Source organism: Pseudomonas soli, assembly GCF_900110655.1.
Classification (GTDB): Bacteria; Pseudomonadota; Gammaproteobacteria; order Pseudomonadales; family Pseudomonadaceae; genus Aquipseudomonas; species Aquipseudomonas soli.
Genome location: NZ_FOEQ01000003.1, coordinates 508,766 through 562,727 on the forward strand (window position 1 = coordinate 508,766; position 53,962 = coordinate 562,727).

Sequence of the window (53,962 nt, forward strand, 5' to 3'; positions counted from 1 at the left end):
TCGATGTAGTTGCTCCACCACGCCATGATCAACCGGCGCTGCTCTAGGAATTCGGCCTTGTGGATATAGGCGGCGCGCACGCGATTGCGTTCCTTGTGGCTCATCTGTCGCTCAATAGCCGCGTCTGTCCACAGCCCTGACTCCAGCAAGGCGCTACAGGCCATGGTCCTGAATCCATGCCCGCATACTTCCTTGGATGTGTCGTAGCCGACGTTGCGCAGGACTTGATTCACGGTGTTTTCCGACATGGGTTTCCAGTACTTGTGATCACCGGGCAACACGAGCTCGGAGAAGCGATTCAGGCTACGGAGCCGTTCAAGGATCGCGATGACTTGGGGAGAGAGAGGCACCATCTGTATGTCTCCGCTCATCTTGGTGCCACGGGTAGAATTGCGCACGCCGTCGATTGGCTTACGGGTGTCCGGGATTTCCCACATCGCCCTTTGCAGGTCGAACTCATCCCAGCGCGCAAAGCGCAGTTCGCTGGAGCGCACGAACACGTGCAGCGTCAGCAATACAGCCAGCTTGGTTAGCTCACGGCCGTTGTAGTTGTCGATCCGGCTTAGTAGTTCGGGGAGACGGTTGAGTGAGAGGGCAGGGCGGTGCACGGTACGCGGGGCATGAATCGACCCTGCCAGATCGAGCGCAGGATTCTGGCTGATCTGCCGTGCCCGCTTCGCGCCCCGCATAATCGTGGAGAGATAATTCTGCACGCGCAGAGCAACGTCCATGGTGCCGCGCTCTTTGATACGCATAGTGATCTCAAGCAGATCATGGGTATCAAGCTCAGCGATGGGACGTTGGCCGATCAGGGGGAAGACGTGGGTGCGCAACCGGCTCATGACGGTCTTGGCGTGTCCCTCCGTCCAGCGCCGCGACATTTCGGCGTGCCACTCCAGGGCGACGGTTTCAAAAAGCAGGGAAGCCCGTTGAGCAGCAAGCTTCGCTTTCTTCTTCTCTTCCATCGGGTCGATGTTGTCGATCAACAGGGCCTTGGCTTCATCGCGCTTGGTCCTCGCGACGGCCAGCGAGATGATGGGGTAGTTGCCGATGATCAGCGTGCCTTCCTTGCCGCTGGGCTTGAAATAGCGCAATCGCCACGTCTTCACGCCGTTGGGTTTCACGAAGAGGTACATGCCGCCACCGTCGAACAGCTTGTAGGCACGTTCGCGAGGTTTCGCCGTACGGCATTTGAGGTCGCTGAGAGGAACGGCTAGACGTGGCATAAGGGTACGTTCTCCATGCAGGCAAGACGCTGTACCCTAAAAATACCCCCGGGGATGGGGTATTTTGTTGGATCCCGACGGAGGGTCCTGGAACGAAAAAACCCGCCAAAGGGCGGGTTTTAGGGGCTTCCAAGGCATTCGGTGGAATGCGATGGAGCTGGATATGGTGCCGGCACCAGGAATCGAACCCGGGACCTACTGATTACAAGTCAGTTGCTCTACCATCTGAGCTATACCGGCACAGGGGCGTCATTATAGCGATGGATTCGGCGCTGTAAACCACTTCGTTGCATCCAGCGCACAAAACCCTAAGTCACCGAACTGAAAGGAGAATTTTCCTACCAGCCGCGGTGGATGGAGTTGACGCTTGGCTCGGGCTGGCCGGGGTTGAAGAACAGCTTGCCGTTGTCGCAGCCGCGCTTACGGCAGCTGCCGTCGGCGTTGTGCAGGGGCAGGCCGCGGTCACCGCCCAGCTGCATGCCGGGCATGTTCCAGTTCAACGGGGCCGGCTTGCTGGATGGCGTGCTGTTGGCGCAGCCGGTCATGGCCAGGGCGAGGGTCAGCAGGGCGAAAGGCTTGGTGTGTTTCACGATGTTCGAGTCCGTTCCGGGATCAGTCTTTGTTCAGGATGCGCTGGATGGTGCCGCCGCAGGCCATGTAGCAGGAGTCGTAGTCATTGCCGCAACTGTAGCTGCTCCCTGTATTGAAGGGGTAGCTCGGGTAGTGGCAACTGTGACGCGCTTCCTTCTTGCTCTTGCCGTTCTGGCAGTACTGGTAGGCCCTCATCTCGGCCTGGTACAGCGCACGTTCGCTGTTGTCCTGCAGGCGGGCCATCTGCTGGCAGTGGTTGCGCTCCGTCGAACAGCTGTTGATGCAGTTCATGCCATGCGCGCTGGGCGGTGGCGAGTATCTATAGGTGTAGCTCGGGCCGCAGCCGGTCAGGGCCAAGGCCAGGCAGGCCAGCACGAGGGCGGCCAGGCCATTGTGGAAAAGTGCCATGGGTGTTGCAGTCCTTGATCATTCGTCGCTGAACTCCAGCAAATCGCCGGGCTGGCAGTTCAGGGCGCGACACAGCTTCTCCAGGGTCTCGATCTTGAAACCCTTGATCTTGCCGTTCTTCAGCAGCGACAGGTTCGCTTCCGTGATACCGATGATTTCCGCCAGGTCCTTGGAACGCATCTTGTTCCGGGCCATGACGACGTCGAGGCGGATGATTATCGGCATAGGAAGCAGTCAGACATAACAGTTGTGTTCATCGCTGATGGTCTTGGCGTCACGCATGAGCAGCGAGAAGGCACACAGCAGGATGCCTTTCATGATCTCGTAGACAGCCTGCGATGATACACCGATCGAGAAGCTGAAGCTCCTTTCCCCGGCCGGCAGGTCGATGGCCAGGGCCAGGCCCTGCAAGGTGTAGGTCACCGGCCACAGCAGTGGGGTGAAGATGCACAGCAGGCCGACCCACCACAGCAATTTGATATTGGCCGAGGTCCAGGTCTGCCCACGCGAGAGGCGGTGGAAGAACAGGCCGGTCAGGCCGAGGGCCACAACGGAAATCAGCGTGGGAATCATGTCCACCGCCAGTACCAGGCCGACGGCCAGGGGGGATGCCTGGTAGCCGGGTTCGAGCAGCAGCGGCATCTGGTCGCCGTAGGCTTGCAGGTAGCCGTTGAAAACCTCGGGGAAGTCGAAGATGAAGAGCAAGGGCGTGATGGTCAGCTCGACGACCGCGGTTGTCCAGGCCAGGTAGGCGGCGAATGCGCCTATGGTGCGTAGGCGCGAACGCGCATAGGCCACGGATCTACTGTTCATGGGGTGCCTCCGTACAGTGATGAACGGAGCGGATTATTCTTGAATAATTATCGTAAAACAATAATTAATTTTTAGTTTGCCTCGATGGCGACGGTTTGTCGCAGGGGTGGCCTTGCAGGTGATCGCGGGGCAAGCCGGCTCCTGCAAAGACAACGTGGGGATTATAATTTACGAAGCTTTCAGCAAGCTTTACGGGGGTTTTTCTTGATAAGTCCATTTTCCCCGAGAAATAATTAGTCTCAGCCTATCATTTTGACTAAATCAATCAGCTAAGATAATCTTGTGTTCATTATGTTGAACAGTAAAGCTTTCAAGCTCCTCTCTTCCTCCCGTCTGGTCTCCCGTGAACGTCACTGGACCGGCGACCTCTAGCGCCACCCTCCCTCTACAGCCGTAAACGTCTCTGTCTGGCGCCGATGCCTGTGCGCTCGGCCGCTGTCGCCCATGGGAGGGCACCATGCGTTCCTGGATCTACCTGATTGTCGCCATCACCTTCGAGGTGATCGGCACGGCGTCGATGAAACTCGCCGCCACTCATTTCCCCTTGATGGGGCATGCCGTCATGTACGTCATGATCTGTCTGTCGTATTTCTTCCTGGCCCTGGCGGTCAAGCGCGTGCCGGTGGGTGTGGCCTACGCGCTGTGGGAAGGGTTCGGCATCGTGCTGATCACCTTGATCAGTGTGCTCTGGCTCGGTGAAAGCCTGGGCTGGACCAAGGCCCTGGGCCTGGCGGTGATGATCGCTGGCATCCTGCTGGTAAAGGCCGGTACCCGCGCCAAGTCCGTCGAGCGTGAAGGGGAGGTCGTGCCATGTTGATTCCATTTGCCTGGCTGGGCCTGGCCATCGGGCTGGAGGTACTGGCCAACCTGCTGCTCAAGTATTCCGACGGTTTCCGCCGCAAGGGCCTGGGCCTGGCCTCGATCCTCTGCGTGCTGGCGGCGTTCACCGCGCTGGCGCAGGCGGTGAAGGACATCGACCTGTCGCTGGCCTACGCCATCTGGGGCGGCTTTGGCATCCTTGCCACCGTGGCCATGGGCTGGGCCTTGTTCGGTCAGCGTCTGGCCGGGCGTGGTTGGTTGGGTCTTGCGTTGCTGCTGGTAGGCATGGGCTTGCTCAAACTGGCTTGACAACTGCCCTTCCAAAGCGCTTGGCAAAATTGCTTATGCACAAGTGGCATTGGCCGCTTGCGCGAAAGGCATGCCGATAGGAGCTACCACCGGTCTTTGCGCAAAGGCCTGTTTTTACTGGCTTTGAGGCCCACGACGGAATAAGCAAAGCAGCGCAAATAGCCCAAGGATCCAAGATTTCGTGATTTTCATCACAAGCTTGTACACAGAGTTATCCACAGGCTGTCAACCGCGCTGCGGCGTTGCGTCGCGCTCACCCAGCAGCAACAGGTTGCGCGGGGTCAGCGGGTAATCGCAGAACACGCCTAGCCGTACCGAATAGCCTTGCTCCTGCAGGAACAGGGCGCGATCGAGCACCAGCCACATCTCCAGTGGGCGGCGGAACAGGTTGCGTACCTGTTCGAGGTTGCGTACCTCGGCCAGGCGTTGCTGGCCGGCTGCCTCCAGGGCAACCCAGTCGGGTTGGCCGTTGATCGTCAGTTGCTTGAGCTCGGCCAGGTCGCGACAGTAATGCTCGAAAGGTTTTGCCAGCCAACTGACCGGCAGCGAAGGGGTGGGCAGGTATTCGTCCACGTCCCGTTGTTGGCGCTGCAGCAGGTCGAACCCGAGGCGGCGGGCCATGGACTGGTCGCGCTGGCGGCGGGTGCGCTGGCTGGAGGTGACCGCTTCGCTCAGCGGCAGGCCCAGGTCGTCCTGGGTCAATGCCAGGGCCGAGGCCTGGGCGGCGCCGGAGAGCGGCTGATAGCGCTTGCCCTGGATGCGGTTGTAGCAGCAGGGCGCGACGGCGATCTGTCGGCACCCTTGCTCGCTTGCCAGTTGCAGCAGCCGCACATGCAGATCGCCGCAGGCGTGCAGGGCGACCGCGCTCTTGCCGCCATCCAGATGCCGGGCGCTGTCCATGGCCATGACGTCCTGCTGGACATGGGTGGCAGCCAGGTGGTGATGCTCGCTCAGGGCCTTGCCGGCGCTGACCAGCTCGGCGTCGTACTCCAGGCAGGTCAGCTGCTGGCCGGGTTGCAGCAGGCGCCTGCCCAGGTGGCCTTTGCCAGAGCACCAGTCGAGCCAGTGCCGCGCAGGCTGGCTGAACGCCAGGCGGCGGCTGAAGGCTTCGATCTGCTGCCACTTGCGGCCGGGGACGTTGACGTCGAGACGGTGCGCGGCGGGGTGCAGGCCGGCATCGGGCAGCTCGCCGACGACGGACAGTGCCTGCGCCTGTGCGGCCAGTTGTGGAAATGGGGCCGGGGCTGCAGGTTGCTCGGGGGCTTCGGCTTGCTCAAGGGTACGTTGGCGCAGCCAGCAGGACAGCTCGGTGTGTTCGTCTTCCCAATCCAGGCGCAAGTGGTTGAACGGGCGCGGGCGCCACAGTTGTTGGTGCTGCAGCAGGAAATGGTCGAGGGCCTGGAAGCGCTCGAGCAGGTGCTGGTCGTGGAGGTAAGGCGTGGTCGGCATGCAGGCACCGCAGCGCTATCAATAGGGGCCGCCAAGCGGCCCCGATGGTATTTACAGCCTCAACGCCCTTGGCAGGCATCCACGCGCAGCCAGCGCTCCAACAGCTTGAAGCCTTGCACCAGCACGAACGAGATCAGCAGGTAGAACACCCCGGCGGCAAAGAAGATTTCCACCGGCAGGTAGGTGCGGGCAATGATGGTCCGTGCCATGCCGGTCAATTCAAGCAAGGTCACGGTACTGGCCAGGGCACTGGCCTTGAGCATCAGGATCACTTCGTTGCTGTAGGCCGGCAGGCCGATGCGCGCGGCGCGCGGCAGCATGATGTAGAGCAGCGTCTTGCCCCGCGACATGCCCAGTGCTCGGGCCGCTTCGATCTCGCCCTTGGGGATCGCCTGCAAGGCACCGCGCAGGATCTCGGCGATATAGGCGGCGGTGTGCAGGGTCATGGTCAGCACCGTGCACCAGAACGGATCGCGCAGGTACGGCCACAGCGAGCTGTTGCGCACCACGTCGAACTGGGCCAGGCCGTAGTACACCAGGAACAGCTGCACCAGCAGCGGCGTGCCGCGGAAGAAGAAGATGTAACCGAAGGGCAGGGCGCGCACATACCAGTGTCGCGACGAGCGCGCCACGCCCAGTGGAATGGCCAGGATCAGGCCAGCGATGACGGCGATGGCTACCAGTTCCAGGGTCAGGGTGGCACCCTGGGCCAGGCGTGGCAGCCACTTGATGATGACTTCCCAGTTCATTTATTCGGCCCTCATGAAGCCGCGAGCGGCGCGCTTTTCCAGGAAGTGCATGCCGGTCATGGCAATCACGGTCAGGCCCAGGTATATGCAGGCGGCCACGGCGTAGAAGGTGAACGGCTCCTTGGTGACGGTCACGCCGATCTGCGCGTGGCGCATGATCTCTTCCAGGCCGATCACCGACACCAGCGCAGTGTCCTTCATCAGGATCATGAACAGGTTGCCCAGGCCCGGCAGGGCGATGCGCCACATCTGCGGGAGGATGATCCGTGACAGGATACGGCCCTTGGACAGACCAAGGGCCAGGCCCGCTTCACGATGCCCCTTGGGGATGGCCAGGATCGCGCCGCGGAATACTTCCGTGGCGTAGGCGCCGAAGCACAGGCCGAGGGCGATCACGCCAGCGGTGAAGGCACTGAGCTCCAGGCCAGGCATGTTCAGCAGTTCGCCAAGGCTGTTCATCAGCCCGACGGTGCCGAAATAGATGAGCAGCACCCAGAGCAGTTCGGGTACGCCGCGTACCAGTGTGGAATAAGTGCCGCCAAGCCATTGCAAGGGCTTGACCGGCGAGGTCTTGGCCAGGGCGCCGAGCAGGCCCAGGACCAGCCCCAGCAGCAAGGCGCAGAGCGCCAGTTTTACGGTCATCAGGGTACCGGCCATCATGGCCGGGCCGAATCCGTGCAGGTCGATATTCATGGGTAAGTTTGTTCAAGGGACAGGCACCGCCAAGGCGGCGATGCCTGTCGGGGCGAATCAATAGATGCTGAACGGGAAGTACTTGTCGTTGATCTTCTTGTAGGTACCGTCGGCGACGATTTCCTTCAGTGCGGCATTGAGCTTGTTACGCAGCTCGTTGTCGCCTTTGCGTACTGCGATGCCGACCTTGTCGCTTTCGTTCACCGGGTCGCCTTTGAACTCGTAGTTCTTGCCGGCTTCGGATTTCAGCCAGTCGTAGTTGGCGTACTTGTCGGCGAGGATGGCGTCGACGCGGCCGGAGGTCAGGTCCAGGTAGGCGTTTTCCTGGCCGTCATACAGATTGACCTTGAATTTGCCGTCCATACCGCCGTGATCGTCCAGCCAGGTAGCGGCCTGGGTGGCGCGCTGGGTGCCAATGGTCTTGCCTTCGAGCGATTTGTCGTCTGTCTTGAAGTCGACGTTCTTCGGCGCGATGAACTGCTGCTTGTTCGAATAGTACGGGTCGGTGAAGTCCACGGCCTGCTTGCGCTCGTCGGTGATCGACAGCGAGGAGACGATGAAGTCGAACTTCTTGGCGTTCAGGGCGGGGATGATGCCGTCCCAGTCGGAGGTGACCACTTCGCATTCGACCTTCATCTTGGCGCACAGGGCGTCGCCGATGTCTTTGTCGAAGCCCACGACCTGGCCGCTGGCATCTTTGTTGTTGAACGGCGGGTAGGCAGCCTCGATGCCCATTTTCAGTTTCTCGGCTGCCATGGCATTGGCCGAGAACACCAGGGTGGCGGCAGCGGCCAGGAGGACTTTCTTATAGGTCTGCATTCGTGTTGCTCCGTTAGCGGTGGCTGGACATGAATTGCTTGCAACGCGCCGAGGTCGGGTTTTCGAAGACCTGCTGCGGCGATCCTTGCTCTTCGACCAGGCCCTGGTGCAGGAAGACCACTTCACTGGACACCTGGCGGGCAAAGTTCATCTCGTGCGTCACCAGCAGCATGGTACGGCCTTCTTCGGCCAGGGCGCGGATGACGTTAAGCACTTCCTGGACCATCTCCGGATCGAGCGCCGAGGTTGGCTCGTCGAACAGGATGACCTTGGGCTTCATGGCCAGGGTACGGGCGATGGCGGCACGTTGTTGCTGGCCACCGGAAAGCTGGGCAGGGTAGCTGTGGCGCTTGTCGAAGATGCCGACCTTGTTCAGCAGCGCCTCGGCATGCTCGATGGCCTCGGCCTTGCTCTGGCCGAGCACGCGGCGCGGCGCCTCGATGATGTTGTCGAGGATCGACATGTGCGGCCACAGGTTGAAATTCTGGAAGACAAAGCCGATCTCGCTGCGCAGGCGGTTGATCTGGCGGTTGTCGGCGGCGATCAGGTCGCCGTTTTTCTGCGCCTTGAGCTTGAGGGCTTCACCGGCGACCAGGATCTCGCCCTGGTGCGGGTTCTCCAGCAGATTGATGCAGCGCAGCAGGGTGGACTTGCCAGAGCCGGACGAGCCGAGGATGGAGATCACGTCACCGTCGCGCGCGGTCAGCGAAATGCCCTTGAGAATTTCCTGCTCGCCATAGCGTTTGTGCAGGTTGCGGATTTCCAGCGCGGGCGTGGCCTGAGCCATTTGCGGTCCTCATGTGTTCGGGTGCGTTCCCAGCTGTTGGCGGCCTTCCTGGCGAGCGCCACGCTAGCATAGCGGCGCAACGGCGGCCAACCGGGTCGCGGGGTGCTCGGGTCGCTGGTGGGACAGTTTGTCGCATCGCTGCAGTGGACTGTCGCCAGGATGTCCGCAATAGCGTTTTGCCCAGCACCGGAGCCTTGATGAAAAAAGGCGCGATGGTGCCAGCTTTGGCCCGGTCTGGGAAGCCGTTTTTAGCCGGGTGGCACTGTGTCGCGGACTTGACGGGGGCAAGGTTGCGCCTGTTGGTTGCGCTTTCTGATGCGCAGAATTCGTGCACAGGTGTTACCCAGGAGCACCTTTGGTGCGTTTGTAAGTGGGTATTTCAGTAATCCAGACTTGGCATGGGGTTTTGGTGGCCTTTCGGTCAAAGCTTGGCACAATGCCCTGCAAGCCGCGCCGTTATTGGTGGCAGAAACATTTCAGACGAAAGTCATTCTCAGGTGGCCCGCTTATTGCCCTCTGGAAACCACTGAATGCGGCGACGCCTATCCACACCTCGGCGCGCTGGCCAGTCATTCGTGTAGTCCACCTCCTTACAAAGGTAGTTTTATGAGCGGTAACAATTCCAATGACCTCGCTCAGGGGCTCAAGCAACGGCATGTGACCATGCTGTCCATCGCCGGCGTGATCGGCGCAGGGCTGTTCGTCGGCTCCGGCCACGCCATCGCCGCCGCCGGCCCCGCCGTGCTGCTGGCCTACGCCGCGGCCGGTACCCTGGTCGTGCTGGTGATGCGCATGCTCGGCGAAATGGCCGTCGCCTCGCCTGACACCGGTTCCTTCTCCACCTACGCCGACCGCGCCATCGGGCGCTGGGCCGGTTTCACCATCGGCTGGCTGTACTGGTGGTTCTGGGTGCTGGTGATTCCGCTGGAGGCCAACGCCGCCGCCGCCATCCTGCATGCCTGGTTCCCCTCGGTGGACCTGTGGGCGTTCTCGTTGATCATTACCCTGGCGCTGACCATCACCAACCTGTTCAGCGTGAAGAACTATGGTGAGTTCGAATTCTGGTTCGCCCTGCTCAAGGTGCTGGCGATCATCGGCTTCATCGTCGTCGGTTGCGCGGCCATGTTCGGCATGGTGCCGAGCAGCCAGATCAGCGGCGTCAGCCACCTGTTCGACACCCAGGGCTTCATGCCCAATGGCCTGGGCGCGGTGCTGGCCGCCATGCTGACCACCATGTTCTCGTTCATGGGGACCGAGATCGTCACCATCGCCGCCGCCGAATCGAAGGATCCGGGCAAGCAGATCAGCCGCGCCACCAACTCGGTGATCTGGCGTATCTGCCTGTTCTACCTGGTGTCGATCTTCCTGGTCGTGGCCATGGTGCCGTGGAACGATCCGGCCCTGGCCGAGAAAGGTTCCTACCAGACTGTCCTCAGCCTGATCGGCGTGCCGAACGCCAAGCTGATCGTCGACATCGTCGTGCTGATCGCCGTGACCAGCTGCCTGAACTCGGCGCTGTACACCTCTTCGCGCATGCTCTTCTCCCTGAGCAAGCGTGGCGACGCCCCGGCGGTTGCCCAGCGCACCACCAAGGCCGGCACCCCGCACTGGGCTGTGCTGTTGTCCACCGCCGCAGCCTTCCTGTGTGTGTTCGCCAACTTCCTGGCCCCGGCCGCGGTGTTCGAGTTCCTGCTGGCCAGCTCCGGCGCCATCGCCCTGCTGGTGTATCTGGTGATCGCCGTGTCGCAACTGCGCATGCGCAGCCAGCGTGAAGCCAAGGGCGAGAAGATCTCGTTCAAGATGTGGATGTTCCCCGGCCTGACCTGGGCGACCATCGCCTTCATCATCGCCGTGCTGGCGGTGATGGCGCTGCGCGAGGATCACCGTGCCGAGATCATCGCCACGGCAATCCTGAGCATTGGTGTGGTGGCAGCTGGTCTGCTGGTGCACCGCAAGCGTGGCGCTGCTGCGCGTGTGGCGTTGGATAGCTGATCCACAAGTGAAATGAAAAGGCCGCGTCCTGTGAAGGGCGCGGCCTTTTTTGTCTGCACAGGTTTTGGAAGCGGGAGCGGTTCGACTCAGCCGAACTGCTTCTGCTGTTGCTGCTGCTTGGCCACGACCTCCGAGGCGGTGACATAGGCGTCCTGGAACTCGTCGCTCTCCAGCCAGGCCATGGTCGCGTCCTCGTCGGCGCCGTCCAGCCATTTGCGGTAGGCGGTGAACACCAGGACGATATAGTCGGTGGCGTGCTCTTCCTTGTGGCCCTTGAGCACCAGTGCCAGCAGTGGATCGACCAGGAACACCGAGATCATCGGCACCAGACCGTTTGCCTGGGCTTCCTTCATCTTTTCGAACAGACTGTCGTAGCTGCCCGATTCCATGGCCTTGTTGAACACCTGCTCGACACTGGCGCTGTCGCCGGCGCTGGCCTTGACCGCCTGGCCGCTGCGCACCATGCGGTTCTGCTTGGCCTTGGTGGCGGCGCGCTTGGCGCGTTTCTGTTGCTTGGTGCTGGTGGCCATGGGTGGATCCTTGGGATGACTGGTAAAGGCGCGTATTGAAGCGTAGTTGCGCGAGAAACCCAAGAGGCCGCCTAGCGGCCCCAAAGTGTTCAGCTTACCAGCGCCGCCGGTTCATCCTCTTCGAACCCACGCGAAGCCCGCCCGACCAGCAACGGATCCGGTGCATGCGCCACGCTGTGGTCCTTGCCTGGATAATCCAGCGAGTGCAGGAAGTGACGAATGCAGTTGATCCGCGCGCGCTTCTTGTCGTCCGACTTGATCACCGTCCATGGCGCATCGGCCGTGTCGGTATGGAAGAACATCGCTTCCTTGGCAGCGGTGTAGTCCTCCCACTTGTCCAGCGACTTGATGTCGATGGGCGAGAGTTTCCAGTGCTTGAGCGGGTCGTCGCGGCGAGAAATGAAACGGCGCAACTGCTCCTCGCGGTTCACCGAGAACCAGAACTTGAACAACAGGATGCCACTGTTGCACAGCATGCGTTCGAGGTCAGGTGCCTGGCGCATGAACTCCAGGTATTGCAGCGGCGAGCAGAAGTCCATCACCTTTTCGACCCCGGCGCGGTTGTACCAGGAGCGATCAAAGAACACCATTTCACCAGCGGTGGGCAGGTGTTGCACATAACGCTGGAAGTACCACTGGCCCTTTTCCTGCTCGGAAGGCTTCTCCAGTGCCACGATCCGCGCACCGCGCGGGTTCAGGTGTTCCATGAAGCGTTTGATGGTGCCGCCCTTGCCCGCGGCATCACGGCCCTCGAACAGTACGACGATGCGCTGGCCGGTTTCCTTCACCCAGTTCTGCACCTTGAGCAGCTCGATCTGCAGGTCGTGCTTGGCCTTCTCGTAGTCCTGGCGGCGCATGCGCGTACGGTAGGGGTAGCTGGCCGGCAGGCGTGCCGAGGTACTGTCCTCGCTGCTGCCCTTGCGGGCGTTGGCCACTTCCAGGGCGGCGGGCTGTTGGCTGACCTGGGTAATGGTCTCTGGCGCGGCGGCGCTGGCGACCGGCTTGCGCTGGCGCGGACGACGGGTGCGAGGGCTGGGCTTGACGCTGCTGCCGGCCTCGGCAGGCGATGGCAGGAGGAGGGTGGCGGATTCTTCGCTCATGGAGGTCCTTGCGGGGTCGTTCGAATGTCCACCTGCCATCCTATGAGCGCATGGCAAGTGGCTTTTTGATGTCGATCAACCGGGCATGAAGGAGCTAGAAGAAAAATCGCAGGCAACAAAAAACCCGCACTAGGCGGGTTTCTTGTGTCGCTTCGGGTAACTTTGCAACCACCAGAAGCTGAAGGTGGTGCCCAGAGACGGAGTCGAACCGCCGACACGAGGATTTTCAATCCTCTGCTCTACCGACTGAGCTATCTGGGCGACGGGGTGAATTAAATAGATTTTCTCAGAGGCCGTCAACGACTTTTTCAAAAAAATTTAAATTAATTCCGTCGGTTACGTTTTCTGGGGTCAATTCGAGGGTGGAACGTAGCCTTCGGCCTGGGCGTAGTCTTCACCGGCGAAGAACTTGTCCATCTCGGCCTGGATGAATTTGCGGTCCTCGGCATTCATCATGTTCAGGCGCTTCTCGTTGATCAGCATGGTCTGGTGGTCCTGCCACTCCTTCCAGGCCTTCTGCGAGATGTGCTCGAAGATGTCCTGGCCCTTGGCGCCCGGGTAGGGTGGGCGGTCGAGGCCTGGGAGTTCTTCGTTGTACTTGCGGCACTTCACGGTGCGGGTCATCGCTTCTCTCCTGCAATCAGTTCGTCGGCCGCGCGTTGCAGCAGCTTCTTGACCGGGGCGGCGAGGCCCAGGCGCGGCGGGGTGGCGAGGTTATACCAGAGCCAGTCGGGCTCGGCCACGTGCGCGCCGAGGGGGTCGACACGCACCAGCCATGGCTCGATGGCCAGCTGGAAATGGCTGAAGGTGTGGGTCAGTCCGTCGAGCGCCTGGCTGCCGGCCAGGCGCAGGCCGTGCTGGTAGGCGAGGTCTTCGAGCTGCTCGAGGCTGTCCAGCTCCGGCAGGCTCCACAGGCCGCCCCACAGGCCGGTGGAGGGCCGACGATAGAGCAGGATCGCGCCTTCGTGGTTGGTCAGCAGCGGCATCAGGGTCTTGCGCTGGGGCAGGGCCTTGCGCGGCTTGGGCTCGGGGTAGCGGGTCTCTTCGCCGTGCAGGTGCGCTTCGCAACCGCGTTGCAACGGGCAGATCAGGCAGCTGGGCTTGCTGCGCGTGCACAGCGTCGCGCCCATGTCCATCATCGCCTGGGTGTAGTGGTTGGCCCGGGTCATCGGTGTGAAGCGCTCGGCGCTGGCCCACAGCTGGTTGGCCACCTTCGGCTCGCCCGGGTACCCGGCCTGGGCGGTGAAGCGGGCCAGTACGCGCTTGACGTTGCCGTCGAGGATCGGCGCGCGGATGCCCATGCTGATGCTGGCGATGGCCCCGGCGGTGGAGCGGCCGATACCGGGCAGCTCGGTGAGCTGCTCGACGCTGCGCGGGAACTCGCCGCCATGTCGCTCGACGACGATCTTAGCGGCCTTTTGCAGGTTACGGGCACGGGTGTAGTAGCCCAGGCCCGTCCACAGGTGCAGCACCTCGTCCTCCGGCGCCTCGGCCAGCGCCTGCACGGTGGGCAGGGCCTGCATGAAGCGGTCGAAGTAGTTGAGCACGGTGCTGACCTGGGTCTGCTGCAACATGATTTCAGACACCCACACCCGATACGGGGTGATGCCCTGTTGCCAGGGCAGGTCATGCCGACCGTGCTGGTCGTACCAGTCCAGCACGGCGCTGGAGAACTGCTGGGGTGTCATCGCTTGAACAGCCCCTTCAATGCATCTTTGAGTTCAGGGCTCACCTTGTCTCCGAGTTTCTCTTCGAGCTTTTCATCGATCTTGTCCTTGAGGCGGTTGCCGGCAAGCTTGGCGGCAACCTTGCCCAGGCCGTCCTGGTCCAGGCGGCAGGCCTTGGCACCCAACTCCAGCGGGCCGCGGCAGCGCAGCGGCACTTCGACGCCGACATAGCGCTCGTTGACCTGGCAGGCCGGGTCGGGCATGGCGCGTTGGTCGCCTTCGACGACCACGCCGACGTTGTAGTCCATGCCCAGCACGCGCAGGTCGAGGTCACCGTGGCCGTTGACGGTCAGGCCCGGGATACGCACCTTGAGGTCCGGATTGCTGGCCACGCCGTTACGCATTACCAGGCTGCCGCGCAGCTCCTGGAACGGCGTGTCCTTGCCACGGGGTTCGCCGCTGAGCTGCTTGCGGTTGAGGGTGGCGATGGCCTGGCACAGTTGCTGTTCCAGGTTGGCATTGACCAGCACGCCGTCGTTGATGGTGAAGCTGGCATTGCCATTGAGCGTATCGACCAGTGCCTTCTGGCTGTTGCCGGTAGCGGTGAGGTCACTGTTCAGGGTCAGCAGGCCCTTGACCGGCGGTGCCTGTTCCGGGGATTCACGCTTGATGAAATGTTCGACTGGCACGCGGTTTATCTTGGTGTTCACGCCGATCTGCGGCACGGCAGGGCGTACATCCACGGTGCCCTTGGCCTCGAAGGTGCCGTTGTACAAGGCGCCGCGCAGGGTCTGCAGGGTGACCAGGCCGCCTTGGCCGCTGGCGGTCAGCTGCGCGTCGCTGATCGGCAGCCTGTCCAGCGTCAGGGCGCCGAACGACAGGTCGGCCTGCAGATCGAGGGCGCGCAGGCGGTCGACCGGCAGCAGCTTGTCGCTGCTCCAGGCGACTTGCGTCGGTGCGTCGGGTAGCGGCGTGGAGCCGGCGCCGGCGACGGCAGTGGCTTCCTGCTGCTTGACCTCGGCCTGGCGCGCAGCGGTGGCACCCTTGGCTTCCTCGCTCTTGGCCGGCAGGTAGCGGTCGGCGTCGAACTTGTCGCCCTTGAGGCGCACGCGCAGGGCCTGCTTGGCGAAGTCTTCCACGGCGACCCGGCCGGTGAAGGTGCTGTCGTCCAGCTTCACCGCCAGGTCTTCGAGGGCGATGCTGTTCGGCGTGCCTTGCAGGCGGGTGACCAGTTCCAGCTTCTTGAACGCTGCCGCGTCGGCGGTGGCGGGCAGCGGGTGGCCGATACCGTCGAGGAAGGTGCGCAGGTCGAACTGGGCGATGGACAGGCCGCCGCTGACCTGCGGCGTCTTGTCGAGGTCGCGCACGTTCAGCTCGCCCAGGGCGCGCAACTGGTTGGCCGAGACCTTCAGGCCGCTCCATGAGGCGACATTGGCCGCCAGGTCGACCAACACCTGGCCTTGGGCGGCGAAGGTCATGGTCTTGCCGGCCAGTGGCTCGCCCGAGGTTTCGCCAGACAGGCGCATGTCCTCGAGGTTGTAGCGCTTGAGACGCCGGTCGAAGCGCAGTTCGCCGGTCAGTTCGGTACGCGCCTTCAGGTTCGGCTGGCTGGCGCTGAGGAAGGCGCTGGCCTTGAGCGGGATGTTCACACCTTCGTGCACGGGGCCGGTGCTCAACTGAATGCTTTCTGCGCCGTAGGTCTGGCCGGCTTTCTCGTCGGTATAAAGCACGCGGGCGTTGTTGACGGTCAGGCTGTCGATATCGAGCTTGACCGAGCGCTCGCCACTTTCCGGCTTGGCAGGTTCCGTCGCTGAGCTTGCATCGGGCGTGCTTGTCGGCGCGTTGGCGATCGCCGGGTCCGGCAATGGCTTGCCGATGTCTTCCCAGTTGCCATGGCCGTTGGCATCGCGGGTCAGCGTCAGGTTGAGGCCTTCGACCCGCACGTCGCTCATCTGCACTTCACGGCGCAGCAGCGGCAGCACGCGTACAGACAGGCCGAGCATCTGCAGGTCGGCGAATGGCACCTTGGGGTTTTTCAGCGTGGCGATGCTGGCCTCGTGCAGTTCCAGGCCCAGCCAGGGGAACAGGCTCCAGCCGATGTCGCCGTTGAGGGTCAGTTCCACGTGGGCCTTGTCACGGGCCAGCTGGCGGATTTCTTCTTTGTAGTCGTTGGGATCGAATAGGTGGGTCAGGGCGAAGCCCAGCGCCACGATGATCAGCAACAACCCGAGAAGCCCCAGCCCCAGGATTTTGCCGAACGCTTTCATGGGCGAGTCCTTGTAGTCCGATTATGAATTTCAGCGGCGAGTATAGCGCTGTGGCACTTGGCTCTGCGTATCCGACATTTCGACAGTGGCAATGGCAGCAGTTCATTTATTGCTTGTCCTGGCCTCATCGCCGGCAAGCCGGCTCCCACAGCGACCGCGCAGGCCTCAAGACTTGCGTTGTCCCTGTGGGAGCCGGCTTGCTGGCGATGCAGACGCCACCGATAGCGGATTGATCGTTTCAGTTGACAAAAAAAACACGATATCAGATTGCTTTCATGTCACCCGCTGCTGGTAATCTTGCGCCCGCCCGTGGAGCCCCGCGACCCATTGTCGCGGGTGATGCCTGAAGCGGCCGGGCTGCCTTGCGTGCAGCCATACAGAGCCGTCCACGCGCACAGCCCACCTACAAAAGGATCAATCCATGAACAGCAGTATCACGGCGGGAGCGGCGGCGAGCACGCCGGGCTTCCTGTCGAAGGAGCGCATCATCGCCCGCCCGGGCTTCAACCGCTGGCTGGTGCCGCCGGCGGCCCTGGCCATTCACCTGTGCATCGGCATGGCCTATGGCTTCTCGGTGTTCTGGCTGCCGCTGTCCCAGGCCCTGGGTGTCAGCGCGCCAGTGGCCTGCGCCGCCGACATGGGCTTCGTCGCCCGTCTGTTCAGCGCCGAGTGCGACTGGCCGATCTCCATGCTCAGCTGGATCTACACCCTGTTCTTCGTGTTCCTCGGCTGCTCTGCCGCGGTACTTGGTGGCTGGTTGGAGCACGCCGGCCCGCGCAAGGCCGGCCTGGTCTCGGCACTGTGCTGGTGCGGCGGCTTGCTGATCTCGGCGATTGGCGTGAAGACCCACCAGCTGTGGTTGATGTGGCTGGGTTCGGGGGTGATCGGCGGGATCGGCCTGGGCCTTGGCTACATTTCGCCAGTGTCTACCCTGATCAAGTGGTTCCCGGACAAGCGCGGCATGGCCACCGGCATGGCGATCATGGGCTTTGGTGGAGGTGCCATGGTGGGCGCTCCTCTGGCCACCGCGCTCATGGGCCACTTCGGCAGCGCGACCGAGGTGGGCGTATGGCAGAGCTTTGTCGCCATGGCCGCGATCTACTTCGTGTTCATGACCGCGGGCGCCCTGGCCTACCGAGTGCCGCCAACCGGCTGGAAGCCCGAAGGCTGGACACCGCCGGCGAAGAAAGCCAACGCCATGGTTACCGACCGCCACGTGCATGTGAGCGTGGCCTGGAAAACCCCGCAGTTCGCCCTGGTGTGGTTGGTGCTGTGCCTGAACGTCTCGGCCGGTATCGGCATTCTCGGCATGGCTTCGCCACTGCTGCAGGAAGTGTTCGCCGGCAAGCTGCTGGGCAACGAGCTGACCTTCAGTGAGCTGAATGCCGCGCAACTGGCGCAGATTGCCGCGATTGCCGCCGGTTTCACCGGCCTGCTGAGCCTGTTCAACATCGGCGGGCGCTTCTTCTGGGCGTCGTTCTCCGACTATATCGGCCGCAAGAACACCTACTTCGCGTTCTTCGCCCTGGGCGTGGGGCTCTACAGCCTGGTGCCGAACATGGGTCACATCGGCAACGTGGCGCTGTTCGTGGCGGCCTTCTGCATCATCCTGTCGATGTACGGCGGCGGCTTCGCCACCGTGCCGGCGTACCTGGCCGACCTGTTCGGCACGCAGATGGTCGGTGCCATCCATGGTCGCCTGCTGACTGCCTGGGCGGCGGCCGGCGTACTCGGCCCGGTGCTGATCACCTACCTGCGCGAGGCGCAGCTGGCGGCGGGCGTGGAGCGGGCCGCGGCCTACGACATGACCCTGTACATCCTGGCCGGCCTGCTGGTGCTGGGGTTCATCTGCAACATGCTGGTACGCCCGGTGGCGGACAAGTACTTCATGACCGACGCCGAACTGGCGGCCGAGCGCGCGCTGAGCCATGACAAGGGCGCCGATTCCGCGCGTTCGCTGGAGTGGCACGCGGCGCCGGGCAGCCTGCCGCTGGTGCTGGTGGCCTGGGCGGTGGTGGTGATTCCGCTGGCCTGGGGGGTGTGGATCACCCTGCAGAAGACTGCGGTGCTGTTTCATTGATGGATGACACGGCTGGCTGACTGGCTGGCTTCAAGGGCCCTGTCGCGGGGCAAGTCGCATCGGCGCACCGCGATGGGGTCAACAGAAAAATCTGCTTGTATAGACCTGTAGGTCTCTCCCACCCCCGTAATTACTAGCCCTGCCATATGTCATCCGCGTTTCAAGCTGGCGCGTTCTGGGCCTATAATGGAGCCCTTTTCGCCCAATGATTTTGCGGAGCTGGTGATGGTCGAACGTAAGGCTTCCGTCGAGCGCAATACCCTGGAAACCCAGGTCAAGTGCTCGATCAACCTCGATGGCAGCGGCAAGGCCCGATTTGAAATCGGCGTGCCTTTCCTTGAACACATGCTCGACCAGATCGCTCGGCATGGGCTGATCGACCTGGACATCGAGTGCAAGGGCGACCTGCATATCGACGACCACCATACCGTCGAGGACGTCGGCATCACCCTGGGCATGGCATTCGCCCAGGCCATCGGCGACAAGAAAGGCATCTTCCGCTATGGCCATGCCTATGTGCCGCTGGACGAGGCCCTGTCGCGCGTGGTCATCGACTTCTCCGGTCGTCCGGGCCTGCAGATGCACGTGCCGTATACCCGCGCCACCGTGGGCGGCTTCGATGTCGACCTGTTCCAGGAGTTCTTCCAGGGCTTCGTCAACCATGCCCTGGTGACCCTGCATATCGACAACCTGCGTGGCCACAACACCCACCACCAGATCGAGACCGTGTTCAAGGCGTTCGGCCGCGCGCTGCGCATGGCCGTTACCCTCGACGAGCGCATGGCCGGGCAGATGCCGTCCACCAAAGGGTGCCTGTAAATGCAGACGGTAGCCGTAATCGACTATGGCATGGGCAACCTGCACTCGGTGGCCAAGGCCCTGGAGCATGTGGGCGCCGGCAAGGTGCTGGTGACCAGCGATGCCGCGGTGATTCGTGAAGCCGACCGCGTGGTGTTCCCGGGCGTCGGCGCGATCCGCGACTGCATGGCCGAGATCCGCCGCCTGGGCTTCGACAGCCTGGTGCGAGAAGTCAGCCAGGACCGCCCGTTCCTCGGCATCTGCGTAGGCATGCAGGCCCTGCTCGAGCGCAGCGAGGAAAACGACGGTGTCGACTGCATCGGCCTGTTCCCCGGCCAGGTGCGCTTTTTCGGTAAAGACCTGAAGGAAGACGGCGAGCACCTGAAGGTGCCGCACATGGGCTGGAACGAAGTCGGCCAGACCATCGACCACCCGCTGTGGCATGACATCCCCGACCGTGCGCGTTTTTACTTCGTGCACAGCTACTTCATCGAGGCCGGCAAGCCGGGCCAGGTGGTCGGTCGCGGCCACTACGGCGTCGATTTCGCCGCCGCGCTGGCCGAAGGTTCGCGCTTCGCCGTGCAGTTCCACCCGGAGAAGAGCCATACCCATGGCCTGCAGCTGCTGCAGAACTTCGTCGCCTGGGACGGGCGCTGGTAAATGAGCCGATCGAAGACCAAGGCCCCGATCATCACCCTGACCCCGGAGCAGGAGCGCGAGGCGCTCGACACGCTCAAGCGCTTTCTCGAAGACCGCTTCGAGCTGGAGCTGGGGTCGTTCGAGGTGGCCGAGGTCCTCGAGCTGTTCAGCAAAGAGATTGCACCCCATTACTACAACAGGGCGATTGCCGATGTTCAGCTGCACCTCAAGGAGCGGTTCGAGAGCATCGAAAGCGACCTGTGGGCGCTCGAGAAGCCCTGAATTCCAACGATTAGACAGGTTCCTCACATGCTGATTATCCCCGCTATCGATCTCAAGGACGGTGCCTGCGTACGCCTGCGCCAAGGCCGCATGGAAGACTCCACGGTATTTTCCGACGACCCGGTGAGCATGGCCGCCAAATGGGTCGAGGGTGGTTGCCGCCGCCTGCACCTGGTCGACCTAAACGGCGCTTTCGAAGGCCAGCCGGTCAACGGTGAAGTGGTCACGGCTATCGCCAAGCGCTATCCGACCCTGCCGATCCAGATCGGCGGTGGCATTCGCTCGCTGGAAACCATCGAGCACTACGTCAAGGCTGGTGTCAGCTACGTGATCATCGGCACCAAGGCGGTCAAGCAGCCTGAGTTCGTCGCCGAAGCGTGCAAGGCGTTCCCTGGCAAGGTCATCGTCGGCCTGGACGCCAAGGACGGTTTCGTCGCCACTGACGGCTGGGCCGAAGTGAGCAGCGTGCAGGTCATCGACCTGGCCAAGTGTTTCGAGGCCGATGGCGTCTCGGCGATCGTCTACACCGACATCGCCAAGGACGGCATGATGCAGGGCTGCAACGTGCCCTTCACCAAGGCCCTGGCCGAAGCCACGCGTATTCCGGTGATCGCCTCGGGCGGCATCCACAACCTGGGCGATATCAAGGCCCTGCTGGACGCCAAGGCACCAGGCATCATCGGCGCCATCACCGGCCGTGCCATCTACGAAGGCACCCTCGACGTCGCCGAGGCCCAGGCCTTCTGCGACAACTACCAAGGCTGAGGAGCGACCATGGCACTGGCCAAGCGCATCATCCCTTGCCTGGACGTGGATAACGGCCGGGTGGTCAAGGGCGTCAAGTTCGAGAACATCCGCGATGCCGGCGACCCGGTGGAGATCGCCCGGCGCTACGACGAGCAGGGCGCCGACGAGATCACCTTCCTCGACATCACCGCCAGCGTCGATGGCCGTGACACCACCCTGCATACCGTCGAGCGCATGGCCAGCCAGGTATTCATCCCGCTGACCGTGGGTGGTGGCGTGCGCACCGTGCAGGACATCCGCAACCTGCTCAACGCCGGTGCCGACAAGGTGTCGATCAACACCGCCGCGGTGTTCAACCCGGAGTTCGTGGGCGAGGCGGCGGACCGTTTCGGTTCGCAGTGCATCGTCGTTGCCATCGACGCCAAGAAAGTCTCCGGCCCGGGTGAAACCCCGCGCTGGGAGATCTTCACCCACGGCGGGCGCAAGCCTACCGGGCTGGATGCGGTGGAGTGGGCGAAGAAGATGGAAGGCCTGGGGGCTGGCGAGATCCTGCTTACCAGCATGGACCAGGATGGCATGAAGAATGGCTTCGACCTGGGCGTGACCCGCGCCATCAGCGATGCACTGGGGATCCCGGTGATTGCTTCCGGTGGCGTAGGCAACCTGCAGCACCTGGCCGACGGTATCCTGGAAGGGCATGCCAGCGCGGTGCTGGCGGCGAGCATCTTCCACTTTGGCGAGTACACGGTACCGGAAGCCAAGGCCTACATGGCTTCGCGCGGTATTGTCGTACGCTGAAAAAATGATTGGGGCCGCAACGCGGCCCCAATTGAATCACCCGTGATTCTTGCCGAGCAACGCGTGATACAACTCGGTATCCCCGAGTATCCCCACCACCTTGTCGTTATCCTGCAGCACTAGCTTGTTGCCGGTTTGATAACGGATCTGCAGTGCCTCGCGCATGCCGATATCGGCGTGCACCACGGTTGGCCTGCGCTCCAGCAAGCCGACGTCCTGCCCTGGCGCCCAGTTCTGCATGTCCAGGCCATTCTGGCCCTGGCGTGCGCGCTTGAGCGAGCCGCCTTCGCCAAGGTCCAGCCATGAGTCGATGCCAGGGTCCAGGCACACCGAACCGTTGACCCGCCGGCAATTGTCCAGGCTGCGCATCAGGCTGCGGCCGCACAGCACGTTGAGCGGGTTGGTGTGGGCGACGAAGGTGCGCACGTATTCGTCGGCCGGGTTGAGCACGATCTCTTCCGGCTTGCTGTACTGGATGATGCGCCCGTCCTTCATGATAGCGATGCGGCTGCCCAGTTTCAGCGCCTCGTCCAGGTCATGGCTGACGAACACGATGGTCTTGCTCAGCTTGCTCTGCAGGGCCAGCAATTCGTCCTGCAGACCCTGGCGGATCAGCGGGTCGAGTGCCGAGAATGGCTCGTCCATCAGCAGGATGTCGGCGTCCATCGCCAGCGCCCGGGCCAGGCCCACGCGCTGCTGCATGCCACCGGAGAGTTCGTCCGGTTTCTTGTTGCGCCACTGGGTCAGGCCCACCAGCTCGAGCTTTTCATCCACCAGCTTGCGCCGTTCCTTCTCTGGCCGGCCCTGCATCTCCAGGCCGAAGCTGATGTTCTCGCGCACCGTCAGCCAGGGCATCAGGGCGAACTTCTGGAACACCATGGCGATGCGCTTGGTGCGCATCATCTTTAGTTCTGCCGGGGTGCAGTGGGCGATGTCGATGTGCTTGCCTTCGTGCTCGACGAACAGCTTGCCGCGGCTCACGGTGTTGAGGCCGTTGATGCAGCGCAGCAGGCTGGACTTGCCCGAGCCGGACAGGCCCATCAGTACGCAGATCTCGCCCTTGTTGATGTCCAGGTTGGCCTTTTCGACGCCGACCACCAGGCCCGTCTGCTTGAGGATCTGCTCGCGGGTCTTGCCCTGGTCGAGCAGGGCCAGCGCCTCGCGCGGCTTGCTGGAGAAGATGACGTCGACGTCTTCGAAACGAATGATGCTCATGCCTCACCCCTTACCGGCAGCTCCGGTTGCTTGCAGATACGGTCGAGCATGATCGCCAGCAGCACGATGGCCAGGCCCGCTTCGAAGCCCAGGGAGATATCGGCGGTGTTCAGTGCGTTGACCACGGGTTTGCCCAGGCCGTCGGCGCCGACCAGGGCGGCGATCACCACCATCGACAGCGACAGCATGATGCATTGCGTCACCCCGGCGGCGATGCTCGGCATGGCGTGGGGCAGTTCGATGCGGGTCAGCAGCTGGCGGCGCGAGCAACCGAAGGCCTTGCCAGCGTCCATCAGCTCCTGCGGCACGTCGCAGATACCCAGGTAAGTCAGGCGGATGGGCGCTGCGATGGCGAATACCACGGTGGAGATCAGCCCCGGCACCACGCCCAGGCCGAACAGGGTCAGGGTCGGGATCAGGTAGACGAAGGTGGGCACGGTCTGCATCAGGTCCAGCACCGGGCGCATGGCGGTGTAGAACATCGGTTTGTGCGCGGCGGCGATGCCCAGCGGCACGCCGATGACCACGCAGACCACCGTGGCGAAGGTAACTTGCGCCAGGGTTTCCATGGTCTCCTGCCAGTAGCCCAGGTTGAGGATCAGCAGGAACGACAGGGCGACGAAGACGGTGAGCGCCCATTTGCGCTGGATCAGGTGCGCGAGGGCGGCGAACAGGGCGATGAGCACGAACGGGTTGAACCAGGTCAGGGCGCTGGTGACCCCATGGATCATGAACTCCAGGCCTGCGGCGATGGCGTCGAAGTAGCTGGCGCCATTCTGGGTCAACCATTCGACGAATGAGGCGATGTACTGCCCCAGGGGTATTTTCTGATCGATAAGCATGATAGCGAGCTTCCACCTGCAAAGATTGAAATCAGTCCGGGGTGGGCACGGTCCCACCCCGAGGTGTTGCCATGGCGTCTTGCGTTATTGCGTCAGTTTGGCCTTGGCCGCCTCAAGGCCGGGTTTGCCATCCACGGTGGTCACGCCGGCGAGCCAGGCGTCGAGTTTGCCAGGGTTGTCCTTCAGCCATTTCTTAGCGGCCGCCTCGGGCTTCATCTTGTCGTCCAGGACATAGCCCATCATGGTGCTTTCATCCTTGAGCTCGAACGACAGGTTCTTCAACAGCTGGCCAACGTTGCCGCATTCCTGTGCGTAGCCCTTGCGGGTGTTGGTCAGCACGGTGGCCTTGCCGAAGTCGGGACCGAAATAGGCATCCCCACCGGTCAGGTACTGCATCTTGAAGCGGGTGTTCATCGGGTGCGGTTCCCAGCCGAGGAAGACGATCGCGTCTTCACGCTTCTGCGCCCGGTCGACCTGGGCCAGCATGCCCGCCTCGCTGGACTGCACGATCTGGAACCCGGCGTCCTTCAGGCCGAAGGCGTTGTCGTCGATCATTTTCTGGATGGTGCGGTTGCCGTCGTTGCCCGGTTCGATACCGTAGATCTTGCCCTTGAGCTCCTGCTTGAACTTGGGAATGTCGGCGAAGTCCTTCAGGCCCTTGTCATACAAGGCCTGGGGCACGGCCAGGGTGTACTTGGCATTTTCCAGGTTGGCGCGCACGGTCTCGACGGTGCCGGCGTCACGGTACTGCTTGATGTCGTTCTCCATGGTCGGCATCCAGTTGCCGAGAAACACGTCGAGGTCCTTGCCGGTCGCCAGAGACTTGTAGGTCACCGGTACCGAGATCATGGTGGTGTGGGTCTTGTAGCCCAGGGCTTCGAGCACGACGCTGGTGGTCGCGGTGGTGACCGTGATGTCGGTCCAGCCGACATCGGAGAACCGCACCGTCTGACACTGCTCGGGTTCGGCGGCCTGGGCCAGCAGCGGAGCGGACAGCAACGCGACCAGCAACAGCTTGGGTGAACCTTTCATGGATGGACTCCTGTGATTTTATCTTCGGGTTCGCGTGGGCCGCCGGGCGTTCTCAGGGCTCCGGTCGACCAGGCCTGCAGAGGGCAGGATGCGAGGCCGTGCAATACGAGTCGCTTTCGATAATCCTCCAGCGTTCGGCAATCGCCTACTGGTGGCGTCGTATCCAGTACAGGACGGGTCGTATCCAGTACGGACGATGTCGCAACTGGATTTTTCCACCCCCATACCTCGGTTTTTGCGTCGTCCCGCCGCTGGAAAACGGCGCACGAAAGGCCCGTGCAGCGGCGGCGCTGCTGGACAAAAGTACGTCGGTTGCAGACGGCGAAGGGCTGGGCAAAAGCCCGATGATGCGAGCATTCAAGGCGGCTCGACTGTTTCAGCCTAGCAGTTGCTCCGCCCTGCGCCTGGCGCGCAGAGACAAGCCCAGCAAGAGGTGATTCGACAATGGCCATCAGCGTGTTCGACCTGTTCAAGATCGGTGTCGGGCCTTCCAGCTCGCACACCGTCGGCCCCATGCGCGCCGCTGCGCTGTTCGTCCAGGGGCTGCGTGAGCGCGGCGAGCTGGAGCAGGTACGGCGTATCGAAGTGAGGCTGTATGGCTCGCTGTCGGCCACCGGTGTCGGCCACGGCACCGACAACGCCACGATCATGGGGCTGATGGGCGAATGGCCGGACGCCATCGATCCCAGCCAGATCACCCCACGTATCGCCGACCTGCGCGAAACCAACGTGCTCAAGCTCGATAATCGCCTGCCCGTCGAGTTCGTCTGGACCCGCGACATGCTGCTGCTGGACGAGAACCTGCCTTACCACCCGAATGCCATGACCCTGATTGCCGAAGGCGAGGCGGGCGAGCTGCACCGCGACACCTATTACTCGGTGGGCGGCGGTTTCGTGGTCGATGCCGCCCAGGCCGCCAGCGGCGTGCTGGACGCCGACCAGACCGTGCTGCCCTACGACTTCGACAGCGCCGCCGAACTGCTGCGCCTGTGCAAGCAAAACGACCTGCGCGTGTCGCAATTGATGCTGGAGAATGAAAAGGTCTGGCGCAGCGAAGCCGAGATCCGCGCCGGCCTGCTCAAGCTCTGGCAAGCCATGCAGGAGTGCGTGAACAACGGCCTCAAGCATGAAGGCATCCTGCCCGGCGGGCTCAATGTGCGTCGCCGCGCCGCCCGCCTGCACCGCAGCCTGCAGGAGTTGGGCAAGCCCAATGTGATCGGCTCGACCATGAGCGCCATGGAGTGGGTCAACCTGTTCGCCCTGGCGGTCAACGAAGAGAACGCCGCTGGCGGGCGCATGGTCACCGCGCCCACCAACGGCGCTGCTGGCATCATCCCGGCGGTGTTGCACTACTACATGCGTTTCTCCGATGCGGTGGATGAGTCCAACGTGGTGGACTTCTTCCTCGGCGCTGCTGCCGTGGGCATCCTGTGCAAGAAGAACGCCTCGATCTCCGGCGCCGAGGTTGGTTGCCAGGGCGAGGTCGGTTCGGCCTGCGCCATGGCTGCCGCAGGCTTGGCCGATGTACTTGGCGCCACCCCGGCGCAGTTGGAGAACGCCGCCGAGATCGCCCTGGAACACAACCTCGGCCTGACCTGCGACCCGGTCGGTGGCCTGGTGCAGGTCCCGTGCATCGAGCGCAACGCCATCGCCGCGGTGAAGGCGATCAATGCCGTGCAGATGGCCTTGCGCGGTGATGGCGAACACTTCATCTCGTTGGATCAGGTGATTCGCACCATGCGCGACACCGGCGCCGACATGCACGACAAGTACAAGGAAACCTCTCGCGGAGGCCTGGCGGTCAGCGTCATCGAATGCTGATGCGCCGTTCTGGCCCACACGTGACCGATGCGCCACATTCTGGCGCAGCGGTTGTCATCTACCGGCCGTCGCCTGTCGTTACCAGCAGGTTGGTTGTCGGTGACACTTAAGTCTGTCGCATCTGGGCAACCTTCCCACAAGTGCTACCGAATTGCTCAGGAGTGACGCGCAGAGGCGCTGGCGCGCCTGTTTGCGTTTGACCTGACGCTCATCACCCAGGCCGCTGGAAGGCGCATGCCGACGTCGCTTTTGGGTTTTATTGGATGGGCGTTCAAATTCAGGCATGCCATTTGCGTTGAGATTGGCAAAGCCCCTGCATACGAAACGGGGCCATTACAAGAACAGTGCTCGCCTGAAGCACACCCTGCATTGTGTGAGGAGAAATCGCGATGACGTCGTACACCTCCGGGACCCCAACCCAGAACCGCACAGCACCCCAGTCCATCGGCTTTCTCCTGCTGGACAACTTCACCCTCATTTCCCTGGCCTCGGCCGTCGAACCCCTGCGCATGGCCAACCAGCTTTCCGGTCGCGAGCTGTACCGCTGGCACACCCTGACCGTCGATGGTGGCCAGGTGTGGGCGAGCGACGGCCTGCAGATCACCCCCGACGCGGCCATGCACAGTGCGCCGCCAATGGACACCGTGATTGTCTGCGGTGGCGTTGGCATCCAGCGCACTGTCACCCGCGAGCACGTCACCTGGCTGCAGGCCCAGGCCCGCCAATCGCGTCGCCTGGGCGCGGTGTGCACCGGCAGCTGGGCGCTGGCCTGCGCCGGGCTGCTTGACGGCTTCGATTGCAGCGTGCACTGGGAATGCCTGGCGGCAATGCAGGAGGCCTACCCGCGGGTGAACATGAGCACCCGCCTGTTCACCCTCGACCGCAACCGTTTCACCAGCTCCGGTGGCACCGCGCCGCTGGACATGATGCTGCACCTGATCAGCCGCGACCACGGCCGCGAGCTGTCGGCGGCGATCTCCGAGATGTTCGTCTACGAACGCATCCGCAACGAGCAGGACCACCAGCGCGTGCCGCTCAAGCATATGCTTGGCACCAACCAACCGAAGCTGCAGGAAATCGTCGCGCTGATGGAAGCCAACCTCGAGGAGCCGATCGACCTCGACGAACTGGCGGTCTATGTGGCAGTGTCGCGGCGCCAGCTCGAGCGCCTGTTCCAGAAGTACCTGCACTGCTCGCCGTCGCGCTACTACCTCAAGCTGCGGCTGATCCGCGCCCGGCAACTGCTCAAGCAGACGCCGATGTCGATCATCGAGGTGGCCTCGGTGTGCGGGTTCGTCTCCACGCCGCACTTCTCCAAGTGCTATCGCGAATACTTCGGCATTCCACCGCGTGACGAACGGGTGGGCTCGAACACCACCCAGCAGGTGGCGATGATGCCGATCCCGCAGGCAATGGCGCTGTCGCCCCACAGCGGGCCGATGGCGGCGCTCAGCCAGGCGCGCAATGAGTCGACGTTTGCCAGTGTGAGGCTCTGAGCTCCGCGTTGCCTTTGTGGAATACACGCGGAGGGGGTAGCCAAGGAGTGTTGTCGTTCATGTTGCCCGGTCGCGTAATGCGGCCGGGCTTTTTGTTTTTTTGACCTGATATTTTTGCTAGTTGCAGACTGTGGACGGTTACGAAAGGATGGTCATGAGCGATCTATCAAGCCGGATTTCTGCAAGCCCGCAGATGTCCGAAAAATGGTTCTAGTTCTCATGAGGGCAATATAGCCATGAAAGCAAGAGCAATTTATGTTTCTATTTTTATGAGTTTGTTGGTGGTTTCATCTTTTTCGGCCTGTACGTCGGTACCATCAACTAATTCCGGTCATGAAATAAAAGTGACCACCTATACGAAAATTCGCATGCAAGGCGACAATTGTCTCACGGTGGCGGGACAAGGTGAAACTCTAATGTGCAGAGAAACAAGAAATAAGATGATAGACTCGATCGCTCTTGGTAATCTGCCAAGAGGCCACATGAAGCTTTGTTTTCAAACTGAGAGTCGGGTGAACGCTCTGTGCATTGAGGGTGAGCTTGATAAAGAGTATCGCGAGCGTTTTTTGATTAGCCTAAGGCCCTTGGAAACTTCACTTCTTTCCCCATACCAAGTTACGCGAAGTAACCGGGATTTGTTTGATAAGATTGAGTTTATACAGTATTCGGCTCCTCAGGGTTTTGCAGGTAAATGACTTGGTGGCATGCCGTAAAGCCTGGGCCTGCTATCTCGCATATATTAATCGAAACAGTCAGGCCCGGCGTGTCTCCCTGATTTCGCGTTGAATCAAGCGTGTTTGTTATATTGTGCCAGCGCCGGCAGCAACTGCTTGTCGATGGCTTGGCGTACCGCTGGCAGGATCGTCGCGCTGCCGGTATACATCTGCTCCACCATGCCCTTGAGCGCCCGGGCATTGGGTTCGGTCAGCCCACGCACTACCACCTCGCAGGCCTGCTCGGCGCTGGCGCCGGCCGGAATGTCGAAACCCCGTGAGCGCAATTGACCCAACAGGTCGTCCTGGTCGATCAGATCCGCATGCATCATGGCCGTTGCCCTTCGCTTGTGTTGTTTGCAATTGATTCTGTGACGGAGTCGCCGGCGCGGCAAGGGCAGAATGCCGCGATGGCCGCTTTGGCTAAGAACAGGTCGTTTACGGCTAAATCGTCGGGGCGGCAAGCCTGCACACTGATGTCATTCACGGCACCGAGGGTTTGGTCACCCTCATTCCACGCAAAGTGAATGTTGCCCGCGCTTGGCCCCGGATGCTCACGGCTTACCGGGGTTTCTTTTTTGCGCTACGCGCTACCTGGTAATTCTGCCAGTTGTCGGATACCTCATCCGCCTGTCCAATTGAACCTCGTCTATTTTCGGAGGTGAGGTATGAGAGACCTGACATTGAAGTGCTGGGCGCATGCCGTGCTTTTGGTAGTGTTGTTACTGATTTCCTTACGCCCTGCTTTAGCGCAGGAAGCCCTGCGGTTGGCCACACTGGAGCCTTCGGTAAACCGTGAGGCGCTAGAAGCTGAAAAAGCCGCTGGCCGGCACAAGCTGGGGGTATTGCTTGATAGGCCGGGGAAAGAAAGCATTCAGTTGATACGTGTAGACCCTGAGGTCGTAAGGAAGTCGACAAACCGCTTGTCTGTATTGCTGCCAGGCGGAAGAGCTGTAGAGTTTAAACTGCGCAACTATAAAGGGCATGAATCTGATGAGGTTGGCAGCCGCGCAGAGGCGGCGCTGAAGTATACCCCCGCTGACTATTGGTTCGGTGATGCCTCATCTGATGTGAAGGATGGACATTTCAACGCAGCGAATTTCATTTTTCTAGCCCGTCGCGGCGATTCACTCAGGGGGCGAGTGGTTGTCGAGGGTAAGCTCTATGTTCTGGAGGATGTAGGTAACGGCCAGCATGGGTTGATGCAGGTCGACATGGCGGCAGCACCGCCCTGCCTGGTACTAGAAAATGAGCCAGCTGTGCAAGAGCACGCTACTAAAGCGGTAGCATCAAAGTCTATCTCGAAGGCCAAACCTTCGATCTCGGTACTTCTGGTTAGCACCAGGAAAACCAATACAATGGAACCGTCAGCGATGATTGTCCTGAGAGACGAGCTTGAGTGGTTCAACGAAATGACTAATCAGGGGGATGGCGTATCTCTGAAACTCACCGTGGCTCACATGACCGCATCGAATGCAGCTGACAGTATTTTTCATCACAACGATAAAATTCTGCTGGATTTTACAGATGCAGAAACTGAAGCCACAAAAGAAGTGGCTAGACTTCGTAAGCAGCATGCTGCCGATGTGGTCATCGTGGGGGCGTACTGGGTGGACAAGAAAGAAGTAACTTATGATGAAGCCGAAAAAGATAACGCGTTTTATGTGTTCAATATTAAAAGTCCAGAATATTTTTTGCACGGCTTTGGCCATTTAATGGGGATTAATCATGTATGGAAACCAGGGGGGCCGGAATATGTCCCTCCTTACCAATTTGGTTTCATAAGTCCGACTTATGAGGGTAAGCGTTATGCATCAATTGGCTATGATCCGAAGGATTGCACTGGCAACTGTGAGTATATCTATCGCTGGTCTGATCCTGGCGTAACTTATCTCGGTGTGCGATTCGGCGACGACCACTCTCATGAAAAGCGCCGTCTGAACGAGCGGGCTGTTGTTATATCGAACTTTTATTAAGTCTTCCAAGGGGTGCGTTTGGGCGAATTGCCAAGGGCATTCAGCTTGGCAACCGAATTACTCTTCCTGTCAGCGCCGGCAATGGGAGATCGTATTGCTGCTGCGTCAGCTCCCGCAGCAGCATCACGCTATGCTCACCAAAGGCGGTCGACCTGGGACCGGCCAGGTCGACATGGAGCAGCATCTGTTCGCTGGCCGACAGCGCTTCGTCAAACCCATTGCGATGGAGGCTGTGATATAGGTGCAGACGCTTCTTGTCGAAGCCGATGATGTGAGTCTGCACCCACACCTCGATGTCAAGTTTCACCTCGTGCAGGTAATTGATATGTGCCTCCAGGGTGAATAATGAGTGCCCACTCTGGCCCCGTGCTTGGCCATCCAGGCCGATGCGCTCCATCAGCGCATCGGTGGCAAAGCTGAAGATCAGCAGGTAGTAGGCATCGCGCAGGTGGCCGTTGTAGTCGACCCACTCGGGCAACACGCGAGTGCGATAGGTGATCAGGGCGGGCATCGTTTTCTCCTCAGTCGCTGAAGGCCATGCCGTGCTTGGCCTTGCTGGTTTTCACCGCTTCCAGCACCGCCAGCAGGGTGTCGTCACGATAACGCTCCAGCGCGGCGATGCTGTGTTCGCCCAATTGCTCCGAGGTGCCTTCAACCACGTCGTCAATCAGCTTGTCCGTCAGTTCCGGCGCTGGCAGGTAGGTCCAGGGTAGCTTCAATGCCGGGCCGAACTGGGCCATGAAGTGGCGCATGCCGGCATCGCCTCCAGCCAGAGTGTAGGTGAGGAACGTACCCATGAACGACCAGCGCAGCCCAGCGCCAAAGCGAATCGCGTCGTCGATCTCGCCGGTGCTGGCGACACCGTCGTTGACCAGGTGCAGGGCTTCGCGCCATAGCGCTTCGAGCAGTCGATCAGCGATAAAACCGGGGACCTCCTTGCGCACATGCAGCGGGCGCATGCCCAGGCTGGTGTAGATGCTTTTCGCCGCTTCGATGGCTTCAGGGCTGGTCTTGCGACCGCCGACGATTTCCACTAGTGGCAGCAGGTAGACCGGGTTGAACGGGTGCCCCACCACACAGCGTTCGGGGTGGGTCGCCGACTCGTAGAACTCGCTGGGCAGCAGCCCCGAGGTGCTGGAGCCGATGATTGCGTCGGGCTTGGCGGCGGCGCTGATCTTCGCGTGCAGGTCGAGCTTGAGGTCCAGACGTTCGGGGGCGCTTTCCTGGATGAAGTCGGCATCGCGCACACATTCCTCGATGGTGGGCACGAACCTCAGGCGATCCTGCGATGCGCCGGGTGCCAAGCCTTGCTTTTGCAGCGCCGGCCAGGCGTTGGCGATGCGCTTGCGCAGCGCGACCTCGGCACCGGGGGCCGGGTCCCAGGCAACCACGTCGAGGCCGTGGGCCAGGGCGCGGGCGACCCAGCCGCTGCCGATCACGCCGCTACCCAGCGCGGCGAAAGTCTTGATGTCGGTGATAAAAGGCATATCTGGCTCCTGCGGGGATATTAGCGACGCTTGAGGTTCATCTTTTCCCGGCCTTCGGCCGGGGTGAGCACACGGCCACCCATGCGGGTGATGATCTCAGCGGCCCGCTCGACCAGTTGGCCGTTGCTGGCCAGCACGCCACGGTCCAGGTACAGGTTGTCTTCCAGCCCGACCCGCACGTTGCCGCCAAGCAGCACCGCCTGGGCAGCCATCGGCATCTGCATGCGACCAATGCCGAAACCGGCCCAGGTAACGTCGGCAGGCAGGTTGTCGACCATGGCCTTCATGGTGGTGGTGTCGGCCGGAGCGCCCCACGGGATGCCCAGGCACAGCTGGAACAGCGGGTCTTGCAGCAGACCTTCCTTGATCATCTGTTTGGCGAACCACAGGTGGCCGGTGTCGAAAATCTCCAACTCTGCTTTCACTCCCAGCTCGGTGATGCGCTTGGCGCCGGCACGTAGTTGGGCGGGGGTGGAGACATAGATGGCGTTGCCATCGCCGAAGTTGAGGGTGCCGCAGTCCAGGGTGCAGATCTCCGGCAGCAGCGCTTCGACATGGGCCAGGCGCTCCAGCGGGCCGATCAGGTCGGTGCCCGGGCCGAACTCCATGGGCGATTCGCCGGGACCGATCTCCAGGTCGCCGCCCATGCCGGCGGTGAGATTGACGATGATGTCCACGTCGGCCTCGCGGATGCGTTCCATCACCTCGCGGTAGAGGTTGACGTCGCGGCTGAAGCGGCCGGTCTGCGGGTCACGGACGTGGCAGTGGACCACCGTGGCGCCGGCCTTGGCGGCTTCGACGGCGGACTCGGCGATCTGTTTCGGCGTGATCGGGACCAGGTGGCTCTTGGCGACCGTGTCGCCGGCACCGGTGAGGGCGCAGGTGATGATGACGTCGTGGTTCATGGTGGGTTCCTTTGTATCTGTCAGGTCGCTATCGCGTGGCAAGCCCGCTCCCACAGAGAGGCCGTGTGCTGGCGTGGGAGCGGGCTTGCCCCGCGATGGAGGAATGTCAGTTGGCGGTGAGCTTGAGGTTGTCCGCGGCCGGTTTGCCGTCGAAGGTGGTCACCCCGTCAAGCCAGCGGGCCTTGTCCTCGGGGTGGTCATTGAGCCACTGGCGCGCGGATTCCAGCGCGTCCTTGTGGTCCAGCAGCGGCTGCATCATCCGGCTCTCGTCCTCGGCGCTGAAGCTGAGGTTGGTCAGCAGGCGATGGGCGTTGGGGCAGCGCTGGGCATAGTCCGGCGCGGTCACCGTCCACACTGTGGCGCGGCCCTCGTCCGGGCCGAGGGCGTCCTGGCTGTCGCCCAGGTAGACCATGTCGATGTTCACGTTCATCGGGTGCGGCGCCCAGCCGAAGAACACCACCGCTTCCTTGCGCCGCACGGCGCGGTCGACGGCGGCGAGCATGCCGGCCTCGCTGGACTCGACCAGCTGGAACTTGCCGAGGTCGAACTGGTTCTTGCTGATCATCGCCTTGATCTGGGTATTGGCGCCGGAACCGGGCTCGATGCCGTAGAGCTTGCCGCCCAGCTCCTTGTGGAACTTGTGGATGTCGGCGAACGTCTTCAGGCCCTTGTCGGCCAGGTATTTCGGCACGGCGAGAGTGGCGCGGGCATCTTCCAGGCTGGGCTTGTCGAGCACCTTCACCTGGCCGGCCTGGACGAACGGGGTGATGGTCTGGGTCATGATCGGGTTCCAGTACCCGAGGAACATGTCCAGGCGCTTGTCGCGGATGCCGGCGAAGATGATCTGCTGCGAGGCGCTGGTCTGCTTGGTCTGGTAACCCAGGCCGTCGAGCAGCACCTGGGCCATGGCGCTGGTGGCGATCACATCGGTCCAGTTGACCACGCCCAGGCGCACATCCTTGCAGGTGGCGGGTTCGGCGGCGAAAAGCGGAGTGGCTACGGTAGTGCTGAGCGCGAGGGACAACAGGCTGCGGCGGATAAAGCGATGCATGGTGGCTCTCCATCGGCAGTGCGTATTGTTATCGGATCCGGCCTCTGCGGGCCGTGAGAACACGCTACGCTGGCGGCAGGGTGGAAAATCGCACCCTGGCGACCAACACTTGCACGGAGGCGACCACCTTTGCCGCGGAGCACGCGATGCCGCAAACCATAGACTTCCTGTTGCTGCCAGGCTTCTCCGCCATGGGCTTCATCAGCGCCATCGAGCCGCTGCGCGTGGCCAACCGTTTTCGTGGCCCGCTGTACCGTTGGCGTGTGTTGAGCCTGGACGGTGGTGCGGTGCAGGCCAGCAACGGCATGTCGGTGAATGCCGACGGCGCGCTGGGGGAGGGAGAGCACGGGCGCCTGCTGCTGCTGGTGGCCGGGTTCGAGCCACTGGCGTGCTATGGGTTGAAGTTGCAGCACATGCTGCGTCGTCTCGACCATGAGGGCGTGGTGCTGGGCGGGATCGACACGGGCGCCATGGTATTGGCCGAGGCTGGCCTGCTCGATGGTCACCGGGCCACACTGCATTGGGAGGCACTGGAGGCGTTCAAGGAACGTTATCCACGCCTGCAGGCGACCCAGGAGCTGTTCGAGATCGACCGCCGACGCATCACCTGCGCCGGCGGCACGGCCTCCATCGACCTGATGCTCGACCTGATCGCCCAGGCCCACGGCAGCGAACTGGCGGTGCAGGTGTCCGAGCAGTTCGTGCTCGGGCGCATCCGCCCGCGCCAGGATCACCAGCGCATGCAAATCGCCACGCGCTATGGGTTGCGCAACAAGAAGCTGGTGAAGGTGATCGGCGAGATGGAGCGCAATACCGAGCTGCCACTCAACACCCAGGTGCTGGCCGATGGCGTGCAGGTGACCCGGCGGCAGCTGGAGCGGCTGTTTCGCCTGCACCTGGACGACACGCCCAGTGGCTTCTATCTGCGGCTGAGGCTGGACAAGGCCCGGCAGTTGCTGCGCCAGACCGACATGAGTGTGCTGGAGGTAGGAGTCGCGTGCGGATTCGAATCGGCGTCGTACTTCACCCGTTGTTATCGGGCACGGTTCGAGCGCTGTCCCAGGGAGGATCGACGGCTGGCGCTGCCGTCATGACGCCTGGACCGGGTCGAGCCTCGGCAAGCCGGCTGCCACAGGTGCCGCACAGCGCGAAACCTGTGGAAGCCGGTGCAGCTTAGCTGTTGGGCAGCAAGCGGCAGGTGATGCTCTTGATGTAGCGGGTCTCGGCGATGGCCGGGTGCACCGGGTGGTCCGGGCCCTGGCCGCCGCGCTCGAGCAGTTGCAGGTTGCGGTCCAGGTGGCGGGCGCTGGTCAGCAGGATGTTGTGCAGGTCGTCCTCGGGCAGGTGCATCGAGCACGAGGCGCTGACCAGGATGCCGTCCTTGGTGAGCATGCGCATGGCCTGTTCGTTGAGGCGGCGGTAGGCGGCCTCGCCGTTCTTCAGGTCTTTCTTGCGTTTGATGAAGGCGGGCGGGTCGGCGATGATCACGTCGAAGCGCTCTTCGGCGGCTTTCAGCTCGCGCAGGGCTTCGAACACGTCGCCTTCGATGCAGGTCAGCTTCTCGCCGATGCCGTTGAGCGCGGCATTGCGCTCGACGCCGTCGAGGGCGAAGCCCGAGGCGTCCACGCAGAACACTTCGCTGGCGCCGAACGCGCCGGCCTGCACGCCCCAGCCACCGATGTAGCTGAACAGGTCGAGCACGCGCTTGCCCTTGACGTAGGGGGCCAGGCGGGCGCGGTTCATGCGGTGGTCGTAGAACCAGCCGGTCTTCTGGCCTTCACGCACCGGCGCTTCGAACTTGACGCCGTTCTCTTCCAGCGCGACCCAGTCCGGCACTTCGCCGTAGACGGTCTCGACATAACGCTCCAAGCCTTCGGCGTCGCGGGCGGCGGAATCGTTCTTGAACAGGATGCCGCTGGGCTTGAGCACCTGCACCAGCGCGGCGATTACCTCGTCCTTGTGCGCTTCCATGGTGGCCGAGGCCAGCTGGACCACGAGGATGTCGAAGAAACGGTCGACCACCAGGCCCGGCAGCAGGTCGGAGTCGCCATACACCAGGCGGTAGCATGGCTTGTCGAACAGGCGCTCGCGCAGCGACAGGGCCACGTTCAGGCGGTGCACCAGCAGCGACTTGTCCAGCGGCAGCTTGGCATCGCGCGACAGCAGGCGCGCGCAGATCAGGTTGTTCGGGCTCATGGCCACCACGCCCAGCGGCTTGCCGTTGGCGGCTTCGAGAATGGCCTGCTGGCCGGCCTTCAGGCCTTGCAGCGGGGTCGCGGCAACATCGACTTCATTGCTGTAGACCCACAGGTGGCCGGCGCGCAGGCGGCGATCGGCATTGGCTTTGAGGCGAAGGCTGGGCAGGGACATGACGTCGCTCCGGGAAAAAAGAGCGGGAGTATACCGTGTTGGCCCCAGGTTCGCTGGTGACTGCGACCAACTGGTCGGCGCCCACAGCTAAAGAAATTCTTGGATCCAACGATTCACTGATAGTCACCCTGGCGGCGTACAGGGTTAGAATCCCCCGTCCCCAGCGAGAATGCACGAATGTCCCAGGAACTCACCGCCGAACAGATCCAGCAAGCCCTGCAGGGCATCACCATCCCGCCACAGCCGCAGATCATGGTCGACCTGCAGTTCGAGCAGTACATGCCCGACCCGGACCTGGAGACCATCGCCAAGCTGATCGCGCAGGACCCGGGCCTGTCCGGCGCCCTGCTCAAACTGGTCAACTCGGCGCAGTTCGGCCTGGCGAACAAGATCGGCTCGATCCAGCGCGCGGTAAACCTGCTGGGCAGCCGTTCGATCATCAACCTGATCAACGCGCAATCGATCAGGGGCGAGATGAGCGACGAGACTATCGTCACCCTCAACCCGTTCTGGGACACCGCCCAGGATGTGGCCATGACCTGCCTGACCCTGGCCAAGCGCACCGGCATCCAGGCCGTGGACGAGGCCTACACCCTTGGCCTGTTCCACGATTGCGGCGTGCCGCTGATGCACAAGCGCTTCCCCAACTACATGGAAGTGCTGGAGGAATCCTACGCCAAGACCAATGACGAGGTCCGCGTGGTGGACACCGAGAACCGCGTGTTCAACACCAACCATTCGGTGGTCGGCTACTTCACCGCCAAGTCCTGGCGTCTGCCCGAGCACATCAGCGCGGCCATCGCCAACCACCACAATGCCTTGGCGGTGTTCCGCGATGAATCCTCGCGCAATACCCAGACCCAGCTGAAGAACCTGCTGGCGGTACTGAAGATGTCCGAGCACATCTGCGCTTCGTACCGTGTGCTGGGCAACCAGAGCGTCGATCACGAGTGGAACATGGTGGGGCCGCTGGTGCTGGACTATATCGGCCTGACCGAATATGACTTCGAGCAGCTCAAGCAGAACATCCGCGAAATGGGCGGGCACTGAGCCATGCCGGAGCTGCCAGAGGTCGAGACCACGCGGCGCGGCATCGCGCCCCATCTGCAAGGCCAGCGGGTCAGCCGCGTGGTGGTGCGTGACCCGCGCCTGCGCTGGCCGATCCCGGAAGACCTGGATGTGCGCCTGTCGGGGCAGCGCATCGTCAGTGTCGAGCGCCGCGCCAAGTACCTGCTGATCAACGCCGAGGTCGGCACCCTGATCAGCCACCTGGGCATGTCGGGCAACCTGCGCCTGGTCGAGTTGGGCTTGCCGGCGGCCAGGCACGAACATGTGGATATCGAGCTCGAGTCGGGGCTGATGCTGCGCTACACCGACCCGCGCCGCTTCGGGGCGATGTTGTGGAGTCTCGACCCGCTCAACCATGAGCTGCTGATTCGCCTGGGGCCAGAGCCGCTGACCGACCTGTTCGACGGTGAGCGCCTGTTCCAGCTGTCCCGGGGACGGTCGATGGCAGTCAAGCCGTTCATCATGGATAACGCGGTGGTGGTTGGCGTGGGCAACATCTACGCCACCGAAGCCTTGTTCGCGGCCGGGATCGATCCGCGCCGCGAAGCTGGCGGGATTTCGCGGGCGCGCTATCTGAAGCTGGCGATCGAAATCAAACGAGTGTTGGCGGCGGCCATCGAACAGGGCGGGACCACCTTGCGTGACTTCATCGGTGGCGATGGCCAGCCGGGCTACTTCCAGCAGGAGTTGTTCGTGTATGGGCGTCGTGGGCAGCCATGCAAACTGTGTGGCACCGAGCTGCGCGAAGTGAAGCTGGGCCAGCGGGCGAGCGTGTTCTGCCCGAAATGCCAGCGCTGATGCCACAGGCCTGATCGCGGGGCAGGTGGAAATGGATCAGTCGACGATCGCGGCCTGGCCTACGCCCCTGGGGTCACTGGCCGCTTCCAAGGTCCCGGCAGCTTTGTTCCAGTACAGCACCTGCTGATTACCGTACTGACGCCCGACATCCTTCAACCGATACCCGCGCCCTTCAAGCTCGGCCTTCTGCCGGGCACTGAACGTCCCCGGTTCATGCTCCACCACGTCCGGCAGGTACTGGTGGTGATAGCGTGGTGACGCCGGCCACTCGGCCACCGGTCGGCCCTCGAGGAACCCCAGCACCGACAGCAGCACCATGCTGGGTATGCGGCTGCCGCCTGGCGTGCCGAAAGTGGCGAGCTGGCTGGGGCTTTCGATGAAGGTCGGGCTCATGCTCGACAAGGGGCGCTTGCCCGCCGCCACCGCATTGGCCTGGCTGCCGGCCAGGCCATAGCTGTTGCTGCCGCCAGGGTCGGCGGCGAAATCGTCCATCTCGTTGTTCAGCACCACCCCGGTCCCCGGCACGCTGAACGCCGCGCCAAACGGCAGGTTGACCGACAGCGTGGCGGATACGGCGTTGCCGTCGCCATCGATCACCGCGAAATGGGTGGTGTGGTCGCCTTCACGCCAGGCGGGTGAGGGCGGCAGCGCGCTGCTGGGGGTGGCCTGGTGCACATCGATGCTGTCGGCCAGCCCTGTCAGGTACTGGCGCGCCAGCAGGCGGTTGATCGGGTTGCTCACATAGTCCGGGTCGCCGAGCAGGCCGCGGTCGCGGTAGGCGCGGCGCAGCACTTCGATCACATAGTGGCTGCGCTGCACGGGCGCGGCGCTCTGCCAGGGCAGGCGCTGGAGCATGGCCAGGCTTTGTGCCAGGGCCACGCCGCCGGCCGAGGGCGGCGGGCTGCTGATCAATTCACGCTGGTCGGCCAGTGGATAACGCAGCGGTTCACGCCACGCCGTACGGTAGCCGGCGAGGTCGTCGAGGGTCCAGATACCGCCGGCCTGGCGCACGCCTTCGGCCAGGCGGCGGGCCAGCGGGCCACGGTAGAAGCCGTCGCGGCCCTGCTCGGCCATGGCTTGCAGGGTGGCGGCCAATTCGGGTTGGCGGATCACCGTGCCCAGGGCCGGTACATCATTGCCACTGAGGAACAGCCGCGCGCTTTCGGCATCGTCGCGCAGGGCGCTCAGGCGCATGGTGGCGCGATCTCGATAGATGCGGTCGACGGCGAAGCCCTGGTTGGCCAGGCGGATGGCCGGGGCCAGGCTGTCCTTGAGCGGCAGCTTGCCGTGGGTGCTGGCGAGGTCGGCCAGGGCCTGAGGCAGGCCGGGGATCGCGGCGGCCAGCGGCCCGTTGATCGACAGGCCGGGCTGCACCTTGCCGTCCTTGAGGTACATGTCCGCACGGGCCGCGGCCGGAGCGCGTTCCCGCGCATCGAGGAAGGTATACCGTGGCGTGGCGCCGCTCTCGCGCAGCAGGAAGAAGCCACCGCCACCCAGGCCCGAGCCATAGGGCTCGACCACGGCCAGCGTGGCGCTGATGGCCACGGCGGCGTCGAAGGCGTTGCCGTCTTGTTGCAGGATCTGTTGCGCCGCCGAGGTCGCCTCGCTGTGCGGGCTGGCGATAGCCGCACGCCCGGGGCCTTGCGCCTGGGCGGCGCAGGCCAGCAGGGCCAGGCAGGCGCCTAGGGCTGCGCGCTGTAACGCGGCGACGAACGGCATCAGGCCTTGCCGGTGATCCGGCGGTACTTGGCCATCAGCTCGTCTTCGGTTTCCGGGTGGGCTTCATCCAGGGGGATGCAGTCGACCGGGCAAACCTGCTGGCACTGTGGCTCGTCGTAGTGGCCCACGCACTGGGTGCACAGGTTCGGGTCGATCACGTAGATCTCTTCGCCTTGCGAGATAGCGGCGTTCGGGCACTCGGGTTCGCAGACGTCGCAGTTGATGCAATCGTCGGTGATGATCAGGGACATGGGGACTCCGGCCTGGGCATCGGGCCCGGGCATGTTTCAAAGCGATGGGCGCAATTGTGCCGGATTCGCGCCCGCAGTGCACGCGGGCGCGACATCGTGACCGCGAGGGTTACTTGCGGAAGCGCTCGGTCAGTGCGTCGGCCACGGCCGGGTGCACGAACTTGCTGATATCACCGCCCAACGCGGCGATTTCCCGGACCAGCGTCGAGGAAATGAACGAATAGCGCTCCGACGGCGTGAGGAACAGGCTCTCGACGTCTGGCGCGAGCTGGCGGTTCATGTTGGCCAGTTGGAACTCGTATTCGAAGTCGGACACGGCACGCAGGCCGCGCAGGAACACATTGGCGCCTTTTTCCTTGGCGAAATGCGCCAGCAGCGAGGAGAAGCCGATGACTTCGACATTGGGCAGGTGCTTGGTGACCTCGCGGGCCAGCTCGACCCGCTGTTCCAGGGGGAACAAGGGGTTTTTCTTCGGGCTGGCCGCCACGGCGATGATCACATGGTCGAACAGGCGCGAGGCGCGCTCGACCAGGTCGCCATGGCCTTTGGTAATGGGGTCGAAAGTACCCGGGTACAACACTCGGTTCATCGCGTCATCCTGGCTGGAGTGCGTTGGGGAGTCGGATGGTAGCGCAGCGATTGCGCCCGGCCAAGTCGCGTGGCCGGCTGATGGCACTATAGACAGCGCAGCCATTGGCTGTCATGTGCCGCGTGCCAGGCGGCCGACCAGCGCTTCGCTGAGCAGGGCGGCCAGGGCGTAGACCGACAGCTGCGGGTTGGCGCCGATGCTGGTGGGGAACAGCGAACCGTCGTGGATCGACAGGTTCTCCAGCTGGTGATGCCGGCCCAGGCTGTCGCACACTGCTTGGCGCGGGTCCTCGCCCAGGGCGCAGCCGCCCATGACGTGGGCGCTGCCCAAACGCATGCGCAGCAGCTCCAGGGTCAGGCCGTCGATCAGTGCCTGGGCTTGCGCCGGGGTGCTGACATAGCGCGCATCTCCATGCACCGGCATCACCTGGCGGGCACCGGCGGCGAACTGGATCTGCGCCATGCTGTGCCAGGCTCGGCGCAGGCCATCGCGCAGGTAGCCGGTGACGGGGTAGTCGAGCACCGGTGAGCCATCGCCGCGCAGCTCCACCTGGCCGCCGGGGCTGTCGGGATGAAAGCCGTCGCGCAGCAGCGCCAGCATCACATGGGTATGGGGCAGTTCAGCCATGCGCTGGGCGTTTTCCTGGCCATGGCCGCCGAGCAGGGTGCTGGCCAGGGCCGGGTGCAACGGTGGTACTTCGAGTTTGTAGCCTACCGCGCCGGCGACACCGTCCTGCCACTGGAACTGGTCGCTGTAGATCGATTGCGGCGCCCCGTAGTACGGGTCGATCTTCGCTTCGAACTGTGCGGCGCTGAAATTGACCAGGTGCAGGAAGGTGCGCTTGCCCAGGCGCTGGTGCGGGTCAGGCGCGTCTGAGCGCAGCAGCAGTGCCGGGCTGTTGATACCGCCGCCGGCGAGCACATAGTGGCGGGCGCGTACGCGAATATGGCGGCCTGTGGGCTGAATACCCCGGGCGTCCAGGGCCTGGCATTGCAAGTGGGCAATGCGCTGGCCGTCATGACTGAACCGCTCGGCACGGGCCAGGTAGAGCAGTTCACCGCCGTGCTCCAAGGTAGCCGGGATGCTGGTGACCAGCATCGACTGCTTGGCGTTGACCGGGCAGCCCATGCCGCAGTAACCCAGGTTCCAGCAGCCGCGCACGTTGCGCGGAATCACCGCCCAGCGGTGACCAAGCGCCTCGCAGCCGCGACGCAACACGTCGTTGTTGGCATTGGGCGGCATGGCCCAGGGGCTGATGCCCAGATGCTGCTCCATGCGCTCGAACCACGGCTTCAGGGTGTCGTTGTCCAGGCCCTTGACCCCATGCTCGCGAGCCCAATGTTCCAGGGTCTGTGGCGGTGTGCGAAAGCTCGATGTCCAGTTGACCAGGGTGGTGCCACCCACCGCCCGGCCCTGCAGAATGGTAATGGCGCCGTCTTTGCTTAGACGGCCCAGGCCCTCCTGGTAGAGGTCGGCGTAGGCTTTGTGCTCGAGCAGGTGGAAGTCGCTGCTGGTTTTCAGCGGTCCCTCCTCAATCAGCAGCACCTTCAAGCCGGCGGCGCTGAGCCGTTCGGCGGTGGTGGCGCCGCCCGCGCCGCTGCCGATGACGGCGACGTCGACGGCGAGGGTCAGGTCCTGTTCCAGGCGCGAGCCGTCGTGGGTGATCCAGCCTCGTTCGAGGCCTAGGCGGAATGGGTCGGGGACGGGCATTTGGCGGTGCTCTTGTCTGGTATTCAGATCTTTGGTGGGCCGGGGTAGCCGCACGCCGCCCAGGCTTCGGGGCGTTCGTACCAGGCCATCAGCAGCAGTTGCAGCAACGAGGCGTGGCCCTGGCGCAGCAGGTTCAACGAGCTGTCGCGCCAGCGTTCGAGGAAACGTTCAATTTCGGCGTCGGTGGCCTCTGCCCAGCTGCCCCAGACCCCGGTCAGCGGGCCGCGGGTGAGGGGCAGGGTGAGCAGGTCGAACAGTTGTCGGGTCAGCTTGAGCATGGCAGGCGACAGTGCCGCCAGCTTGTGGTCGAGGCTTTGCAGCACCTGCTCCGTGGAGGCCTGGGTGCCGGCCAGCACGACGGGGATCAGGGCCTGCAACAACGGCAGGTCGTCTTTGCGCAGCGCCTGGTAACCCGCCGACGGCGTCTGCTCGCTGCAGCCGACCAGGCTGGCCGCCCCCAGAAACAGGCTGGCGCCCAGGCCGAAGCGCAGCAGGTCGCGGCGCTGCATCAGCGGATAAACAGCTTGTAGACCAGGCGCTGCAAGGCCTTGCCATAGGGCGGATAGATCACCTTGGCGGCATTGATGCGTTGCTTGGCCAGCACGGCCTTGGCCTTGCTGAAGGTCAGGAAGCCTTCGTGGCCGTGGTAGTGACCCATGCCCGACGGGCCGATGCCGCCAAATGGCAGGTCATCCTGGGCCACATGCAGCAGGGTGTCGTTGAGGCAGACACCGCCGGAGTGGGTGTCGCGCAGCACCCGGGCCTGCTCGCCACGTTCATAGCCGAAGTAGTAGAGCGCCAGGGGGCGAGGTCGCTGGTTGATGTAGGCCAGGGCCTCGTCCAGGCGGTCGTAGGGCACCACGGGCAGCAATGGACCGAAAATTTCATCCTGCATCACCTGCATGCTGTCGTTTACGTCCAACAGCAGGTGTGGGGGCAGGCGGCGCCCCTGGCGCGGCTCGTCGGGATAGAGGTCGATCACTTGGGCACCCTGCTCACGGGCATCGTCCAGCAGCCGGTTCAGGCGGCCAAGCTGGCGCTCGTTGATGATCGCGCTGTAGTCGGGGTTGCCAGCGAGCCGCGGATAGAGGCGACGCACGGCATGCCGGTAGGCCTCGGCGAAGGCGTCCAGGCGCTCGCGGGGCACCAGCACGTAGTCGGGGGCGACGCAGGTCTGGCCGGCGTTGAGGGTCTTGCCGAAGGCGATGCGTTCGGCGGCGGTCTCCAGCGGCACGTCGGCCGAGACGATGGCCGGCGACTTGCCGCCCAGCTCCAGGGTCACCGGCGTCAGGTTCTCTGCGGCGGCCAGCATCACATGGCGACCGACGCTGGTGGCGCCAGTGAACAGCAGATGATCGAAGGGCAGGCGGGCAAAAGCCTGGCCGACTTCCACCTCGCCAAGCACCACGCTGACCAGATCAGTGGGGAACACGCGCTCGAGCAGGTTCTTGAGGGCCTGGCCACTGGCCGGGGTCGACTCGCTGAGCTTGAGCATCACCCGGTTGCCGGCGGCCAGGGCGCCGGTCAGCGGGCCGATGGCGAGAAACAGCGGGTAGTTCCACGGCACGATGATCCCCACAACGCCCAGTGGCTGGTATTGCACCCGGGCGCTGGCTGGTTGGAAGGCCAGGCCGACCTTGCGCCGCGATGGGCGCATCCAGCGGCCCAGCTGTTTCTCCGCATCGCGCAGGCCCATGACCGACGGCATCAGTTCGGCGAGCAGGGTTTCGTCACGGCTGCGGCCACTGAAGTCGGCATCGATGCTCGTGATCAAGGCCTCCTGGTCCGCCAGCAGCGCCTCGCGCAGGCTTTTCAACCACTGCCGGCGTTGCGTGGCCGGGGGCATCGGGTTGCCGGCGAACGCCTGTCGCTGGGCGTCGAACGTCGCTTGCAGGTCGAGGTCGGATTGCACAGGGGGAAGTACGGCAGGCGAGGTCATGGCGGCTCCAGGGCTGACGAGTGAGTAGAGCATATACTCTAATTGGTACCATGGTGCACCATTTTTCACTTGGCCGCCGATGCACCCGACGGGCTGGAGGCCGTAAGATGGGCCCGATCATTACACGCTGGAGACTGGAGCTGAGCATGGCCCCGCGCATGAAGACCCGAGAGCGCATCGTGCAGAGCAGCCTGGAGCTGTTCAACCAGCAGGGCGAGCGTTGCGTCAGCACCAATCACATTGCCGCGCACATGGAAATCTCGCCCGGCAACCTGTACTACCACTTCCCCAACAAGCAGGCGATCATCGCCGTGCTGTTCAATCAGTATGAAGAGCTGGTCGACAGTTTCCTGCGTCCGCCCCAAGGCCGCAGCGCCACCGTCGAAGACAAGCGCTTCTACCTCAAGGCGCTGCTGGCGGCGATGTGGAACTACCGTTTCCTGCATCGCGACCTCGAGCATCTGCTTGACAGCGATCCGGAGCTGGCGGCCCGCTACCGGCGTTTCTCGCAGCGCTGCCTGCAGCAGGGTCAGGCCATCTACCGCGGCTTTGTCGAGGCCGGCATCCTGAACATGGACGCCGCGCAGCTGGAGTCGCTGACCATCAATGCCTGGATCGTGCTGACTTCCTGGGTACGTTTTCTCAGCACCACCCGCGAGCATTCCGCGCACCTGGGTGAAGAAGCGTTCAAGCGCGGCGTCTATCAGGTGGTGGTGCTGGAGCTGGGGTATGTCACCCCGGCCGCGCGTGCCGCGGTGCAGGCGCTGTGCGCTGAGTTTCATGTCCCGTTCAACCAGGCCCTGGAGCAGTGATCCGGGGTTTCGAGCCATTCATCAGGAGATTGTCATGCCCCTCGCGCAATTGATCACCCCTCAACAGCTGGCCGAACGCCTGGATGCGCCCGGCCTGGTGATCCTCGACTGCCGCTTTGCCCTGGAAGATGTCGACTACGGTCAACGCAGTTATGCCGAGGGACATATTGCCGGGGCGCACTTCGCCGATCTCGAGCGCGACCTGAGCGGGCCGGTGCTCAAGGGCAGCACAGGCCGCCACCCGCTGCCCGACCCGCAGCGGCTGGTGGAGCGCCTGCGCGAGTGGGGCGTGGACAACGACAGCCAGGTGGTGCTCTACGACGACGGCCCCGGCGCCTTTGCCGCCAGGGCCTGGTGGCTGCTGGCCTGGCTTGGCAAGCGCGACGCGGTGTTCATTCTCGATGGCGGCCTCAAGGCCTGGCACGCGGCGCACCTGCCGTTGAGCCTGGACCCGCCGGTACGCCGCGAGGGCAACTTCAGCGGGGAGCCGGACATGAAGCTGCTGATCGATGCCGCCCACCTGTCCAAGCGCCTGGGCGACCCTGCTATGACCTTGATCGACGCTCGCGGCCTGCCGCGTTTCCGTGGCGAGGTCGAGCCGATCGACCCGGTGGCCGGGCATATCCCTGGCGCCCAGTGCGCGGCTTTCACCGACAACCTTGGCGAGGACGGGCGGTTCCTGCCGGCCGACAAGCTGAAACAGCGGTTTGCCGAAAAACTGGGGGCCCGGTCGCCGGAGCATCTGGTGGCTTATTGCGGCTCTGGCGTGACGGCGTGCCACAACCTGTTTGCCCTGGCGCTGGCGGGTTATCCGCTGGGGCGGCTGTATGCCGGGTCGTGGAGTGAGTGGATCAATGATCCACAGCGTGGCATAGCCACTGGCGAGTAATTCGTAACGTGGGAGCGATGGCCCGGGAGTGCTATCGCGGGGCAAGCCCGCTCCCACAACCCCCTCTTACACCTCTTGCTTGGAGGGGGGCTATCGGCCTTCCATCAGCCACTGCGGAATCCTTCGTTCCAGGTAATACCCCGGATTGCGCAGGCTGCCCTCGACAAAACCCACATGGCCACCCCGGCTGTGCAGTTCGAACTGCGTCTGCGCCGCCAGCTCACTGGCATCGGGCAGGCTATGGCCAAACACGAAGGGATCATCGTTGGCGTGGATGATCAGCGTCGGCGTGCGGTTCTCGCCCAGGTAATAGCGGCTGGAGGCGCGCCGGTAGTAGTCATGGGCATCGCTGAAGCCATTGAGGGGCGCGGTCACCTTGCCATCGAAGTCCCAGAACGTGCGCAGGTTGCGCAGCGAGCCCAGGCCTTCGAGGGTGGCCAGCCCTTCATGGTGGCCCTTGTCGCGGAAGTGCCGTTGCTTGTCCTGCACGTAGGCCAGCATCTCGCGCATGAAGTGCGCCTGGTAGACCTTCGAGAAACCCAGGCCGATACGGTCGGCGCACTGGTCCAGGCGAAACGGCACCGACACCGCTACCGCTGCCTCCAGTTGGCTGGCCGCGCCGCTTTCCCCCAGGTACTTGAGCAGCACATTGCCGCCCAGCGAGTAGCCCACGGCATACAGCGGCGCCAGCGGCCGCTGCGCCCGCAGGTGACGGATGGTTTCGGCCAGGTCTTCGCTTGCCCCTGAATGGTAGCTGCGCGCCAACAGGTTGGGTTCGCCTGAGCAGCCGCGCCAGTTCAGCGCGACACTGGCCCAGCCGCGTGTCTGCAAGGCCAGTTGCAGGCCTTTGACATACGGCGAATGGGATGAACCGGTCAGGCCGTGGAGTACCAGCACCAAGGGCACATCGGCCTGATGCGGGCCGTGCCAGTCGAGGTCGAGGAAGTCGCCGTCGGCCAGCCACAAGCGCTCGCGGGTGCGCTCAAGTGCGGGGAGTTTGCGCCATAGTGGCCCCCACAACGTCTGCAAGTGGGGGTTGGACAGGCCGGCGGCCGGGCGGAAGGTGGCGGTGAGGCTGATCATGCTGGGCGACTCGTGATGTGCCCGCTTAGAGTGCCATGAAACACCGCCGCCGCGCCTGTGCTATTGGTCGCCAGCCGCACGCTGCCACAGGGCGTAATGCACCTGGCCGGTCTTCTTCTCGCGGTGCAGGCGCCAGTTGCCCGGCATCGGCAGCGAAGAGGGCACGGCTTCGCTTTCGGTGTAGATCCACGCCTGCTCGCGCAGCCACTGGCCCTGTTCCAGCAGGTTGCAGGTATTGGCCAGCAGGTCCTGGTGGAACGGTGGGTCGAGGAACACCACATCGAATTGCTGCTTGGCCGGGCCTTGCAGGTAGCGCAGGGCGTCGGTCTGCAGGATCTGCCCGCGCGGGCAGCGCAACACTTCGAGGTTGTCCTTGAGGTTGCTGGTGGCCGCAGGGTTGCTGTCCAGCGCCACGGCATCCTTCGCGCCACGGGACAGCGCTTCGAGCACCAGGGCGCCGCTGCCGGTGAAGGCATCGAGCACCAGGGCGCCCTCGATGTAGGGCGCCAGCCAGTTGAACAGGGTTTCGCGCACGCGATCAGGGGTCGGGCGCAGGCCTTCGCCTTCCGGCACGGCCAGGCGACGGCTGCGCCATTCGCCGGCGATGATGCGCAACTGGCCGGGGCCCTTGCTGGCGCCCGGGGCCGGGCGCGCGGGAGTGTTGGGTCTTGCCATTAGTGCTCCGGTACGCCGAGCGGCTGCTCGGCGGGTTTGTCAGTAGGGGCCGGCAGCGGTTGCTGCGCCACCTTCGGGCCGACGGTGACGATCACCAGCTTGTCCGCCGCAAGATGCTTGTTCATGGCGGCCTTGACCTGCTCGACGCTCAGCGCCTGGGACTGCTGCATGAAGTCCTCCAGCCAGCTCAGCGGCAGGTTGTAGAAGCCGATCGCGCCCAGCTGCCCGACAATACTGGCGTTGCTGGCATTGGACAGCGGGAAGCTGCCGGCCAGCTCGCGCTTGGCATCGTCCAGTTCCTGCTGGGTGGGGCCGTTCTTCAGGTAGTCGGCCAGGATATCCTGGACCAGCTTGAGCGTGCCCTCGCTGAGTTCGGCGCGGGTCTGCAGGTTGATCATGAACGGGCCGCGCACCTGCATCGGGCTGAATACCGAGTACACGCCGTAGGTCAGGCCGCGCTTTTCACGCACTTCGCTCATCAGGCGGGTGCCGAAGGCACCGCCGCCGAGGATCTGGTTACCCAGCGACAGCGCCGGCCAGTCCGCATCGTTGCGGTCGATACCCAGCTCGGCCAGCATCAGGTGGGTCTGCTTGGACGGGAAGTCGATATGCGTGGTCCCCGGCTTGGGCTCGACAGGTTGCTCCGGCTTGGCCAGTGCCGCGCCCTTGGGCAGGCCGGCGGAGACCTGCGCGGCGATGGCCTCGGCTTCGCCGCGGCTGAGGTCGCCGACCAGGGCGATCACCGCGTTGCCGGCCGCGTAGGCCTTGCCGTGGAAAGTGCGCAGCTGCGCCAGGGTGATGCCCGGGATGGACTCGGCGGTACCGTCGCTGGGGCTGGCATAGGGGTGCTGGCCATAGAGGTTGGCGAACAACGTCTTGCCGGCGATCTTGCCGGGGTTCTGCTTCTCGTACTCGAAACCTGCCAGCAATTGGTTCTTGATGCGCTTGAGGGCGTCCTCGGGGAAGGTCGGCTGGCCCACCACCTCGGTGAACAGCTTCAGCGCCGGTTCGCGCTTGTCCGAGGCGCTGAGGCTGCGCAGCGAGGCCACGGCCATGTCGCGGTAGGAGCCATTGCCGAAGTCGGCACCCAGGCCTTCGAAGCCTTCGGCGATGGCGGTGACGTCCTTGCCGGCCACGCCCTCGTTGAGCATGGCGTTGGTCAGGGTGGCCAGGCCCGGGGTACCGCCGTCCTGGCTGCTGCCGGCGGCGAAGGTCACGCGCAGGTCGAACATCGGCAGCTCGCGGGCCTCGACGAACAGTACGCGGGCGCCTTCGGCGGTGGTCCAGTGCTGGATGTTCAGCTGGCGCCGGCTGGGGGCCTTGCCGTCCAGTTCGGCCAGCGATTGCAGGGTGTTGGCCGGGCGGGCCGCAGTGTCCGCCTTGCCTTGGCTGTCGGACTGGGCAGGGCGCGCCAGCAGCGCGGCGATGGCCACCACCAGCACGATGATCGCCAGGCCGAACAGGGTGTAGCGCGGTGCGCTGCGATCACTCATGAGCGGACTCCTCGGGCAGTACATGGGCAACGCTCAGGCGTTCGCGGGTGAAATAGGTGCGGGCGGCGGCCTGGATGTCCTCCGGGGTCACGCGCTTGAGGTCGTCGAGCTCGCTGTCTATCAGCTTCCAGGACAGGCCGACCGTTTCCAGTTGCCCGATGGTGGTGGCCTGGCTGCTGATCGAGTCGCGGTCGTAGACCAGGCCGGCGATCACCTGGGCGCGGACGCGCTCGAGCTCTTCGGCGGTGGGTGGCGTGGTCTTGAGCTCATCGAGCAACTGCCAGATGCCTTTCTCCACTTCGGCCAGGGTCTTTTGCTTCTGCACGTTGGGCGTGGCCGAGATCATGAACAGGCTGTCGCCGCGGGTGAAGGCGTTGTAGCTGGACGAGGCACCGGCAACCAGCTCCTGGCCGCGTTCCAGGCGCGCCGGCATGCGGGCGCTGTAGCCGCCGTCGAGCAGGGCCGAGATCAGCCGCAGGGCGTTGACGCTGCGTGGGTCCTTGGCGGTGGCCAGGGCCGGGACATTGAAGCCGTAGATCAGGCTGGGCAGTTGCGTGCGCAGGTGCAGGGTGAGCAGGCGCTGGCCTGGCTCGGCCAGTTCCAGCGGCAGTTTGCTCGGCGGCACGGCGCGTTTGGGGATGGAGCCGAAGTACTTCTGCGCCAAGGCCTTGACCTCGTCCGGCTTGACGTCGCCGACCACCACCAGGGTGGCGTTGTTCGGGGCGTACCAGGACTCGTACCAATGACGCAGCTCCTCGACTTTCATGCGCTCGAGGTCGGCCATCCAGCCGATGGTCGGCGTGTGGTAGCCGCTGGCCGGGTAGGCCATGGCGCGGAACAGCTCGAAGGCCTTGGCATTGGGCTGGTCGTCGGTGCGCAGGCGACGCTCTTCCTTGATCACCTCGATCTCGCGGCTGAACTCGTCGGCCGGCAGGCGCAGGCTGGCCAGGCGGTCGGCTTCGAGCTCCAGGGCCACCGGCAGGCGGTCGCGGGCCAGCACCTGGTAGTAGGCGGTGTAGTCGTCGCTGGTGAAGGCGTTCTCCTCGGCGCCGAGATCGCGCAGGATGCGCGAGGCCTCGCCGGGGCCGATCTTGGCGCTGCCCTTGAACATCATGTGTTCCAGGGCATGGGACAGGCCGGTCTGGCCCGGCGTCTCGTAGCTGGAGCCGACCTTGTACCAGATCTGCGAAACCACCACTGGCGCCCGGTGGTCCTCGCGCACGACAACTTTCAGGCCGTTGTCGAGGATGAATTCGTGGGTGGGTTGCACATCGGCGGCGAAAGCCGCCAGCGGCAGGCACAGTGTGCCGAGCAACAGGCCAGCGGCGCGGCGGGCTAGAGCATTCATACGGTGTTCAACCTGTTCGGCGGCCCGCTTGGGTTTAGCGTCGGCGGGCCAGGAGGTGCTAGGATACTGATCCGGTTGCCTGGCGACCATGCCTGTCGCCGTTCTGGCCCGCAGGCCCTTACGACAAAACGTTGCGCATGAACCCGCTGGCTTCACAGTAGTCTGTTCTGCGTGAGTTAAGAATTCCCGATGCGCCGCTGCTGGCCCATCGCTACCCTGAGATAGCCGTCTTCCATGTTTGGTTCCAACGACGACAAAAAAGCGCCGGCCGCGGCTGGCGAGAAGAAAGGCCTGTTCAGCTGGTTCCGCAAGAAGCCGGAACAGCCTGCCGCCGAACAGCCGCAAGCCCCTGCACCGCAAGCGCCCGTCGAGCAGACCGCACCGGCTGCCGAGCCGTTGCAGGCGCCTGTGCCAGAGCCGGTGGTTGCCGCGCCGCAGCCGGAGCCTGTGCCAGAGCCGGTGGTTGTAGCGCCGCAGCCGGAGCCCGTGCCAGAGCCGGTGGTTGTAGCGCCGCAGCCGGAGCCCGTGCCAGAGCCGGTGGTTGCTGCACCGCAGCCGGAGACTGCGCCAGAGCCGGTGGTTGCAACGCTGCAACCGGTCGAGGTCGAAGTAACTGCGGCCCCGGTCAGCAACCTGGTCTTGCCTGTCGCCGAAGAGCCGGTGGCATTGGTCGAGGACCTGGAACCCAAGGCGCCGCCCGTCATCCCTGCCCGGCCGTCCGTCGAAACGGTAGACGCTGCCATTGTCGCTCCAGCACCGGTTGTCGAAGCCGCGCCGGTCGTTGTGCCGGCTCCAGTCGACCCAGAGCCTGTCGTCGTTGCGGCCGCCGAGCCATCCAAGCCTGGTTTCTTCGCCCGCCTCAAGCAGGGCCTGTCGAAGACCAGCGCCAGCATCGGCGAGGGCATGGCCAGCCTGTTCCTCGGCAAGAAGGTCATCGACGACGACCTGCTCGACGAGATCGAGACCCGGCTGCTGACCGCCGACGTCGGTGTCGAGGCCACCTCGACCATCGTCCAGAACCTGACCCAGAAAGTTGCCCGCAAGCAATTGGCCGACGCCGACGCGCTGTACAAGTCGCTGCAGGAAGAGCTGGCCGCGCTGCTGCGCCCGGTCGAGCAGCCGCTGAAGATCGAGGCGCAGAACAAGCCCTACGTGATCCTGGTGGTTGGCGTGAACGGCGCCGGCAAGACCACCACCATCGGCAAACTGGCGAAGAAGCTGCAGCTCGAAGGCAAGAAAGTCATGCTCGCGGCCGGCGACACCTTCCGCGCCGCCGCGGTGGAGCAGTTGCAGGTGTGGGGCGAGCGCAACCAGATCCCGGTGATCGCCCAGCACACCGGCGCCGACTCGGCTTCGGTGATCTTCGACGCGGTGCAGGCCGCCAAGGCCCGTAATGTCGATGTGCTGATCGCCGACACCGCCGGCCGCCTGCACACCAAGGACAACCTGATGGAAGAGCTGAAGAAGGTCCGTCGGGTCATGGGCAAGCTTGATGTCGAGGCGCCGCACGAGGTGCTGCTGGTGCTCGACGCCGGTACCGGGCAGAACGCCATCAGCCAGGCCAAGTACTTCAACCAGAGCGTCGAGCTGACCGGCCTGGCTCTGACCAAGCTGGATGGTACAGCCAAGGGCGGCGTGATCTTCGCCCTGGCCAAGCAGTTCAACATCCCGATCCGCTTCATCGGTGTGGGCGAAGGTATCGACGACCTGCGCACCTTCGAAGCCGAACCTTTCGTCAAGGCGCTGTTCGCCGAGCGTGAACCTTCATGATCCGATTCGAACAGGTAGCCAAGCGCTATCCCAACGGCCATGTCGGCCTGCACGAGCTGAGCTTCCGGGCGCGTCGTGGCGAGTTCCTGTTCGTCACCGGCCACTCCGGCGCCGGCAAGAGCACCCTGTTGCGGCTGCTGCTGGCCATGGAACGTCCGACCAGCGGCAAGCTGCTGCTGGCCGGGCAGGACCTGGGCCAGATCAGCAATGCGCAGATTCCGTTCCTGCGCCGGCAGATCGGCGTGGTGTTCCAGAACCACCAGTTGCTGTTCGACCGCACGGTGTTCAACAACATCGCGCTGCCGTTGCAGATTCTCGGGCTGTCCAAGGCCGAGATCGCCAAACGCGTCGATTCGGCGCTGGAGCGCGTGTCGCTGAGCGACAAGGGCGAGCTGTTCCCGGCCGACCTGTCCACCGGCCAGCAACAACGGGTCGGCATTGCCCGGGCCATCGTGCATCAGCCAGCCCTGCTGCTGGCGGACGAGCCCACCGGTAACCTCGACCCGCGTCTGGCCGCCGAGATCATGGGCGTGTTCGAGGACATCAACCGCCTGGGCACCACGGTACTGATCGCCAGTCACGACCTGGCGCTGATCGCGCGCATGCGCCACCGCATGCTGACGCTGCAACGCGGCCGCTTGATCGGCGATGGGGAGGCCGGGCAATGAGCACCACACGTACACCAAAGGTTTCCGAGCGCGTCGCGCCGAAAGCCGCCGACCCGCAGCCGTCGAAGAAAAAGCGTGGCGATCACGATGACGATGGCCCGGACTTCCGCAGCCTCCTGCACGCCTGGCTGGAAAGCCACCGTGCCAGCCTGGCCGACAGCTTGCGCCGCTTGGGCAAGCAGCCGATCGGCAGCTTCTTCACCTGCCTGGTAATGGCGGTGGCGCTGAGCATGCCCATGGGTCTGTCGCTGTTGCTCAAGAACGTCGAGAAACTCGGCGGTTCCTGGCAGCGCGCGGCGCAGATCTCGCTGTATCTCAAACTCGATGCCAGCAGCCGCGATGGCGAGGCCCTGCGTGACGAGATCAAGGGCATGCCCGGCGTCGCCGAGGCGCAGTACGTCAGCCGCGAGCAGGCGCTGGAAGAGTTCCAGCAACAGTCGGGCCTGGGCGAGGCGCTGCGCGAACTGCCGGACAACCCACTGCCCGGCGTGGTGGTGGTGACCCCGACCGAGGTCGACAAGCCAGCCCTGGAAGCCTTGCGTCAACGCCTCTCCGAGCTGCCTCGCGTGGAAGCGGCGCAGCTGGACCTGGTGTGGGTCGAGCGCCTGGCGGCGATTCTCAAGCTGGGTGACCGGTTCGTCTTCGGCCTGGCGGTAATGCTGATTTCCGCGCTGCTGTT

The 53,962-nt window shown here is 63.6% G+C and carries 55 protein-coding genes and 2 tRNA genes (2 of these 57 cut by a window edge); 21 read left to right on the forward strand and 36 right to left on the reverse strand.

The features are described 5' to 3' along the window. From BMY03_RS10375 to BMY03_RS10400, 6 genes are all read right to left on the reverse strand, one after another. Positions 1 to 1,226, reverse strand: partial view of a tyrosine-type recombinase/integrase gene (locus tag BMY03_RS10375; RefSeq protein WP_094010991.1) — the 5' portion only. Its footprint begins 103 nt before the window's first position; the window shows 1,226 of its 1,329 coding nt (coding positions 1-1,226); it begins with the start codon at positions 1,224 to 1,226; its stop codon lies beyond the left edge, outside the window. Between the two features lie 164 nt (positions 1,227 to 1,390). Beyond that, a tRNA-Thr gene (locus BMY03_RS10380) sits at positions 1,391 to 1,466 on the reverse strand. Between the two features lie 98 nt (positions 1,467 to 1,564). Further along, positions 1,565 to 1,816: a hypothetical protein gene (locus tag BMY03_RS10385; protein WP_425311893.1), complete on the reverse strand. Its 252-nt coding sequence runs from the start codon at positions 1,814 to 1,816 to the stop codon at positions 1,565 to 1,567. Between the two features lie 22 nt (positions 1,817 to 1,838). Beyond that, entirely contained in the window at positions 1,839 to 2,225 is a 387-nt protein-coding gene (locus BMY03_RS10390) for a hypothetical protein (RefSeq protein ID WP_046853791.1), read from the reverse strand. A gap of 18 nt (positions 2,226 to 2,243) precedes the next feature. Further along, positions 2,244 to 2,450, reverse strand: a complete 207-nt coding sequence (locus BMY03_RS10395; RefSeq protein ID WP_023629980.1) for a helix-turn-helix domain-containing protein — start codon at positions 2,448 to 2,450, stop codon at positions 2,244 to 2,246. A gap of 9 nt (positions 2,451 to 2,459) precedes the next feature. Continuing rightward, complete coding sequence (locus tag BMY03_RS10400) at positions 2,460 to 3,038, reverse strand: hypothetical protein (RefSeq protein WP_094010992.1); 579 nt, start codon at positions 3,036 to 3,038, stop codon at positions 2,460 to 2,462. Positions 3,039 to 3,495: 457 nt separating this feature from the next. On the opposite strand from BMY03_RS10400, the gene BMY03_RS10405 reads away from it, so the two are divergent. Together BMY03_RS10405 and mdtI are read left to right on the forward strand one after the other, a co-directional pair. Continuing rightward, the gene (locus tag BMY03_RS10405; RefSeq protein ID WP_094010993.1) at positions 3,496 to 3,855 is read left to right on the forward strand and encodes a multidrug/spermidine efflux SMR transporter subunit MdtJ; all 360 of its coding nucleotides are present in this window, start codon (positions 3,496 to 3,498) and stop codon (positions 3,853 to 3,855) included. Next, positions 3,849 to 4,166 carry a multidrug/spermidine efflux SMR transporter subunit MdtI gene (gene mdtI, locus BMY03_RS10410; protein WP_094010994.1) on the forward strand — a complete coding sequence of 106 codons (318 nt, stop codon included), beginning with the start codon at positions 3,849 to 3,851 and terminating at the stop codon, positions 4,164 to 4,166. Before BMY03_RS10405 ends, mdtI begins: the two co-directional genes overlap by 7 nt. 225 nt (positions 4,167 to 4,391) lie before the next feature. Here the strand turns inward: mdtI and BMY03_RS10415 are convergent, their stop codons facing one another. The 5 genes from BMY03_RS10415 to BMY03_RS10435 are packed head-to-tail and all read right to left on the reverse strand — an operon-like array spanning position 4,392 to position 8,663. Next, complete coding sequence (locus tag BMY03_RS10415; RefSeq protein ID WP_094010995.1) at positions 4,392 to 5,615, reverse strand: methyltransferase; 1,224 nt, start codon at positions 5,613 to 5,615, stop codon at positions 4,392 to 4,394. A gap of 59 nt (positions 5,616 to 5,674) precedes the next feature. Then, the gene (locus BMY03_RS10420; protein ID WP_023630847.1) at positions 5,675 to 6,364 is read right to left on the reverse strand and encodes an ABC transporter permease; all 690 of its coding nucleotides are present in this window, start codon (positions 6,362 to 6,364) and stop codon (positions 5,675 to 5,677) included. Further along, complete coding sequence (locus tag BMY03_RS10425; RefSeq protein ID WP_094010996.1) at positions 6,365 to 7,057, reverse strand: ABC transporter permease; 693 nt, start codon at positions 7,055 to 7,057, stop codon at positions 6,365 to 6,367. A gap of 57 nt (positions 7,058 to 7,114) precedes the next feature. Further along, positions 7,115 to 7,876, reverse strand: a complete 762-nt coding sequence (locus BMY03_RS10430) for an ABC transporter substrate-binding protein (RefSeq protein ID WP_094010997.1) — start codon at positions 7,874 to 7,876, stop codon at positions 7,115 to 7,117. Positions 7,877 to 7,889: 13 nt separating this feature from the next. After that, positions 7,890 to 8,663, reverse strand: a complete 774-nt coding sequence (locus BMY03_RS10435; protein ID WP_046853793.1) for an ABC transporter ATP-binding protein — start codon at positions 8,661 to 8,663, stop codon at positions 7,890 to 7,892. A gap of 606 nt (positions 8,664 to 9,269) precedes the next feature. On the opposite strand from BMY03_RS10435, the gene gabP reads away from it, so the two are divergent. Beyond that, on the forward strand, positions 9,270 to 10,655 hold the full coding sequence (gene gabP, locus BMY03_RS10440) for a GABA permease (RefSeq protein ID WP_094010998.1): 1,386 nt from the start codon (positions 9,270 to 9,272) through the stop codon (positions 10,653 to 10,655). Positions 10,656 to 10,741: 86 nt separating this feature from the next. Here gabP and BMY03_RS10445 read toward each other — a convergent pair whose 3' ends face one another. From BMY03_RS10445 to BMY03_RS10470, 6 genes are all read right to left on the reverse strand, one after another. After that, the gene (locus tag BMY03_RS10445; RefSeq protein ID WP_094010999.1) at positions 10,742 to 11,185 is read right to left on the reverse strand and encodes a hypothetical protein; all 444 of its coding nucleotides are present in this window, start codon (positions 11,183 to 11,185) and stop codon (positions 10,742 to 10,744) included. A gap of 89 nt (positions 11,186 to 11,274) precedes the next feature. Beyond that, positions 11,275 to 12,285, reverse strand: coding sequence for a polyphosphate kinase 2 (ppk2, locus tag BMY03_RS10450; protein WP_094011000.1), 1,011 nt, complete (start codon positions 12,283 to 12,285; stop codon positions 11,275 to 11,277). A 185-nt stretch (positions 12,286 to 12,470) separates the two neighbouring features. Further along, a tRNA-Phe gene (locus BMY03_RS10455) sits at positions 12,471 to 12,546 on the reverse strand. 90 nt (positions 12,547 to 12,636) lie between these two features. Next, complete coding sequence (locus tag BMY03_RS10460) at positions 12,637 to 12,909, reverse strand: oxidative damage protection protein (protein WP_011536185.1); 273 nt, start codon at positions 12,907 to 12,909, stop codon at positions 12,637 to 12,639. Beyond that, positions 12,906 to 13,973, reverse strand: coding sequence for an A/G-specific adenine glycosylase (gene mutY, locus BMY03_RS10465; RefSeq protein WP_038706988.1), 1,068 nt, complete (start codon positions 13,971 to 13,973; stop codon positions 12,906 to 12,908). Before mutY ends, BMY03_RS10460 begins: the two co-directional genes overlap by 4 nt. Further along, a complete protein-coding gene (locus tag BMY03_RS10470; RefSeq protein WP_094011001.1) occupies positions 13,970 to 16,219 on the reverse strand; it encodes an AsmA family protein in 2,250 nt (749 codons plus the stop codon). The genes mutY and BMY03_RS10470 overlap by 4 nt, the downstream gene beginning before the upstream one ends. A gap of 421 nt (positions 16,220 to 16,640) precedes the next feature. Here BMY03_RS10470 and BMY03_RS10475 point away from each other — a divergent pair, with 421 nt between their 5' ends. The 6 genes from BMY03_RS10475 (at position 16,641) to hisF (ending at position 21,563) form a co-directional block, all read left to right on the forward strand. Continuing rightward, positions 16,641 to 18,299 carry an OFA family MFS transporter gene (locus tag BMY03_RS10475; protein WP_046853801.1) on the forward strand — a complete coding sequence of 553 codons (1,659 nt, stop codon included), beginning with the start codon at positions 16,641 to 16,643 and terminating at the stop codon, positions 18,297 to 18,299. 225 nt (positions 18,300 to 18,524) lie between these two features. After that, positions 18,525 to 19,118 (forward strand): imidazoleglycerol-phosphate dehydratase HisB, encoded by a 594-nt coding sequence (gene hisB / locus BMY03_RS10480; protein ID WP_028688464.1) that lies wholly within the window; start codon positions 18,525 to 18,527, stop codon positions 19,116 to 19,118. Next, positions 19,119 to 19,757: an imidazole glycerol phosphate synthase subunit HisH gene (hisH, locus tag BMY03_RS10485; RefSeq protein ID WP_046853802.1), complete on the forward strand. Its 639-nt coding sequence runs from the start codon at positions 19,119 to 19,121 to the stop codon at positions 19,755 to 19,757. Next, complete coding sequence (locus tag BMY03_RS10490; protein WP_023629859.1) at positions 19,758 to 20,018, forward strand: DUF2164 domain-containing protein; 261 nt, start codon at positions 19,758 to 19,760, stop codon at positions 20,016 to 20,018. It abuts the gene before it with no gap. A 27-nt stretch (positions 20,019 to 20,045) separates the two neighbouring features. After that, the gene (gene hisA / locus BMY03_RS10495) at positions 20,046 to 20,783 is read left to right on the forward strand and encodes a 1-(5-phosphoribosyl)-5-[(5-phosphoribosylamino)methylideneamino]imidazole-4-carboxamide isomerase (protein WP_094011002.1); all 738 of its coding nucleotides are present in this window, start codon (positions 20,046 to 20,048) and stop codon (positions 20,781 to 20,783) included. A gap of 9 nt (positions 20,784 to 20,792) precedes the next feature. Next, complete coding sequence (gene hisF, locus BMY03_RS10500) at positions 20,793 to 21,563, forward strand: imidazole glycerol phosphate synthase subunit HisF (protein ID WP_023629858.1); 771 nt, start codon at positions 20,793 to 20,795, stop codon at positions 21,561 to 21,563. 36 nt (positions 21,564 to 21,599) lie between these two features. Here the strand turns inward: hisF and choV are convergent, their stop codons facing one another. From choV to BMY03_RS10515, 3 genes are all read right to left on the reverse strand, one after another. Continuing rightward, positions 21,600 to 22,778: a choline ABC transporter ATP-binding protein gene (choV, locus tag BMY03_RS10505; RefSeq protein ID WP_023629857.1), complete on the reverse strand. Its 1,179-nt coding sequence runs from the start codon at positions 22,776 to 22,778 to the stop codon at positions 21,600 to 21,602. Beyond that, positions 22,775 to 23,623, reverse strand: a complete 849-nt coding sequence (gene choW, locus BMY03_RS10510) for a choline ABC transporter permease subunit (RefSeq protein WP_172402369.1) — start codon at positions 23,621 to 23,623, stop codon at positions 22,775 to 22,777. Before choW ends, choV begins: the two co-directional genes overlap by 4 nt. Before the next feature lie 81 nt (positions 23,624 to 23,704). After that, positions 23,705 to 24,652, reverse strand: a complete 948-nt coding sequence (locus tag BMY03_RS10515) for a choline ABC transporter substrate-binding protein (protein ID WP_023629855.1) — start codon at positions 24,650 to 24,652, stop codon at positions 23,705 to 23,707. 444 nt (positions 24,653 to 25,096) lie between these two features. Between BMY03_RS10515 and BMY03_RS10520 the strand changes: the two genes are divergently transcribed. From BMY03_RS10520 to BMY03_RS26115, 3 genes are all read left to right on the forward strand, one after another. After that, on the forward strand, positions 25,097 to 26,473 hold the full coding sequence (locus tag BMY03_RS10520) for an L-serine ammonia-lyase (protein ID WP_094011003.1): 1,377 nt from the start codon (positions 25,097 to 25,099) through the stop codon (positions 26,471 to 26,473). 389 nt (positions 26,474 to 26,862) lie between these two features. After that, positions 26,863 to 27,969, forward strand: a complete 1,107-nt coding sequence (gbdR, locus tag BMY03_RS10525) for a choline metabolism transcriptional regulator GbdR (protein WP_046853807.1) — start codon at positions 26,863 to 26,865, stop codon at positions 27,967 to 27,969. 236 nt (positions 27,970 to 28,205) lie between these two features. After that, the gene (locus BMY03_RS26115; RefSeq protein ID WP_143067540.1) at positions 28,206 to 28,664 is read left to right on the forward strand and encodes a hypothetical protein; all 459 of its coding nucleotides are present in this window, start codon (positions 28,206 to 28,208) and stop codon (positions 28,662 to 28,664) included. A 92-nt stretch (positions 28,665 to 28,756) separates the two neighbouring features. Here the strand turns inward: BMY03_RS26115 and BMY03_RS10530 are convergent, their stop codons facing one another. Further along, a complete protein-coding gene (locus BMY03_RS10530) occupies positions 28,757 to 29,014 on the reverse strand; it encodes a hypothetical protein (RefSeq protein WP_094011004.1) in 258 nt (85 codons plus the stop codon). A gap of 336 nt (positions 29,015 to 29,350) precedes the next feature. Here BMY03_RS10530 and BMY03_RS26120 point away from each other — a divergent pair, with 336 nt between their 5' ends. Beyond that, positions 29,351 to 30,658, forward strand: a complete 1,308-nt coding sequence (locus tag BMY03_RS26120) for a hypothetical protein (RefSeq protein WP_104444768.1) — start codon at positions 29,351 to 29,353, stop codon at positions 30,656 to 30,658. A gap of 40 nt (positions 30,659 to 30,698) precedes the next feature. Here BMY03_RS26120 and BMY03_RS10540 read toward each other — a convergent pair whose 3' ends face one another. The 4 genes from BMY03_RS10540 to choX form a co-directional block, all read right to left on the reverse strand. Further along, positions 30,699 to 31,169 (reverse strand): thioesterase family protein, encoded by a 471-nt coding sequence (locus BMY03_RS10540; protein ID WP_094011006.1) that lies wholly within the window; start codon positions 31,167 to 31,169, stop codon positions 30,699 to 30,701. 10 nt (positions 31,170 to 31,179) lie between these two features. Next, the gene (locus BMY03_RS10545; RefSeq protein WP_094011007.1) at positions 31,180 to 32,145 is read right to left on the reverse strand and encodes an L-carnitine dehydrogenase; all 966 of its coding nucleotides are present in this window, start codon (positions 32,143 to 32,145) and stop codon (positions 31,180 to 31,182) included. A gap of 20 nt (positions 32,146 to 32,165) precedes the next feature. Beyond that, positions 32,166 to 33,050: a 3-dehydrocarnitine:acetyl-CoA trimethylamine transferase CdhC gene (gene cdhC, locus BMY03_RS10550; RefSeq protein ID WP_023631618.1), complete on the reverse strand. Its 885-nt coding sequence runs from the start codon at positions 33,048 to 33,050 to the stop codon at positions 32,166 to 32,168. A 106-nt stretch (positions 33,051 to 33,156) separates the two neighbouring features. Further along, the gene (gene choX, locus BMY03_RS10555) at positions 33,157 to 34,101 is read right to left on the reverse strand and encodes a choline ABC transporter substrate-binding protein (protein WP_094011008.1); all 945 of its coding nucleotides are present in this window, start codon (positions 34,099 to 34,101) and stop codon (positions 33,157 to 33,159) included. A 146-nt stretch (positions 34,102 to 34,247) separates the two neighbouring features. Between choX and BMY03_RS10560 the strand changes: the two genes are divergently transcribed. Beyond that, positions 34,248 to 35,195, forward strand: a complete 948-nt coding sequence (locus BMY03_RS10560) for a GlxA family transcriptional regulator (protein WP_094011009.1) — start codon at positions 34,248 to 34,250, stop codon at positions 35,193 to 35,195. Positions 35,196 to 35,274: 79 nt separating this feature from the next. Here the strand turns inward: BMY03_RS10560 and BMY03_RS10565 are convergent, their stop codons facing one another. Continuing rightward, entirely contained in the window at positions 35,275 to 36,471 is a 1,197-nt protein-coding gene (locus BMY03_RS10565) for a class I SAM-dependent rRNA methyltransferase (protein WP_046853814.1), read from the reverse strand. A 231-nt stretch (positions 36,472 to 36,702) separates the two neighbouring features. Between BMY03_RS10565 and BMY03_RS10570 the strand changes: the two genes are divergently transcribed. Both BMY03_RS10570 and mutM read left to right on the forward strand, forming a co-directional pair. Further along, complete coding sequence (locus tag BMY03_RS10570; RefSeq protein ID WP_177182901.1) at positions 36,703 to 37,521, forward strand: HDOD domain-containing protein; 819 nt, start codon at positions 36,703 to 36,705, stop codon at positions 37,519 to 37,521. 3 nt (positions 37,522 to 37,524) lie between these two features. Then, positions 37,525 to 38,337 carry a bifunctional DNA-formamidopyrimidine glycosylase/DNA-(apurinic or apyrimidinic site) lyase gene (mutM, locus tag BMY03_RS10575; protein ID WP_094011010.1) on the forward strand — a complete coding sequence of 271 codons (813 nt, stop codon included), beginning with the start codon at positions 37,525 to 37,527 and terminating at the stop codon, positions 38,335 to 38,337. A gap of 36 nt (positions 38,338 to 38,373) precedes the next feature. On the opposite strand, the gene ggt is transcribed toward mutM, so the two are convergent. The 6 genes from ggt to BMY03_RS10605 all read right to left on the reverse strand — a co-directional run bounded on the left by ggt (position 38,374) and on the right by BMY03_RS10605 (position 44,545). After that, positions 38,374 to 40,056 (reverse strand): gamma-glutamyltransferase, encoded by a 1,683-nt coding sequence (gene ggt, locus BMY03_RS10580; RefSeq protein WP_094011011.1) that lies wholly within the window; start codon positions 40,054 to 40,056, stop codon positions 38,374 to 38,376. Beyond that, positions 40,056 to 40,307, reverse strand: a complete 252-nt coding sequence (locus BMY03_RS10585) for a YfhL family 4Fe-4S dicluster ferredoxin (protein ID WP_011531711.1) — start codon at positions 40,305 to 40,307, stop codon at positions 40,056 to 40,058. The genes ggt and BMY03_RS10585 overlap by 1 nt, the downstream gene beginning before the upstream one ends. A 109-nt stretch (positions 40,308 to 40,416) precedes the next feature. Continuing rightward, positions 40,417 to 40,896 carry a pantetheine-phosphate adenylyltransferase gene (gene coaD / locus BMY03_RS10590; RefSeq protein WP_023631729.1) on the reverse strand — a complete coding sequence of 160 codons (480 nt, stop codon included), beginning with the start codon at positions 40,894 to 40,896 and terminating at the stop codon, positions 40,417 to 40,419. Positions 40,897 to 41,007: 111 nt separating this feature from the next. Next, positions 41,008 to 42,606 carry a GMC family oxidoreductase gene (locus tag BMY03_RS10595; RefSeq protein WP_094011012.1) on the reverse strand — a complete coding sequence of 533 codons (1,599 nt, stop codon included), beginning with the start codon at positions 42,604 to 42,606 and terminating at the stop codon, positions 41,008 to 41,010. A 23-nt stretch (positions 42,607 to 42,629) separates the two neighbouring features. Beyond that, on the reverse strand, positions 42,630 to 43,115 hold the full coding sequence (locus BMY03_RS10600) for a hypothetical protein (RefSeq protein ID WP_023632095.1): 486 nt from the start codon (positions 43,113 to 43,115) through the stop codon (positions 42,630 to 42,632). Continuing rightward, the gene (locus BMY03_RS10605) at positions 43,115 to 44,545 is read right to left on the reverse strand and encodes a coniferyl aldehyde dehydrogenase (RefSeq protein ID WP_094011013.1); all 1,431 of its coding nucleotides are present in this window, start codon (positions 44,543 to 44,545) and stop codon (positions 43,115 to 43,117) included. Before BMY03_RS10605 ends, BMY03_RS10600 begins: the two co-directional genes overlap by 1 nt. A 146-nt stretch (positions 44,546 to 44,691) precedes the next feature. Between BMY03_RS10605 and BMY03_RS10610 the strand changes: the two genes are divergently transcribed. Next, positions 44,692 to 45,357, forward strand: coding sequence for a TetR/AcrR family transcriptional regulator (locus BMY03_RS10610; RefSeq protein WP_031315521.1), 666 nt, complete (start codon positions 44,692 to 44,694; stop codon positions 45,355 to 45,357). Between the two features lie 34 nt (positions 45,358 to 45,391). Then, complete coding sequence (locus tag BMY03_RS10615) at positions 45,392 to 46,246, forward strand: sulfurtransferase (protein ID WP_094011014.1); 855 nt, start codon at positions 45,392 to 45,394, stop codon at positions 46,244 to 46,246. A gap of 90 nt (positions 46,247 to 46,336) precedes the next feature. Here the strand turns inward: BMY03_RS10615 and BMY03_RS10620 are convergent, their stop codons facing one another. From BMY03_RS10620 to BMY03_RS10635, 4 genes are read right to left on the reverse strand one after another with little or no spacing between them, the layout of a single operon-like run. Next, positions 46,337 to 47,329: a hydrolase gene (locus BMY03_RS10620; protein ID WP_038706978.1), complete on the reverse strand. Its 993-nt coding sequence runs from the start codon at positions 47,327 to 47,329 to the stop codon at positions 46,337 to 46,339. A gap of 60 nt (positions 47,330 to 47,389) precedes the next feature. Beyond that, a complete protein-coding gene (gene rsmD / locus BMY03_RS10625; protein WP_038706977.1) occupies positions 47,390 to 48,004 on the reverse strand; it encodes a 16S rRNA (guanine(966)-N(2))-methyltransferase RsmD in 615 nt (204 codons plus the stop codon). Next, on the reverse strand, positions 48,004 to 49,497 hold the full coding sequence (locus BMY03_RS10630) for a M16 family metallopeptidase (protein ID WP_038706976.1): 1,494 nt from the start codon (positions 49,495 to 49,497) through the stop codon (positions 48,004 to 48,006). Before BMY03_RS10630 ends, rsmD begins: the two co-directional genes overlap by 1 nt. Continuing rightward, entirely contained in the window at positions 49,490 to 50,845 is a 1,356-nt protein-coding gene (locus BMY03_RS10635) for a M16 family metallopeptidase (protein WP_094011015.1), read from the reverse strand. The genes BMY03_RS10630 and BMY03_RS10635 overlap by 8 nt, the downstream gene beginning before the upstream one ends. 234 nt (positions 50,846 to 51,079) lie before the next feature. On the opposite strand from BMY03_RS10635, the gene ftsY reads away from it, so the two are divergent. The 3 genes in view from ftsY to ftsX are tightly spaced (each overlapping or abutting the next) and all read left to right on the forward strand, a layout consistent with a single transcriptional unit that may run on beyond the window. Beyond that, a complete protein-coding gene (ftsY, locus tag BMY03_RS10640) occupies positions 51,080 to 52,615 on the forward strand; it encodes a signal recognition particle-docking protein FtsY (RefSeq protein ID WP_038706974.1) in 1,536 nt (511 codons plus the stop codon). Then, entirely contained in the window at positions 52,612 to 53,283 is a 672-nt protein-coding gene (gene ftsE, locus BMY03_RS10645; protein WP_011531723.1) for a cell division ATP-binding protein FtsE, read from the forward strand. Before ftsY ends, ftsE begins: the two co-directional genes overlap by 4 nt. Beyond that, positions 53,280 to 53,962, forward strand: partial view of a permease-like cell division protein FtsX gene (ftsX, locus tag BMY03_RS10650; protein WP_038706973.1) — the 5' portion only. The gene runs 346 nt beyond the window's last position; 683 of the gene's 1,029 nt are visible here — the first part of the coding sequence; the start codon lies at positions 53,280 to 53,282; its stop codon lies beyond the right edge, outside the window. The genes ftsE and ftsX overlap by 4 nt, the downstream gene beginning before the upstream one ends.

Bases quoted from the DNA above. Each gene is read 5' to 3' on its own strand.
- ggt (WP_094011011.1), bottom strand. From the start codon at position 40,056: ATGCCGTTCGTCGCCGCGTTACAGCGCGCAGCCCTAGGCGCCTGCCTG.
- BMY03_RS10615 (WP_094011014.1), top strand. From the start codon at position 45,392: ATGCCCCTCGCGCAATTGATCACCCCTCAACAGCTGGCCGAACGCCTG.
- BMY03_RS26120 (WP_104444768.1), top strand. From the start codon at position 29,351: ATGAGAGACCTGACATTGAAGTGCTGGGCGCATGCCGTGCTTTTGGTA.
- BMY03_RS10630 (WP_038706976.1), bottom strand. From the start codon at position 49,497: ATGAGTGATCGCAGCGCACCGCGCTACACCCTGTTCGGCCTGGCGATC.
- BMY03_RS10460 (WP_011536185.1), bottom strand. From the start codon at position 12,909: ATGACCCGCACCGTGAAGTGCCGCAAGTACAACGAAGAACTCCCAGGC.
- mutY (WP_038706988.1), bottom strand. From the start codon at position 13,973: ATGACACCCCAGCAGTTCTCCAGCGCCGTGCTGGACTGGTACGACCAG.
- gbdR (WP_046853807.1), top strand. From the start codon at position 26,863: ATGACGTCGTACACCTCCGGGACCCCAACCCAGAACCGCACAGCACCC.
- BMY03_RS26115 (WP_143067540.1), top strand. From the start codon at position 28,206: ATGAAAGCAAGAGCAATTTATGTTTCTATTTTTATGAGTTTGTTGGTG.
- BMY03_RS10435 (WP_046853793.1), bottom strand. From the start codon at position 8,663: ATGGCTCAGGCCACGCCCGCGCTGGAAATCCGCAACCTGCACAAACGC.
- ppk2 (WP_094011000.1), bottom strand. From the start codon at position 12,285: ATGAGCGAAGAATCCGCCACCCTCCTCCTGCCATCGCCTGCCGAGGCC.
- mutM (WP_094011010.1), top strand. From the start codon at position 37,525: ATGCCGGAGCTGCCAGAGGTCGAGACCACGCGGCGCGGCATCGCGCCC.
- BMY03_RS10490 (WP_023629859.1), top strand. From the start codon at position 19,758: ATGAGCCGATCGAAGACCAAGGCCCCGATCATCACCCTGACCCCGGAG.
- BMY03_RS10620 (WP_038706978.1), bottom strand. From the start codon at position 47,329: ATGATCAGCCTCACCGCCACCTTCCGCCCGGCCGCCGGCCTGTCCAAC.
- ftsY (WP_038706974.1), top strand. From the start codon at position 51,080: ATGTTTGGTTCCAACGACGACAAAAAAGCGCCGGCCGCGGCTGGCGAG.
- hisB (WP_028688464.1), top strand. From the start codon at position 18,525: ATGGTCGAACGTAAGGCTTCCGTCGAGCGCAATACCCTGGAAACCCAG.
- BMY03_RS10585 (WP_011531711.1), bottom strand. From the start codon at position 40,307: ATGTCCCTGATCATCACCGACGATTGCATCAACTGCGACGTCTGCGAA.
- BMY03_RS10430 (WP_094010997.1), bottom strand. From the start codon at position 7,876: ATGCAGACCTATAAGAAAGTCCTCCTGGCCGCTGCCGCCACCCTGGTG.
- BMY03_RS10520 (WP_094011003.1), top strand. From the start codon at position 25,097: ATGGCCATCAGCGTGTTCGACCTGTTCAAGATCGGTGTCGGGCCTTCC.
- BMY03_RS10390 (WP_046853791.1), bottom strand. From the start codon at position 2,225: ATGGCACTTTTCCACAATGGCCTGGCCGCCCTCGTGCTGGCCTGCCTG.
- ftsE (WP_011531723.1), top strand. From the start codon at position 52,612: ATGATCCGATTCGAACAGGTAGCCAAGCGCTATCCCAACGGCCATGTC.
- BMY03_RS10515 (WP_023629855.1), bottom strand. From the start codon at position 24,652: ATGAAAGGTTCACCCAAGCTGTTGCTGGTCGCGTTGCTGTCCGCTCCG.
- BMY03_RS10600 (WP_023632095.1), bottom strand. From the start codon at position 43,115: ATGCAGCGCCGCGACCTGCTGCGCTTCGGCCTGGGCGCCAGCCTGTTT.
- coaD (WP_023631729.1), bottom strand. From the start codon at position 40,896: ATGAACCGAGTGTTGTACCCGGGTACTTTCGACCCCATTACCAAAGGC.
- BMY03_RS10405 (WP_094010993.1), top strand. From the start codon at position 3,496: ATGCGTTCCTGGATCTACCTGATTGTCGCCATCACCTTCGAGGTGATC.
- BMY03_RS10420 (WP_023630847.1), bottom strand. From the start codon at position 6,364: ATGAACTGGGAAGTCATCATCAAGTGGCTGCCACGCCTGGCCCAGGGT.
- BMY03_RS10635 (WP_094011015.1), bottom strand. From the start codon at position 50,845: ATGAATGCTCTAGCCCGCCGCGCCGCTGGCCTGTTGCTCGGCACACTG.
- BMY03_RS10610 (WP_031315521.1), top strand. From the start codon at position 44,692: ATGGCCCCGCGCATGAAGACCCGAGAGCGCATCGTGCAGAGCAGCCTG.
- mdtI (WP_094010994.1), top strand. From the start codon at position 3,849: ATGTTGATTCCATTTGCCTGGCTGGGCCTGGCCATCGGGCTGGAGGTA.
- BMY03_RS10475 (WP_046853801.1), top strand. From the start codon at position 16,641: ATGAACAGCAGTATCACGGCGGGAGCGGCGGCGAGCACGCCGGGCTTC.
- BMY03_RS10540 (WP_094011006.1), bottom strand. From the start codon at position 31,169: ATGCCCGCCCTGATCACCTATCGCACTCGCGTGTTGCCCGAGTGGGTC.
- BMY03_RS10565 (WP_046853814.1), bottom strand. From the start codon at position 36,471: ATGTCCCTGCCCAGCCTTCGCCTCAAAGCCAATGCCGATCGCCGCCTG.
- BMY03_RS10400 (WP_094010992.1), bottom strand. From the start codon at position 3,038: ATGAACAGTAGATCCGTGGCCTATGCGCGTTCGCGCCTACGCACCATA.
- cdhC (WP_023631618.1), bottom strand. From the start codon at position 33,050: ATGAACCACGACGTCATCATCACCTGCGCCCTCACCGGTGCCGGCGAC.
- BMY03_RS10545 (WP_094011007.1), bottom strand. From the start codon at position 32,145: ATGCCTTTTATCACCGACATCAAGACTTTCGCCGCGCTGGGTAGCGGC.
- BMY03_RS10470 (WP_094011001.1), bottom strand. From the start codon at position 16,219: ATGAAAGCGTTCGGCAAAATCCTGGGGCTGGGGCTTCTCGGGTTGTTG.
- hisF (WP_023629858.1), top strand. From the start codon at position 20,793: ATGGCACTGGCCAAGCGCATCATCCCTTGCCTGGACGTGGATAACGGC.
- BMY03_RS10605 (WP_094011013.1), bottom strand. From the start codon at position 44,545: ATGACCTCGCCTGCCGTACTTCCCCCTGTGCAATCCGACCTCGACCTG.
- BMY03_RS10595 (WP_094011012.1), bottom strand. From the start codon at position 42,606: ATGCCCGTCCCCGACCCATTCCGCCTAGGCCTCGAACGAGGCTGGATC.
- BMY03_RS10530 (WP_094011004.1), bottom strand. From the start codon at position 29,014: ATGATGCATGCGGATCTGATCGACCAGGACGACCTGTTGGGTCAATTG.
- choX (WP_094011008.1), bottom strand. From the start codon at position 34,101: ATGCATCGCTTTATCCGCCGCAGCCTGTTGTCCCTCGCGCTCAGCACT.
- hisH (WP_046853802.1), top strand. From the start codon at position 19,119: ATGCAGACGGTAGCCGTAATCGACTATGGCATGGGCAACCTGCACTCG.
- BMY03_RS10445 (WP_094010999.1), bottom strand. From the start codon at position 11,185: ATGGCCACCAGCACCAAGCAACAGAAACGCGCCAAGCGCGCCGCCACC.
- BMY03_RS10395 (WP_023629980.1), bottom strand. From the start codon at position 2,450: ATGCCGATAATCATCCGCCTCGACGTCGTCATGGCCCGGAACAAGATG.
- rsmD (WP_038706977.1), bottom strand. From the start codon at position 48,004: ATGGCAAGACCCAACACTCCCGCGCGCCCGGCCCCGGGCGCCAGCAAG.
- BMY03_RS10560 (WP_094011009.1), top strand. From the start codon at position 34,248: ATGCCGCAAACCATAGACTTCCTGTTGCTGCCAGGCTTCTCCGCCATG.
- hisA (WP_094011002.1), top strand. From the start codon at position 20,046: ATGCTGATTATCCCCGCTATCGATCTCAAGGACGGTGCCTGCGTACGC.
- choV (WP_023629857.1), bottom strand. From the start codon at position 22,778: ATGAGCATCATTCGTTTCGAAGACGTCGACGTCATCTTCTCCAGCAAG.
- BMY03_RS10415 (WP_094010995.1), bottom strand. From the start codon at position 5,615: ATGCCGACCACGCCTTACCTCCACGACCAGCACCTGCTCGAGCGCTTC.
- BMY03_RS10425 (WP_094010996.1), bottom strand. From the start codon at position 7,057: ATGAATATCGACCTGCACGGATTCGGCCCGGCCATGATGGCCGGTACC.
- gabP (WP_094010998.1), top strand. From the start codon at position 9,270: ATGAGCGGTAACAATTCCAATGACCTCGCTCAGGGGCTCAAGCAACGG.